A 46,203-nucleotide genomic window follows, 5' to 3' on the forward strand; every position below is an offset into this window, starting at 1 on the left:
GGCCATATTGGTTGCTGCCGCTGGTTGGGGTGAGACGTATCGCCTCGACACCGTAGAAGCGCGATTCGCGCAGCTTCAAGTCATAGGTGCCGGGCGGTGTCGGGCCGACATTCTTGCGGTTGGCGTAACGCGGCTGGTCGGCCATCGCGCCAATTCCCGAATGCGCCTCGAGCCGCGAGCCGTCCGGCATGTAGACGGTCTTGGCCGAGATGTCGTAGACGGCGACGCCGTTGCCCATGTTGGGGGTCGCGAACAGATCCTTGAAGGCCCGGCCGACACCGCCAGCCGGGAGGTCGGGCTTGGCATAGGCCAGCATCTCGCCAGCCGGCGCCTTTATCCGCTTGCCCGATTTGGTGCGAATGGTCTCGCTGCCCGGGACGCCCGGCAGTGCAGCGACATCGGAGTTGCGCAGCGAGCGCGGCGTCACGATGGCCGGCGACTGGGGTGCCGCGATCTCGGCCGTCCTGTCCGTCTGAGGCTTGGCCGCCTGAGGCTTGGCCGCTTGCGCCTTGGGCTTGCTGGGCGCCTCGGCAGGCTGAGCGGTTTCGGCGCGCGGACGCTGACCCGGCAGTGCAATGCTGTCGGGCAGATCGTCCTGCGGCGGCAACGAGGCGACCTGAACCTCGGCCTGCTGCGGATCCTGTGCGCCGGCGATTGCTGCGACGGCCGGCGGCGGCGCCAGCATGTCAGCGTCTTCCGGCAAGCTGTTGGCCAACGCTAGCGCCAAGCGCGAAGAGCGTTCGATCTCTGCCACTTCCGGCCCAAAGCGCTCCGAGGCCGGCCCATGCTGGTCGGGCATGCGGACTTCGGCGAAACGGGCAGCGGCCGGAAGGCTGGCAAGCATGAAGGGCGCATTCGAGGCTTTGGCGAAGGCGGCAGCCAGCTTTTGCGGCGATAGCTGTGCCTTGGCCACCACGCCGTCGAAGCGCGCATCGCGCGACGTGACAAGCGCAACACTGGTGTTTGGCGCGGCACCGGTGTTTGCAACGTGTGTGGTGGCCGGCGCTGCATCATGCGCGGCGAGGTGCAACCGCGCCGTCTTGCCGTCATGGGCGAAGCTGGCGGCGGTGCGCCGGCATCCAATGTCGCACTGGCTGAGCAGCGAGGCCTGTAACTTTTGTGCCGAAAGCCTCGGCGCCCACGAATTGGCAAGGCTGCGACGCGAATCGGCGAGTGCTGCGTTTGGCAGAAGCAGGCTTTGCGGCAAGGTGTTGGACGCGGCGGTGAGCGAGGTGCCCAGCGAATAAAGGCCGGCCATGGTCGCCACCGACCACAGCGCAAGGGCCGCGCCGACGACCGGCACCACCACCCAGCGCTGGCCGGATCTCTTCGAAGTCAAATCCCGTTCAGGATTGTCGCCCCGGTCTTTCAAACGCAAAAACGCCATACAACCACTCTCAATCGGCATGCAGGCTTGCGACCCTCGCATCCGTGACATCCACAGTTCGCTGGTGCCCCCTGCACCTCTCGCGTCTGTTGCCGATCGATCAAAAGATGGACAAAGTTGGTTAACCAATCCCTCCACCGGTCGCAGATTCTGCGGCGGTCGATACCAAAAAAGGGCTCTCCATGGTCTTTGCCACGGTAGAAATGCCCTACCTCACCCTTGCCTTGCTGCCCGTTTTTGCGATCCAAGTCAAGGAAACGCTGCGTCAGGTCTCTGCAAGCCTGGGCTGATTGCCCGCTGATCGGCCTCTTCAATCCTTGACCTTCCGGTGGCTGGAAGGTCTATCCGCGTCAGAGACAGAGAGTTCCGACGACGGATATTTACCGATGCGTATCGACATCACGGCCGAAGAATCCGGCCTCAAATCGAACCCCTGCTGCGGCTGGCTGATCACGGATGGATGGGGCGGCGAGGACATGGCGCGGTGAGATGGACTGGGAAAGCGGCGCTGCTGTGGCTGGTCTGTGCCCTCACGATGGCGGCCTCCGCCGGCGACGGGCGGATCGTGAAAGCCCGCCAGGCGTCGATGAAGGAGATGGCGGCGGCCGCGAAAACCATCGCCGGCATGTTCGAGGGCAGACAAGCCTATGACGCCGCGACCTTCAAGGCGGCGACGCAAACCCTGCAGGCACGCACCGGCGCTGCCCTGATTGCCGAGTTTCCGAGCGCTTCGCTGGGTCCGCCTTCGCAGGCCCTGCCGGAGATCGACCAAGCGCGTACGGAGTTCGAGGCGCTGGCCAATCACATCGGGACGCTGGCCGGCGCGCTGGCCGCCAAGGCCGAAAGCGCTCCCGCCGTCATCACCGACGATATGCGCATGGGTTCAGGCCTGGCGATGGGCGGCGGCAGCCTGCTCGGCAAGCGCGCGATCGCGGCGGAAGCCGATCCGGCCAAATTGCCGGCAGAGCATATCCTGCATCTCATCCTGCAGGATTGCTCCAGCTGTCATTCGAAGTTCCGGCAGAAGGCTGAGTGACGCTGCCCGTCACGCCAACCACGCCTTGATCGCCGGGCGGGCTAGAACGGTGCGCATCCGATCCTCGGCGTCGGCGACAGCAGGCGCCATCGGTGCGCGGGTCGGGCCGCAATCGACGCCGATGACGCGGAAGGCCGCCTTCATGCCGGGCAGCACGCCGGTCTCCAGCAGCGCCTCGACAAAATCCTGCGACACCATCTGCAAGGTCTTCGCCCGCTCCAGGTCGCCGGCACGAACCGCCTGGTCGATTGCCACACAGAGCCTTCCGAGCAGATTGTAGGTGGTGCCGATACCGCCTTCGGTGCCGAGCATGCCGGCGGCGGCGTAGATCTCGTCGAAGCCGTAGAAGAACAGCTTTTGCGGCTGCCGCTTTCGCAGCATCGAATATTTGAACAGATCGGTGGAGGTGTATTTGATGCCGACGACATTGCCGAGGTCGAGCAGCCTGACCAGCAACGCAAGCGGCAAGGGACGGCCGGTGCGCAAGGGGATTTCGTAGACGATCAGCGGCAGGTCGGTCGCCGCCGCCAGCGCCTGGTAGTAGCCGTACACCTCCTCGTCGGAGAAGGGATAGGAATGCGGCGGCAGCGCCGACAGCGCGTGATAGCCGAGCTTTTTCGCGTGCCGCGCCAAGCGGATGGAATCACGCAGATTGGGCATGCCGACATGGGCGATCAGATTGACGCCGCTTGCCGCCGCACCGGCGAACACCACCTCCTGCTGGGCCAGCAATTCGTCCACCGTCAGCAGGCCGGACTCGCCGCTCGAGCCGCCGACATAGAGGCCGGCCAGCCCCTGGCGCAGCACATAGTCATTGATGTTGCGCTGGCGCCCGGGGTCGAACTCGCCGGCGTCGTTGAGGCCGGTCATCAAGGCGGCATACATGCCCGCCAATTCTCTGGTCATTGCTCAAGTCCTCGGTGCTGTCGGGATTGTCTCGGGGAGATCGGCGCCTGAACCACTGATTCCGGTTTCGGCTCTACCGCGTTGTTTCGGCATGATCTTTTTCGGCAGCCGGCTTGGGTTCGGAGGCATCGCTCAGGCCTCTCCGGCGTGGTGGCAGGCAACGAGGTGCCGGCCTGACGTGGGCGATCCGAAATCGCGCGGTTGCGGGTCCACCTTGCCGCAGATGTCGGTCGCCTTCGGGCAACGCGGATGGAAGTGGCAACCGGACGGCGGCTTCGAGGGGTCAGGCACGCCGCCGCCGAGCACGATGCGCCGGCGCGTGCCGCCGGCCTTCGGGTCGGGCACCGGGATCGCCGACAGCAGCGCGCGCGTATAGGGGTGCAGCGGGCTGCCGAACACGGCGGCCGTGCTGCCGATCTCGACGATGCGGCCGAGATACATCACCGCGACGCGGTCGCTGAGATAGCGGATCATCGACAGATCGTGGCCGACAAACAGATAGGTCAGGCCAAGGCGTGTCTTGAGGTCATCAAGCAGGTTGACGATCTGCGCCTGGATGGAAACGTCGAGCGCCGAGATCGGCTCGTCGGCGATGATGAATTTCGGATTGGCGGCCAGCGCACGGGCAATGCCCACGCGCTGGCGCTGGCCGCCGGAGAGCTCGAAGGGATAGCGGTTGCGTAGCGCTTCCCTCAAGCCGACCAGCGCCAGCAACTCGCTGACCCTGGCATCGCGCGTAGCGCGGGTGCCGATCTTCTGCGCACGCAGGCCCTCGCCGATGATGCGGCCGACGGTCATGCGCGGGTTGAGCGAACCGAACGGGTTCTGGAACACCATCTGCATGTCGCGGCGGCGCTGTTTCAGCTCCTCGCCGGTTGCGCCAGCATAGTCCCTGCCCTCGAAGACGATGCGGCCGGCGCTTGGCCGCTCGAGGCCGAGCACCGCGCGGCCGGTCGTCGATTTGCCGCAGCCGCTTTCGCCGACCAGCGCCAGTGTCTCACCGCGCAGCACTTCGAAGCTGACGCCGTCGACGGCATGCACCGCGCCGACCTGCCGCCTGAGGACGCCGCGCCGGATCGGGAAATGCACTTTGAGATCGGTGACGGAGAGCAGCGCTTCCTGCCCGGCCGCGCCAACCGGCTTCACAGCTGATGCGGCGGCGGGCAATCGTGGCAGATGGTCGATCTCCCGCCAGCGCCAGCAGGCGGTGGTGTGGCCGCCGCCAACGGCTTCCAGCGGCGGCTTCGCCTCACGGCAGCGCGCCTCGGCGTAGTCGCAGCGCGGTGCGAAGGCGCAGAAGGTCGGCGGCAGCGTGACATTGGGCGGCGCTCCCTTGATCGGCACCAGCCTGGTGTTGTCGGCCGTCAGCGACGGGATCGAGTTCAACAGGCCGATCGTGTAGGGGTGCGTCGTTGCCGAGAAGAGCTCGTCCACCGACGCGCATTCGACGATTGAGCCGGCATACATCACCGCAACGCGGTCAACGAAGCCGGCGACCAGGCTGAGATCATGGCTGATCCAGATGATCGCCATGCCGAGCTGTTTTTGCAGGCGGCCGACCAGTTCGACGATTTGCGCCTGGATGGTGACGTCGAGCGCGGTCGTCGGCTCGTCGGCAATCAGGATCGACGGCTTGCAGACCAGCGCCATGGCGATGCCGATGCGCTGCAACTGGCCGCCCGAGAACTGGTGCGGATAGGCGCGCATGCGCTGCGGTCCGTTGGCGATCCCGACCAGCGCCAGCATGTCGAGCGCCTGGCGTTCGGCCTCGGTCTCGCTCAAGCCTTGATGCTCGCGCAGCGCCTCGGTGAGCTGCAGGCCGATGGTCAGCACCGGGTTCAGCGACGACATCGGATCCTGGAAGATCATGGCGATGTCGCGACCGCGGATCTGGCGCAATTCGCTGTCGGGCATGGCCAGGAGATCGCGACCGCGAAACAGCGCCCGGCCGGCGGTGACGCGGCCGGGCGGCTTGCGGATCAGGCCCATCAGCGTCTGCACGGTGACCGATTTTCCCGAACCGCTCTCGCCGACAATGGCCAGCGACTCGCCTTCGGCAAGCTCGAAGGAGACGTCGTTGACGGCATAGACGGAATTACCCTTGGGGCCGAACTCGACGCTCAGGCCCTGCACGGAAAGCACCGACTGCTGTCCGATCGCCTTGGCGGCCCTTTCAACGGCAAGTGCGTCGGCTCCCATCATTTGCCGCCCATGATGTGCTGCGGGTCGAGCGCATCGCGCAGGCCGTCGCCGACGAAGTTGATGCTGAGCACGGCCATGGCGATCATGGCGCCGGGCGGGATCCACATCCAGGGCTGGCTCTCCAGGATCGACAGCGTGCGCGCGTCGCGCAGCATGTTGCCCCAGCTTGCCGCCGGCGCCTGCGCACCGAGGCCGAGGAAGGAAAGCGACGCCTCGAGCAGGATGACGGTCGCGACGTCCAGCGTGATCGCCACCAGGATCGGGCTCAGCACGTTGGGCAGGATGTGTTCGAGGATGATGACCGACGGCGAGGTGCCGAGCGAGCGCGCGGCGAGGATGAATTCCTGGTTGCGCAAGGCAAGGATCTCGCCACGCGTCAGCCGGGCGATGGACGGCCAGCTGAGCAGCCCGATCACCACCATGGTGTTGAAGATGCTGGGCCCGACGACGGCGACGAAAGCGATGATGATGACCAGGCGCGGGAAGGTCAGCACCATGTCGATCAGGCCCATCAGCACGAGATCGACCTTGCCGCCGAAATAGCCGGCGACGCAGCCGATGAAGATGCCGATGGCCGCCGAGATCGCCACGGCGACGAACCCGACGGTGAGCGAGATGCGGCCGCCATAGAGGATGCGGGCAAAGATGTCGCGGCCGGTGCCGTCTGTGCCCAGCCAATGCATGCCGCCAGGCGGCTGGTTGCGGCCCCTGAGGTCGATGTCGTTCGGCCCGTAATGCGCGATCAATGGCGCCAGCACGCAAGCGAGCACGATGATGGCGAGCATGATCAGGCCAAGCGTCGCCAGCCGGTGCTGCAGGAAGCGGCGCGCCGCCTCGCCCCAGAGGCCGCGCGAGGCGCCGGCGGCAATCGTCATGTCGGCTGCGGTGGCGTCAGTCATAGCTCACCCTGGGGTCGAGCACGCTGTAGGCAAGGTCGGTGGCGAGGTTGGCCAGCATGACGATGATGGCGGTGATCAGCACATAGCCCATGATGACGGGGCTATCCCGGTTGACCACGGAATCGATGAACATCAGGCCGATGCCCGGCCACTGGAAAATGGTCTCGATCACCACCGAGCCGCCGAACAAGGTCGGCAGCGCCAGGCCGAAGACAGTGACCAGCGGGATCAGCGCGTTGCGCAAGCCATGGCGCAGCGTGATCGTGCTGGGACGCAGGCCCTTGGCCTTGGCGGTGCGCATATAGCTCTGGTTCAGCACTTCGAGCATGCCGGCGCGGGCATAGCGCATGAAGATGGCGGCGCGGAACAAAGCCAGTGCCGCCGCCGGCAGGATCAGGTGCTTGAGATTGTCGATGAGCGAAAAACCGTCGCCGGCGGTCGAAATGCCCGACGAGGGCAGCCAGCGCAGCTCGAGCGCAAAGACATAGACCAGCAACAGACCCATGAAGAAATCCGGGATCGAGACGCCGACAAAGCCGGCAAGCGTCAGCGAATAGTCGGTGGCCTTGTATTGCCGCAGCGCCGAGATCACGCCGAGCGTCGTGCCGATGAGGAAGGCTGCTAGAAGTGCTGCGCCCATCAGCTCCAGCGTCATCGGCAGCCGTTCTGCTATAATGTCGCCGACGCTGCGGCCATTGACGAAGGAGCGGCCGAGATTGCCGTGCAGGATCTGGCCGATCCAGTTGAGATACTGGACATAGACCGGCTGGTCGAGGCCGAGCTCGCCGCGCCGCATGGCGATCAGCGCCTCGCTCGACGGCGCCTCGGCCGTAATCATCGCCAGCACCGCGTCGCCCGGCATGGCATGCGCGATGGCGAAGACGATCACGGTGACGCCGAACAGCACCGGAATGCTGAACAGAAGTTTTCGCAGGAGATAGCTGAGCACCGGCCTCTCCTATGTTCGAGCGAGGCTTTTGAGGCGATGGATCATGGGGCTTCGACGGAGCTCCATGATCGGTGAGCGAGGACGTTCCGCAGCGTCTATTTCGCCACTTCCCACTTCTCGACTTCGTTGTAGACCGGGTGGTTGAAGATCACGAGCGGCTGCTCCTTGAAGTGCTGGGCAAGGCCGACGATGCGGTTGTTGAAGGCGAGCGGCCGCACCTCGTTCCACAGCCACGCCTTTGGCAGGTCCTGGTTGAGGATGCGCGAGGCCTCCTGGTAGCTCGCAGCGCGCACCGCGCGGTCGTTGGATTCCAGCCCCTTGTTGAAGAGTTCGTCGACCTTCGGGTTGCAATAGCCCAGGGCGAGAGGCTTGGCGCCGCAGACGACCAGCGGCGAGCCGAGCGAGGGATCGAGCCCCATGCCTTGCGCGAAGAAGCCCATCTGGAAGCTGCCATCGGCATAAACCTGGTTGATCGCCGCCGGATCGAGCAGGCGCGGCTGGATGTTGACGCCGACTGCGGCCAGATAACTCTGGATGGCGGTGATGGTGTCGACGTTCATCTGGTCGGAATAATAGTAGATGAAATCGACCGGCTGGCTGGCGTCCCAGCCGGCATCGGTCAGCAACTGCTTAGCCTTGTCAGGATTGTAGTCGTAGGGCTCGAGGTCCTTGGCGCGCGCCCAGTCCTGCGGGAACAGCGTGTTCAACAGTTCGCCGGCGCCTTGCTTGACCGTTTCGATGATGGCCTTGCGGTCGATGGCATAAAGCATCGCCTGGCGCACGCGCGCATCGGCGAAGCGCTTGTTCGCCAGATTGAACTGCAGATAGGTCGGCAGGCCGGCGGAGAATTTCGGCAGGACCGTCAGATAGTCGAGCTTCTGCAAGCGGGCGAGTTCGGAGACTGGCACTCCGCCGCCCTCATAGGACATGGCGTCGACCTCCTGGGTCTCCAGTGCGGCGATGATCGGCGGCACATCCTTGTAGATCTGGTAGATGATCCGTTCGAGCTTCGGCGCGCCGAGGAAATAGTCGGGGTTGCGGTCGACCTCGACATACTGGTCGCTCTCGTATTTCTTCCAGATGAACGGGCCGGTGCCGACGCGGTTGACCCAGAAGGCGTTGCCCTTGATGTCGCCGGGTGCGACCTTACCCAGAATGTGTTCGGGAAAGATCGAGATAGCGATAAGCTGCAGCTCGACCCAGAGCGGCTTGGCGCTGTCGAGCTCGACCTGGACCGTCCTGTCATCGAGTGCTTTCACTCCGGCAAGCGAGGAGGCCGAACCATCCTGGAAAGCCTTGTATCCGGCGACGGCGCCAAGCTTCTGCGCCCAGGGCGAGCCGACCTTGGGATTGGCGTAGAGGTTGAGGCTGAACACCACGTCCTTGGCGGTGAACGGCGTGCCGTCATGCCATTTGACGCCATGGCGCAGGTTGAAGATGTAGGTTTTGCCGCCGTCGGGCGTCTTCCAGCTCTCGGCCAGCATCGGCTGCACGCCGTCGCCCGTCCATTTGATGTGGACGAGACCCTGCAACACCGTCTCGTCGAGCCTGTGGCCACAAGTGGTGTGCAGCGTGCCCATCTCGATGCAGCCGGTACGCATCGCCGAGCGGAACGTGCCACCATCGGCGGCCTTCGCGGTGCCGGCAGCAAAGGTCAGTGCCAGCGCCGACAGAAAGCTCATCAGCAGTCTTCTCATGGAATTTTCCTCCCGTTGCGTTCGCCGGCCGAAATGGAGGCCATGCCTCAGGCCAATTTCGCGCCAAGTCCTGGCCTGTCGCGCGACCGCAGTGCCCACCGGCAAAATGGCGACCTCCATCCCTTCGGTTGCGCAAGATCCTCGCTTGCGGCGACTGGTCTAATAGCTTAAAAGGTAGACCATGCACAATATGCCAGTTCGAAAAAAATTGTCGGATGAAGTTCGCCTTCGCCTGGAGGCGATGATCCGCGACGAGGTCTATCCGGTCGGCGCCTCGCTGCCTTCCGAGCGCGACCTGATGTCGATGTTCGACGTCGGCCGCCCCTCGGTGCGCGAGGCGCTGTTTGCGCTGGAAAAGATGGGGCTGGTGAAGATCAACAGCGGTGAGCGGCCGAAGGTGACGCGGCCGACGCCGAAGAACATGCTGGAGCAGCTGACCGGCACGGCGCATCTTTTGATGGATCAGCCCGACGGCATCGGCCATTTCGAGCAATTGCGGCTGTTTCTCGAAGTCTCGATCGCGCGCCACGCCGCAGAGGTGGCGACACGCGAGCAGATCGACGCGCTGGCGGCCGCGCTGGCCGAAAACGAGCGTGCCATCGCCCGGGCGCGCGCCTTCGCCGTCACCGACGTCGCGTTTCACCGCGCCCTGACCGTCATCCCTGGCAATCCGATCTTCCTCGCCGCGCATGAGGCGCTGGTCGAATGGCTGATCAATCAGCGCATCCACATGGCCAACACAGAGATCGAGAATCGCAAGAGTTTCGCCGGCCACCAGGCGGTGTTCGAGGCGATCGAGCACCATGACCCGGAGGCCGCCGGGCAAGCGATGCGCGCGCATCTGGAAAACGCCAGGCGCAAGTTCAATTCAGATTAGGGAAAACAGGATTAGCCGGCTGATGCGCGACGAGTGGCTTTGCGCGACTGCGCTCTGGCCAACGCAAAAAGCCCGCCGTTCAAGGCGGGCGGACTGGCATCAAATCATGCAATTCGATTTGATTGTCGCTAGCCAGGACAGCCGAACTACGGCCTGCAGCGGCCGCAGGCGCTCAGGGGGCGGGCTTCGACGAGATTGAAGCCACCACCGATCCGAGCTTGCCTGCTTTGGCCAGGCTCGGCTTTTCATAGGCTCTTTTCACAGATTCTCTCCCCAAGATGATTGTGCATGTTTCCACTGCCGGGCGCGTTTTGTCAAACATGCGGGCGGATACAGCACGAAACCCACGGTTCCTCCCTTACACCGTTCGGCGGCCACCCGTTTATTGGACGCGCCCCGTCAGCGCGGCGCCGGGTCCAGGAAGACATGCAGGGACTTGATCCGTCTGCCCTCGACATGGGCGACGTCGGTACCGGTGACGGCCACAGGCCCCCCGGGCGGACCGGCCCGCCAGAACAGCCGGCCAACGCCATTGTGGCCGACGGCCAACCCGGCCGGGCTGAAGACGAAGCCGGGCGGCAGGCCGGCGAGCAAGGCGCCGACAGCAGCCGAGATCGCCTCCCATCCGCTGGCGACGGCCTGCGGCTCGTAAAGGACAGCGTCCTCGGCGTAAAGTTCGCGCAGCGCCGCAAGACGGCGCTGCGCATCATGCTCGCCAAAAACGCGAACGAGGTTGGCCTGCATCAGGGTGTCGAAATCGACGGATGTCCCAGCGGTTTGGGTGCCGCCGCCCTGCTTTGAACCGTTCGTCATGGTCGTGCTCCAGCTTGAATCACAGGCAGTTGGCGTGGCGACACACCGTGCGCCGCCACGATCGGCTCAGGCTTTGCCGGACCGGTGGCCGAGAAGCTGCATCTCCCAGGCGAAGGCGACGCCGCTGCCGCCGCCATGGTCGGCAAGAACGCCAGCCAGGGCGATGGCGCTTTCCTCGCGCGCCCAGTCGCGCTGCCATTCGGCCATCACCGCCATCCAGGTGATCGGCACGGCGCCGGCCGCCACCATGCGGCGAACCGCCATGTCGTGGGCTTCCGCCGAGACGCCGCCCGAAGCATCGGTAACGATGAAGACGTCGTAGCCGTCGGCCAGCGCCTGGATCGCCGGCATGGCGAGGCAGATCTCTGTCCACAGCGCCGCCAGGATGAGCTGCTTGCGTCCCGATTTCCTGACGGCCTCCACGACACGCTCGTCCTGCCAGGTGTTGATGAAGGTGCGGTCGATCGGCTTCTGCTCCGGGAAGACATCCTGGAGCCCCTTGATCAGATAGCCGCCGCGTTCCTCGATCACCGTGGTCAGGATCGTCGGCACGTTAAAGACCTTGGCCGTCTTGGCCAGGCCGATGACGTTGTTGACGATCATCGTCGGCTCGTGGCTGTTCAGGTTGGAGAACTGATAAGGCTGGTGGTCGATCAGCACGAGAATGCTGTCTTCGGGGCGAAGCAGGGCATCTAGGCCGGTCTTGGGCGATTTGGTCACGGGGCGTCATCCTGTTGAGATTTAGGTGGTCGCCGGGATATCGCCCTTCTATTGCCCCGATATTAGTGGGTAATGGCTTGAATTATCTGCAAGCATTGCTTTAAAATTTGACCATGGAGACCTTGGCAAATCTCGAGTCCTTCGTGCGCAGCGCCAGGACCGGCAGCTTTTCGGCGGCGGCGCGCGCGCTGGCGCTGACGCCGGCCGCGATCAGCCGCAATGTCGCCACGCTGGAGCACAATCTCGGGGCCAGGCTGTTTCACCGCAGCACCCGCAAGCTGACCCTGACCGAGGCCGGCGAGTTGTTCCTGCAGCAGATCGGCAACAATCTGGAGGGGCTGCAGGACGCCATAGCCGCCGTCGCGACGGCCAAGGGCGAGCCGGCCGGCGTGCTCAAGGTCAGCATCAGCCTGATCCTCGGGCTGAACTACATCATGCCGCTGCTGCCGGCGTTTCTCGGGCGCTATCCGCGCATCCGGCCGGATTGGCAGTTCGACAACCGGCAGGTCGATCTCATCGCCGAGGGGTTCGACGCGGCGATCGGCGGCGGCTTCGAGCTCACACCCGGCCTGATCGCGCGCGAGCTGGCGCCCATGCATATCGTTGCTGTCGCATCACCGGCCTACATGAAAGGGCGAACCCCGCCTGCCGATCCGACAGACCTTGCCGGGTTCGACGGCATTGTGCTGCGGTCCTCGCGAACCGGCCGCCTGCGCCAGCGCGTCATGCGCGACCGCGCCGGCAAGGAACTGTCGGCGGAACTGCAGGAAACGATCGTCGTTAGCGACCCCGCGGCCATGTCGCGGGCAGCGCTGCTCGATCTCGGCGTTGCGCTAATCGTCATGCCGGAAGCGCTGCCCTACCTGGAGAGCAAGGCGCTGGTGCGCCTCGTTCCCGATTGGTATGCTGATCTCGGCTCGATCTCGCTCTATTACGCCAGCCGCACACTGCTGCCCGCCAAGACGCGCGTCTTCGTCGACTTCGTGCTGGAGGCCTTTCGGCGCGATCGCCTGGCCGAACGCTTCGCCGGGGATATCGGCTAGTGTGTGCTGATGCGGCGGGCTGCCCAGGCCTCTTCCGTCTCCCAAGGTCGCCTTTCCAGCAGGGATGAAGCGGGACAGGTCGGCGCCCTGTCGCGCCCCCTCCGGACGATCTGCTGGAACGGACACAGCGCACCATGCAAGGCAGCGCTAGTTGGTTGCTCGCGCTGTCGTGTTTTTGCGGCTAGTCTGCAATCTTGACGGGCATGAATAATAGACCTTCAATCAAGGAAATTATACATCGTCGCGGATATGGACTAACTGGGGGGAGCGCCGCGTGAAACGCCTAATTTTTGTCTGCTCGGTATTGGCGCTGCTGTTGTCGGCGAACGGGGCGTTTGCGTTCAATTTCGGCTTCGTCAGGGTGCCCGACTGGATGGATCCCTACATTGGCTCGCTGGTTGTCGTCACCTTCGTCTTCTGGTTAGGCCTGGCGGCGACAAAGCCGAGCGGCGTGCCGTTCAAGCAGGTGCGATATGTCAAGATTTCGCCGATAGCGAATTTCTTCTACCTCGGCCTGGGCTTCTTCTTCGCAATCATGATGGTCATGCTATTCGCGGGCATGGGGCTCAGGCGATACGCTGAGTGGACCGGCGCAGCCTAGAGCCCCGTGCTGGTGCGTGAACCGAGATAGGCCGGCATTCCGTCGCGCCCTCCTCTGTCTTGCCGGATATCTCCGCCACTCGCGGGAGATTGGTAGCTTCGCCGCCGTTGCCTCTTACGCCTTCTCCCGCTTCAGCGCCTGCGCCATGCAGTGGATGCCACCGCCGGTCTTGGAGATCTCGCTCATGTCTATCGCCGCGACCTCGAAGCCGCGCGCCTTGAGCTGGCCGATCAGCGACTGGCTCGACGTCGGCGCGATCACCCTGTCCTTGCCGAGCGACATGAAGTTGCAGCCGAGCGCCATCGTGTCCTGGAACGGCACGTCGATGATCTCGTGGCCCTTGCCCTTCAGCCAGTCGACAATACCTGGCTCGGTGCAGGCGAGGCAGACGGCGGTGAGCTTTTCTGCGATCGGCACCACCATCAGGTCGATGTGCACATAATATTCGTCGATGAAGGCAAGGCGCGTTTCCCAGCCTTCCTTCTCGAACCAATCCTGCACCTGACGGGCGCCCTCTTCCTGCGTGCGGGCGCCGCCGCAGCCGATCAGCACCACACCTTCCTCGATGACGTTGAAGTCGCCACCTTCAAAAGTGCCGGCAGTGACCATGTCGTAGATCGGAATGCCGAGCTTCTCGTAGGTGCGGATGGCGGCATAGTTCTCGCCGCGACGCCACCAGTTGGCCATGGCGGTGATGAAGGCCCCGTATGGGGTCATGACGCTGGAATCACGGGAATAGACCTGCATCGGCAGCTCCGGCGTCGGCTCGTGCCAGTGGATGTTGAYGCCGAAATGCTCATAGGCGGCGACCAGGTCCTTGTGCTGCGCCTGCGCGATCTGGACGTTGCAGGGCGCCTCGCGCAGATGCTTGCGCGACAGCGAGCTGGTCGAGAGATGGCGCAGGAAATTGGGCGAGCCGAGCAAAACGTCGGTCAAGACATCGGTCTCGTTGGCAAAACCCCATGCGGTCAGCGGCTTGGTGCCGCCGGCGGGGTTGCGGCGCTGCAGCGAAAACGGTTCGGCGACGATACGGTCATGGACGGTCATGGGGTTCTCCTCGTGGTGATGTCAGTCGTGTAAGTCATGCGGTGCCGGCGGATGGAATCCACCAGTCGCGCCCGCGCGCGGTGGTGACATATTCCGGCCAGCGGAAGTTGACGGGTGGATCGTAGTCGCAAAGCGGCGCGATCCAGTTGGAGCCGCCAATGCCGCCGCCGGTGCGAGTGACAAATTCATCCATCGCCGCATCGCGCGCCGTTTTGTCTTCGAGCAGCCGCAACGCTGCGAGAGCCACTGTCTTCGCCGCGCAAACGACCATCGGGTCGATGGTGGCGGAAATGCCGCCCAGCGCGTTCATCGCCCAGGATGGATAGGCGTGGCCGTTCGCCGAACGCAGCGCCGGACGGGCGACATAGAAGCGGGCCGTCGGCGCGTGCCACGACATGTCGGTGTAGTCGTCGGAGGTGGAATTGATCTGCGACGGTGGCAAATCGCGGCGCAGGATGGTTTCGGCCTCTTGCGGCGCAATCAGCCGCTCCATCTCGTCGATGAACGGGTTTTCGGTGGCCGTGCCGCCGGCATTGACCTGCACCTCGCGGGCGATCGCCTTCGCCGGCTCATCCCAGTGCGGCGGGCCGACCGTGGACAGCGCTTCATAGGCGATCCCAGCCATGGCGTGGTTGGCGAGCCCCGGCCGCGACTTCGAGACCCAGTGGCGCTCGTAGCGGCAGCCGCTGATCGTAGCAGCGGCTTGCGCGTTGCGGTCGAGCACCGCGGTGACCTGTTCGGCCATGGCAATGGTCGGCACGCGGATCATGTACTGGATCTCGGCCAGTCCCGCCGGCAGATTGTCGGCCGTGGCCTGCCCCGCGGTCAGGATCGCCTCGCTGATCGACCAGCCGCCCTGATGCGGCAGCATGGAATCGCGCAGCGCCTTGGAGGCCATATACATGGTCATCAGTGCGTCGTTGGCGCCGGGGGCGCGGACCGCCGAATGCGCCTGCGGGATCGGCGCGCCATCGCCAGCGCGAACCCAGTTTTCGGGTCCGTCGCAGATGAAGCGGTAGATCATGGCATAGGCGGCACCGCAATGCGTGTCCCAGCGCGCCGTGTTGCACAGCGGCAGCATGTAGAAGGGGTGGAAGGAGATCATGCCGGCCAGGCCGTCATAATAGCCTTTTGCCGCATGGATCGGCTTCGAGCCCCTCACCTTCTCGGCCGGCTCGCCGGTGAAGCGCAGCGTGCCTTCGATGCCGTGGCGCTGCATTGCCGCCTTGGTGGCCAGAAGGCCGCCGAGGCTGGCGACGCCAAGCCCCGAATGCGGATCGGTGTGGCCGCCGGCCTCGCCGCCAAGGCCCGGGCGTGGCCGCTTCACCGTTGCCGCATCCTGGCAGTTGCCAGGCACGGCGTCGTATTCAGCGTACATGCCGATGGTCGGACCGGGGCCGTTCGTCCAATGCGCGCAGAATGCGGTCGGCATGCCGGCCGAGCCTTCCTCGACCGAAAAGCCCTCATGCTTCAGCCGCGCCACATACCAGGCCGCCGACTGGTATTCACGCCAGGCGGTCTCGCCGAAATCGAAAATAGTGCGCGTCCACGCCGACAGCGACGGCTGGATGCCATCGAGACAGGCAAGCGCGGTGGCTTGCGCCGAGGTCGTCACCGGTTTCTCCATGCCGCCCAAGAAAGCAGTGAAGCGGCTTTGCAAAAAGTGATATGTTTTCCCGGTTCGTGCAAATTCGGTTCACCTGAGGCTTCTTGCGAATACCCTCCACACAGGCGCTGCGCGCCCTCGACAGTTTTGCCCGTCACGGCAGCGTCTGGCGCGCCGCAGACGAACTGCACCTCACCCGCAGCGCCGTCAGCCATCAGCTGCGGCTGCTCGAACGCGATCTCGGCTTCGACTTGCTTGAGCGCATCGGCAAGGGCGTGGCGCTGACACCACGCGGCCAGCGCTATGCTGCTGACGTGCGCAAGGCGCTGACCGTGCTTGGCGATGCGGTGACGCGCCAGGCCGGCACCGGCGTCGGCGGCTCTTTCGCCGTCTCCTGCACGCCGGGCTTCGCCTCGCTGTTTTTATGCACCCATATCGGCGAGTTCCGGCAGATGTATCCGGATGTGGCGCTGTCGATCCTGACGCCAAGGCGGCTGGACGACGTCAGCAATCCGGACGCCGACGCCTTCATCGCTTTCGGCGTCGGCAATTGGCCGAACCGCGCAGTCGAGCCGCTGTGTGAAATCTCGTTCACGCCGCTCTGCAGCCCGACCTTGCTCAACAAGGTCGGCGGCTTTTCCAAACCGGCCGACGTGCTGCGCGCCAACCTCCTGCATCTCGGCGACACCGAAGACTGGGCGCGCTGGCTGGCGCTGTCCAAGGTGGAAAATCCCGACACTGAAGGTGGCATTTTCTTCTCGGACATGAACCTGGTGTTCTCGGCGGCGATCGCCGGCCAGGGCATCGCCATGGGCGACGAACTGACCAGCCGCCGGGCATTGAGCGAAGGCCGGCTGGTGAAGCCATTCGACATCGCGATCCCCTCGCCGCGCTCGTACTTTTTGGTTTCGGAGCACGCCAAGGCGAACCACCCGGTGCTGGAGGCGTTTGCGGGGTGGCTAAGAGCGAAGCTGTCGGAAGTCAGCTAATCTCCCCCCTCGTGGGGGAGATGTCCGGCAGGACAGAGGGGGGCGCCGTAGAGCGCCAACTTTCGAAGGTAGCGAAGGATCCTATCAGAAATAGGCGTGGCAAAAAGTTGAGAGGCTGGCGGGACAGCGCCCCCCTCTGCCCTGCCGGGCATCTCCCCCACGAGGGGGGAGATCGGCAGCTTCGGCGCCCCGCCTCCTCTCAAACACCCGCCATCCGTGAATCAAATTTGCCGATCAGGCGAAAACTATTCGGTTGCGGTGAGCCGGCGCCCTGCCCTACGCTCATGCTACGACCAAGGAAGAGGCAGGATGCAGCAACCCGGCCGGGCCGCAGAGATCAAGGCAATCGGGATCGGCAAGAGCTTCGGCTCCTTCCGTGCATTGGACGATCTGACGCTCAATATCGGCCGCGGCGAGTTTTTGACGCTGCTCGGCCCCTCGGGCTCGGGCAAGACCACCTTCCTGATGATCCTGGCTGGTTTCGTTCAGCCGACCGTCGGCAAGCTTTTCAGCGACGGCGTCGACATCACCGAGCGGCCGGCCGAGCAGCGCGCCGCCGGCATGGTGTTCCAGGGCTATGCGCTGTTTCCGCATATGTCGGTCGAAGCCAACATCGCCTTCCCGCTCAAGGTGCGCAAAAAGTCGGCAGCCGAGATCAAGCGCCGCGTCGCCGAGATGGTCGAGCGCGTCGGCCTCAAGGGCCACGAGACGAAACTTCCGGCGCAGCTTTCGGGCGGCCAGCAGCAGCGCGTGGCGCTGGCCCGCGCTTTGGTGTTCGAGCCCGGCGTGCTGCTCCTCGACGAGCCGTTCTCGGCGCTGGACAAGAGCCTGCGCGGCCAGATGCAGGCCGAGATGAAACGGCTGCACCAGGAAACCGGCACCACCTTCGTCTTCGTCACCCACGACCAGAGTGAGGCGCTGGCGCTGTCGTCGCGCGTCGCCATCTTCAACCACGGCAAGCTGCTGCAGGTCGGTGCGCCCGACGAGGTCTACGACCGGCCGGACAACCGCTTCGTCGCCGAGTTCCTGGGCGAGATCAACATGCTGCCGCTGAAGGGCGTCAAGCCCGCCGGCAATGGCTCGATGGGTCTCTGCGAAGACCGCGCGGTCAGCATGCACTGCAAGGCCGAGAAAGTCCGCGGCGACGCCATCCTGGCAATCCGCCCCGAGCACATGTCGATCGCGCGCGAAGCAGCCGCCGGCGAGAACGGCGTTGCCGCCACGGCGATTGCTTCTACCTATCTGGGCGCGGCGACCAGGCTCGACCTGACAACGCGCCAGGGCGCCAAGGTGACGGTGTCGGTGCCGAACGAGGTTGCGGCCGCGGCGCTGAGCAAAGGCAACTCCGTCTGGCTGACCTGGCCTGCGGAAAAAGGTTTCCTCCTTCCGGACGGAGGATGACGACCACACCGGCGAAGTCTTCCAGCAAAGAATCTGGAGCACGCCACAACCACCGGAACGACCAACGAAAAAAGGGGAACTGACATGACAAATGAAACCAAAAAACAAGCGATGGACGGCCTGTCCGCCAGGGCAGTGCGCGGCGAGATTTCGCGCCGGCAATTCACCCAGCTTGCCGCCCTTGTGCTGGCCGGCACGCCGATGCTGCTGCGTTCCACCGGCGCCTTTGCGCAGGCCAAGGAACTGGTGCTGGTCAATTGGGGCGGCGATGCGCTCACCGCTTATGACGCCGCCTACGGCCAGGCCTTCACCAAGGACACCGGCATCACCGTCAAGATGGACGGTTCGGGCCCGACCGAAGGCGCGATTGCCGCGCAGTTCAAGAGCGGCGCGCCGACCTGGGATCTCGTCGACGTCGACCCGTTCTCGGCCATCACGCTCGGCGCCCAGGGCGCGCTCGAGCCGATCGACTATGCCATCGTCGACAAGAAGAAGATGCGTGAAGGGTTCGGCTGGGAATACGCAGCGTCGACCTATTTCTTCTCCTATGTCATCGCCTATGACTCGGAGAAATACGGCAAGGACGCGCCGACCGGCATGGCCGACTTCTTCGACGTGAAGAAGTTCCCGGGCAAGCGCTCGCTCTACAAATGGGGCGTGTCGAGCTGGGAAGCAGCGCTGCTCGCCGACGGCATTGCACCGGCCTCGCTCTACCCGCTCGATCTGAAGCGCGCGCATGACAAGATCGCCGCCTTCAAGGAAAATGTCGTGGCCTATTGGGGCGGCGGTGCCGAGAGCCAGAGCGTGCTGCTCAACGGCGAAGCCTCGATGGCCATCGTATGGTCGACCCGCGCCTCGCTGATCGAGCAGGATTCCGGCGGCAAGATCAAGTTCATCTGGGACCAGGGCCTGATCTCGCCCGGCGCGCTGGCCGTGCTCAAGGGCAACCCCGGCGGCAAGGATGCAGCGATGAAGTTCATCGCCAGCGCACAGGACCCGCAAAAGCAGCTCGTCATGTTCGACAAGCTCGGACAGGGTCCGGCCAATCCGGCCACCGACGCGCTGATCCCCGCCGATAAGAAGCGCATCAACCCGGTCGATCCCGAAAACATGAAGAAGCAGATCGCGCTCGACATGGACTGGTACGCCAAGAACTACGGGGCAGCACTCGACGAATACACCAAGATCATCTCGGCCTGAACAAGCCGGGTGTGACGCTTCGATGAGAGGCACCCTCTCCGACAGGATGGGCGCGGCGCTGTTGATGGCGCCGCTGCTCCTGTTTCTCGTGCTGGCCTATGCCTGGCCGTTCCTCGGTGTCGTCAAATGGAGCGTCACGCTGCCGACACCGGGGCTCGGCCAGTATGGCGCGCTCGCCACCGACCCGCTGGTGCTGTCGGTGTTCATCCGCACGCTGCGCATCGCGCTGATCGTCACCGTGGTTTCGGTGGCGGCGGCCTATGCGATCACCATGGTATGGGTGCGCGGCAGCCCTGTGCAGCGCATAATCGCTGAATTCTGCATTCTCGTCCCCTTCTGGATCTCGGTGCTGACGCGTGCCTTCGGCTGGGTGGCGCTGCTCTCCAATCGCGGCCTGATCAACACCTGGCTGCAATCGATCGGCTTCATTTCCGAGCCGCTGGCGCTGGTGCGCAACGAATTCGGCGTCATTGTCGGCATGACGCATTTTCTCATTCCCTTCGCGGTGTTTCCGCTGGCGTCGGCCATGCGCAGTCTCGACGAGCGCGTGCTGCTCGCTGCGCGCGGGCTGGGCTCCAGCCGCATGCGCACCTTCTGGACCGTATTCGTGCCGATGACGCGCTCCGGCATCATCGGCTCGGCGATGATCGTCTTCGTCTTCTCGCTCGGCTTCTTCGTCACGCCGGCGATCCTCGGCGGCGGCCGCAGCGTGATGATTGCCGAGCTGATCTATCTCAGGATCTTCCAGAGCCCCGACTGGGGGCTGGGCGCGGCGATCAGCGTCGTGCTGGTGCTGTTCGTCGGCGCGCTGATGGCAGTGCTGTTCCGCTATGTCAGACCGAAGCAGCTGATCTGATGCCGACCTATCGCCCCGGTCCCGTCTCGCTGATCCTCGCTGTGCTGGTAGCGCTGTTCCTGCTGTTGCCGCTGCTCGCGGTCATTCCGGTGTCGCTGACGCCAAGCCGCATGCTGGCGATGCCGACGGGCGAACTGTCGCTGCGCCACTACCGCTCGTTGATCGAGGATCCGCGCTGGCTCGATGCCATCCTGCTGTCGATCCGCATCGGCATCGTCAGCAGCGTCATCTCCACCGTGCTGGCGCTCTGCTTCAGCCTCGGTGTGTGGATGTTCCAGCCGCGATTCACGGCAGCACTGGTCGGCTTCGTGCTGTTGCCGATGGTGGTGCCGCCGGTGGTGTCGGCGATCACGCTCTACTTCCTGCTCACCTCGATCTCCGGCATGAGCTCGTTCTTCGGCTACGACACATGGCTCGGCGTCGCCATGGCGCATTCGGTGATGACGGTGCCTTTCGCCACGGTGCTGATCCTGGTCTCGCTCAGCCAGCTCGACCGCCGCATCGACCTCGCCGCGCGGGGCTTAGGCGCCAGCGTGTGGGAGCGTGCGACGCGCATCATCATGCCCAACATCAAGTTCGGCATCGTTACCGCCGCCCTGCTCTCCTTCGTCCTGTCCTGGGAAGAAATCGGCGTCACCCTGTTCATCACCTCGGTCAACGCCATCACCCTGCCCCGCCTGATGTGGATGGGCCTACGCGACAACATCGACCCGGCGATCGCAGCGCTTTCGGTGATCCTGATCATCATCACCGTTCTGGTGCTGGCGGTGCGTAGTGTGGTGGTGAAGGTGCGCGGGAACTGACGGTTCAACCGGGCGCCTGATTGTCGGCCCGAGTTCACGCCACAAGGAATTTGGAGAGCGCGGCCGCCGTCTCCCCGGGGTGCTCCTCCGGGAAGAAATGCCCACCCTTGACCGGACCGCCTTCGACGCTGTCGGCCCATTGCCGCCAGATCGCCAGCGGGCCGCCCTCGTCCGCATACCAGGTTTCCAACCCACCCTCACCGCTCCACAGCGCCAGCAGCGGGCATTTGATGCGACGGCCGTCAGCCCGATCCTGGGCGTCGTGCTCGCGGTCGATGCCGGCGGCGGCGCGGTATTCCTCACAGATGGCGTGGATATGGGCGGGCTCGCGTAACGCGTCGATGTAAGCCTCTCTCACTTCGGCGGGGAAAGCACCGGGAGCCGAGCCCCAGCCGGCGATCGCATTGTCGACGACGGCATCGGGTGCGGCAGCCAGCAGGCGCTCCGGCAGCGGCTCGGGCTGGGCAAGCAGGCTCCACGGCCAGAAGGCGAGCGCCAGCCTGGCATCGGCGCGATCCCAGGCGGCCGCAGTGGGGATGACGTCGAGGACTGCGACCTTCGACACGATTTCGGGATGGTCAAGCGCCATCCGGTAAGCAACGCGGCCGCCGCGGTCATGGCCGGCAAGCATGAAGCGGTCGAAGCCTAGCGCGTTCATGACCTGAACCATGTCGCGCGCCATCGCTCGTTTGGAATAGGCGGCATGATCCGCATCGGAGGCTGGACAGAAGCTCTGGCCGTAGCCCCTGAGATCGGCGGCGACCACGCTGAAGTTCGGCGCCAGGGCCACGGCAATGTCGCGCCACATTATATACGTTTCGGGAAAGCCGTGCAGAAGGAGCAGCGCCGGGCCTGAGCCACCGGTTCGGACGAAGATCGATGTCTCCTCGACCTGCACAGTCCTGGCGTCGAAATCCGCAACATCAGCCCACTGCGCCGTGGCTGGAACGGATCTGAAGCACCTGAACGCTCTTCGGCAATTCGATCAGGAACTCCTTGTCGCGGTCGAGATGGTGGATATCTTTCGGATCGCCGCCGGTGAAGGCCGCCATCGCCTCCACATTTTCCCAGTAGGAGATGGTGATGAATTCCGAATGGGTCGGCGTGTCCTCGCGAAAGGTCTGCACGCCAAGCGCTTTCTCGATCAGCGGCTTGATGCCGGCCTCGTAATTGTAGCGCTCATAGGCGTCGGCCTTTTCCGGCAAGGTCCTGCCGCGCCAGATGCGCGCGATGGTGGGCGTTTTCGGTGCCATCTCCCATAAACACCTGAACGCGAGCCGCGTTCCGAACATCCTGGCAACGGCAGCCAGATCCGTTTCGAGCCTGCCAGCGGAAGGCCGGCCAACTTGACTGGGTGTCGCGGTGCATGCACAAGGCGTCATGGTCTGAGGGCGGGACGGTGACGCATCGGTCTGCAAAACCGACGTAGTGGGTTCAATTCCCACTCAGGCCTCCACACTATCTCGTTGAAATTGTCGGCGATCCTGACAGGATTCGAACCTGGGACCATCGGCTCGGAAGGCCGGTGCTCTCATCCGTTACGGGACCGTTGGCCTGTTGCCGGGCCGACAATGTATCGCAGTGCTTTAGGCAGCGTGCAGCGTCGATGACACTGCGGTCGACTTTGCGCTTCAGGGGCATCGAGACCCGGGCCTTGATGCCGGTCACCCACTCCAGGCCGGCGCCATAGGCGACAACCGTCCGATACCGACCTCAACCCGCTCCGAACCGAAGGTCAATGCAGCAAAATCGATTCCGATATTCGCACGCACGGATCTCCGGTTCGGGATCACGCGCCTCAAGCGGCGCGCTGGCTTTCTTTGGGCCGCAGGTTCTGGTTCATGCGGAACAGGTTCAGCGGGTCGTAGCGCTGCTTGATTTCCAGAAGCCGGTGATAGTTGCCGCCATAAGCCGCTTCGACTCGGTCGACCTCATCCTCCGGCATGAAGTTCACGTAGGCCGTGCCGGCGGCATAAGGCTTGATCGCCCCGTAGATACCACGAGCCCAATCGATGCAGGCCTTGTCCATTGCCGGTTCGCGCCAGCGGGCGTGGACGTTCATGACGAAGTGCGAGTTGCGCTGCGGAAACGCCGTTGCATCTCCTTTGACGCGGCCTGCCACACCACCGACATGGCCGAAGAATATTTCGCATTCGGGGCCGGGAAGTTTGGCGATCGCCGCAGTGGTGACACCAATCGCGCCGTCGGAAAGCTCGGTCAGGTCATGGCTCTTCCAATAGTTGCGAGCGCCTGGCGTCAGCAGCGGGTCGAAGGCCTGCTGCCAGCCGGTGAACGGGTTGGGGCCGACGACATCGGCAATCGGCGTGCCGATGGCGCGAAGCTTCTGCGTCGCCTTTTCACCCGCCTGGATGTCGCCGCAATAGCACATGGCCAAAACCAGCACCTCCTTGCCATGCCATTCGGTCGGCAGGAACGGTAGCGGCGGTGCCTGCCGCATGACCACCCAGCAGGTCAGTTCGTCGGGCGCGGTTTCGAGCGCCTTCCGATAGTCGCGCAGCACCTTTTCGGCATCGGCGAAGGGATGGACGACGAGCCCCGACAGAACCTGCGGACCCATCTGGTGGAGTTGGAACTCGAACGCCGTGACAACGCCGAAATTACCGCCGCCGCCACGCAGCGCCCAGAACAGGTCCGGATTGTCCTTCTGGCTGGCGCGCAGCAACTTGCCATCGGCGGTGACCACATCGGCTGAAACAAGATTGTCGATGGTCAGGCCGAACTTGCGGGTGATCCAGCCGAAGCCGCCACCCAGCGTCAAGCCTGATATGCCGGTGGTCGAGTTGATACCCGTTGGCACCACCAAGCCAAAAGCCTGCGTTTCCCGGTCGACATCGACGAGCGTGGCGCCGGGTCCGACCCATACCCGCCGCGCCACGACATCGACCCGCACCGACTTCATCGCCGACAGATCGATCACCAGGCCACCATCGCAGACGGCACTGCCAGCAATGTTGTGGCCGCCGCCGCGCACGGAGACGAGAAGCCTGTTTTCCCGGGCGAAATTCACGGCACTGATGACGTCGGAGGCGCCGACGCAACACGCAATGAGACCTGGTCGCCGGTCGACCGTGGCATTCCAGACGGTGCGTGCTTGGTCGTAGGCGGCGTCGCCGGTCTGAAGCAGTGTGCCGCGCAATTGTGCCGAAAGCGCTTCAAGAACCGCAGCGTCGACGGTCGTCTTGCCGCGTTCAAGCGTGGTGAGGCTCATGCTGTTCATGGTTTCCTCCCGATCTTTTTGCTTGTTTGTGAGCCGTTCTCCCTCAACGCTTCGAACTGTGCTCTTATATTAGAAACCGCGCAAGTTCGGCGCGGACCGGCCTGGCGCCCATGTTGGCGCCCACCGACGTGCGGTCTGGCCGGGTGGACGACCCAATGCTGGAGAGAGGCGCAAAATCGGCAAAATACCGGCGATCAGCGCCCGGACGGCGCCGACATCGACTTCGCGCGTTAGCGGCAATGAAGCCCGGCCTAAGGTCAACCGATCCAATCGGTGCCTGTTGTCAGGCTGCTCGCGCCCTGCGCAGCCTTTCGGCGACGTAATGCGGACCCGGCCCCGCAAGCGGTCTTTCGGTCACCAGGAAGCCATCCAGCATGGCAAGCAGTTCGCGTGCCGCACCCGACGAGCAGGAATAATAGACCATCTGACGGTCGCGACGGGTGTCGACAAGGCCAAAGGCGCGAAGCTTGGCAAGATGCTGCGACAGGGCCGATTGGCTGAGTTGAACTCTCTCGGCAAGGATACCGACCGAAAGTTCGCCACCGGCCAGATGGTTCATGATCAAAAGCCGCTTCTCATTTCCCAGCAAGTTGAGAAAGGCGGCGGCGGTTTCCGCATTGGCGGCAAGTTTTTTCGAAATCATCGATTCCACATTTTTTTGCGCTCATCCGGCGCCATGGGGCAAAGGCGCCAGCAGAGCCATAAACCCACCTTTGCGATGATTTCGCCGCGTCATGCCCACTCAATCGGGGCGACATAGACAAAACCAGCGCCAAGTCCCAGCTGGCACAAGCCAAAAATCCAGCCAAACAACCAGACTAAAGTCCTAGCCAACTTCGGACCAAAGCCTACCAGCGTCGCGTTCTTTCCACAAGACCATAACGTTACTACCGGCAAACTGCTTTGCAGGCCCCCCAGGAATGGCGCCAACGGCCACTTCGCGCTCCGCGGAAACAACGGGTGAGATGTGGGATTTCGTGGAACAGCGCCTGAGCTTAGCCGTTGAATGATTGGCGATCCCGACAGGATTCGAACCTGTGACCATCGGCTTAGAAGGCCGGTGCTCTATCCAGCTGAGCTACGGGACCGCTGGCCGGCCAAGCCGTCTGATGTGCTGGCCGGCTGATGTCTATGTGACCGGACGTAGTCCGACAGTGCCGGTCAATGCGTCCAGGGTATCCTGCGGTCATAGCGGAAATTTTCCGCATAGGAAATCTGCCGGCGCTTGGTTTCCTTCGGCTCCTCGACACGGAAGGCCAGCCCCTGCTTTTCGGCATAGGCCACCGCCTCTTCCCTGGTGTCGAAGGTGAGACGGATCTGGCTCAGCATGTCGCCCGATGTGGTGTAGCCCATCAGCGGGTCGATCTTCTTGCGCTGGGCGGGATCGAACTCCAGCACCCAATGGCCGGTCTTGGCCTTGCCGGACTGCATCGCGGTTTTGGCTGGGCTGAAAATACGCGCGGACATGGGCACCTCGTGGCTGCGTTGGCGGCAGCGCCGCCTTATTTCAGTCAATACTGTGCAACACTGCCGACGGCAAGGCCGAAGCGGTATGCAACGGCGCCGCCTCGGAAGCGGCATAGGACCGATACACTGGCGTGGCATCAAAAGTCATGGTCATGATGGCGCCCCATAGAGGCATGGACGCAGGGATTTTGCACGCTGAGGCCGGCCAGCAAGCGATTTTTGACGGCGTGATCGTCATCGGCGCCGGCGGGGCCGGGCTGACCGCGGCCCACGCGCTGCTCAAGGCCGGTGTACAAGTGATGGTGCTGGAAAAGGAAGCCCGGCTGGCCGAGCCATGGCACCGGCGCCACGCACAGCTTCACCTCAACACGCATCGCGATCTCTCGGCACTTCCGGGCGTTTCGTTTCCCGCCGGCACCCTTGCCTTTCCGCACCGAAGCGCCGTCATCCGCCATCTCAACGAATTCCGTGCCATGCACCGGCTGCCGGTCGAGTTCGGCGTCTCCGTGGATGAGATCGCCTTCGACGGTGACCACTGGCTTGTGCGGACCGGCACCGGGCCGCGACTGGCGCGCCATGTCGTCGTCGCCACCGGGCGCGACCGGCAGCCCGTCATTCCGGCCTGGAAGGGAATGAAGGCCTTTGCCGGGCGCATCATCCATTCCGCAGAGTTCGGCGACGCCAATGACTATGCCGGCAGACGAGTGCTGGTCGTCGGCGCCGGCAATTCCGGTTTCGACGCGCTCAACCATCTGGCGCGGGTGGACACGGCACAGATCTGGCTGTCAGCGCGAAACGGTCCGGCGCTGCTGCCCAAGCGCATCGGCCAGATCGCCGTCCACCGCTTTTCGCCGGTGCTGGCGCGGCTGCCGTTCAAGCTTGCCGATGCGGTGATGGCAGCGACGCAGCGGCTGGTCTTCGGTGACCTCGCCGCCTTCGGCCTGCCGCCGACGCCTTCGGGCGGGGCAAGCCGGCTGGCGTCGGATTATACCGCCATCGCCACCGATGACGGCGCCGTCGACGCCATCAAGGACGGCCGCATCATCGTTCTGCCGACGGTGCGGGAATTCACCCGCGACTCGGTCATTTTCGACAATGGCGTGACGATCCGGCCCGACATCGTGATCGCGGCGACCGGCTACCGCACCGGGCTCGAGGCCATGTTGGGCAAGCTCGGCGTGCTCGACGAAAAGGGCGTGCCGCTGTTCAACGGCGCCGACCAGGACCCGAAGCTGCCGGGCCTGTGGTTCACCGGGATGCGGCCGAGCATCCGCGGCTGCTTCGCCAATGCCCGCATCCAGGCCAAGGCGATCGCCACCAAGATTGCGCGCGAGCGCCGGCCGCCAACTCCGGTTTGACGTTTTAGGGGTTGCGCGGCAGGGCCCAGAACCTTATACGCCGCAGGGCCTCGGAGTGTAGCGCAGCCTGGTAGCGCATCTGGTTTGGGACCAGAGGGTCGGGAGTTCGAATCTCTCCACTCCGACCATTTTTCTCCCTACTATATCGTCGCGCAGACCGTGACCTTTCTCGCCGCCAGCGCAAGGGACATGCGTTCACGCGCGGTAACCTGTGTCGGCGAAACCATACAATTTGTTATCGGAACACGCGTCGGCTCTGCGAGTTGAGTATTATTCAACCCAGGAGCCAATCATGAAATCCCTTCTCATCGCTTCCATGATCGCGTTCGGCGGAACGGCAGCTTTCATCGCGCCGTCGCAAGCCGCCAGTCTGATCATCCAGTCCGATGACGGCGACCAATATTCGTCCGACGATGGCGAAATACAGATCCACCGTCATCACGATCGCCAAAGAATCTATGACGACGATGACTATAGCGACAACCAGAGCAATGACGGTCAGTGGCGCCGCCACCACCGTCATCACCGCTGCCATATTGAGCTGGTCAAGCACTGGCGCCATCATCACAGGGTCATCGAAGAGGTCAGGGTCTGCGGTTGATCCGATCGCTTTAGACATGCTCCGGCCGGGTTGTCGGCCGGAGCGCCAACTGATCTCCACGCCATTGGGAGGAGGTAGCACCACACCAGGCAAATCGTGCTGGTTGAGGTCTTGCTTGGCTATCACGATTGCCACGGGTGTGATGACAACCGGCGATCTTGTGTCGTAGCGCGCCATCCCGATCGCACAGGACTGCACCAACAATTTCACCCGCGAGCCGTTGACTCTTTTAAGACGACCGGTCATATTTGTCTCATGGCAAGACCGAGCACCAGAGAACAGATCATCACTGCCGCCGTCGACACCCTGCATCGGAAGGGGTTCAACGGCACGAGCGTGCAGGACATCACCGAAGCGGCGCAGGTGCCGAAGGGGTCGTTCTACAACCATTTCGAAAGCAAGGAACTCCTCGCTGTCGAAGCCCTGGAGCGCTACTGGCAAAAGGTGCTCAACGGCCTGAGCGGGCTCGGCGAGGAGACGGTGCCGGCAGCCACGAGGCTCAAGCAGTATTTTCAGTACCTCAACGAGGTCGCCCGCCAGGGAGATTACCGAACCGGCTGCATGATCGGCAATATGAGCGCGGAAATGCCGGACCAGAGCCGCCCGGTGCGGGAGCGTCTGGCCGTGCTGTTGGCGGCGTGGAGCCGAGCGATCGAATCCTGCGTCAAGGAAGCGCAAGCCGACGGCGCGCTGCGGCGCGACATGGATGCCAGGGTGATCGCCGCCTTCCTGCTCAACTCCTGGGAAGGCGCGATGATGCGCGCCAAGGTCGACAAGGATGCAACCGCGCTGACGGCGTTCGAGACGGTCGCGTTCGGTACCCTGATGACATAGGGCGCTCTCTTTTTTGCGTAAATACAAGATGACTGGTCATATTAACCATCAACCCGCCCTTCCCCACAGGAGTCCAAACATGAAATTCAACGACACAAGTCCGCTTCTTCCCAGACATAACGGTCCACCGCCATGGTTGGCGAAGCTTGCCGAAGACGCCACGCTTGAAGCCACCGTGCTGAGGCGTCCGATTCAGGGAAAGCAGGCCATAATGGCGCTGCTGAAGCATGCCGCGCCGCTCTACGACTTCAGGGATTTCACATATCGCGGCGACTTCGGCAGCGACCTCTTCATGGAGTCCTACCGGGCCGAGGTCCGCGGCACGCCGATCGAGTGTTCGGTTCTGGCGCATAAGAATGCAGCCGGCGAAACGGATTCGATTGTGGTCAATCACCGCCCGCTCGACGCTGCCTTGCTGTTCTCGCGCTTGATGTGGGAACAGGTCGGCGACGAATTCGGCGATCTCTATCTGACCGGGCCGCAGGCCGAGGCCCTGGAGAAGGCAACCACCAATCCGAAGGCCTGAGCACCGACTTTTCAATCTGAATCTCCAGGACGCCAGCCCACCGGGCTGGCGAAGGCCAGTCACGCCTTGCAACCGGGCCGGTGCAAAAGCCAACACGGAAGGAATGCAGTCATGCGTGCCATGAGAGCAGAAGGTTTCGGCGGCTATCTGGACCTGAAGCTGGTCGACATACCCAAGCCAGCCCCGTCTGAAGGGCGGTTGCTGGTGCGGATGCGGGCCGCCGGCGTGACGCCGCTCGACCATACAATCCTCAGCGGGCAATTCCCGCGCTCGACGGCACCCCTGGTGCTCGGCAACGAAGGCGCCGGCGTCATCGAGGGTGGCGACGCCGACTTTCCCGATGGCACGCGAGTGGCCTTTCTCGGCCCCTTCGGCGTGGTCGAGAACGGCACCTATTCGGACTATGTCACTGTTCCCAAGGAATTGCTGCTGCGCGTCCCCGATGCGATCGACGACACCACGGCGGCAAGCCTGCCGGTGGCCTATCTGACCGCCTATATCGCGCTGATGAACGCGGGCTTCGCCGCCGGCAAAGTCGTGCTGGCGCCGGCCATTGGCAGTTCCGTCGGCAACGCTACGACGCAGCTGGCTCGCGCGCTCGGCGCCAAGCACGCCATTTCCTCGACCACCAGCCACGCCAAGGCCAAGGAGGCCAAGGCGCTTGGCTTCGACGAGGTCATCGACCTCACCGCAGAAGGCCTGGCCGACGGCGTCAACCGCCTTAGCGAAGGCCATGGCGCCGACATCGTCATCGACGGCATCGGCGGCAAGATTCTGAGCGCCGCCGTGTCGGCCCTGGCGCCAGGCGCATCGGTGGTCACGCTCGGCTATTCCGCCGGACGCGAAACCACGATCAATGTCACCGATCTGATCTGGAAGGCTGCAAGCATCAAGGGCTTTTTGCTGCTCACCGAAAGCGCATCGGTCAGACAAGCAGCCTGGGCCGCCATTTCGGACCTGCTTGTTTCGGGCAAGGTCAAGCCGATGGTGGCGAAGGTCTTTGCGCTGGAGGATGCCGCTGAGGGCTTGCGCTATCTCATCGAGGAGCGCCCGTTCGGCCGGGTGGCGCTGAAGATTTGACGCCAAGCGCCCCCACGGATTATCCCCTCGCGTCCATCGCTGCTGGCGGTCTAGACTTTGGGCGAGAGGGAGATTCCGGATGCTTGGTCTCGAAGCTTGGCTGTCGCTGATTGGCCCCGCCTACTTCGCCTATATCGGCATCGCGATGCCATTCGTGGTCGTCTGGGCCATTATCTGTGCTGCCCTGTGGATCTGGAACAACCGGCCGAGCAAGCGGCAGGGCCCTCCCCGGTCGTGGCCCGCCAGCCTGGCCTTCTTTGTCGTCGTCGCCGCCTGCTATGTGGCGGCGCATACGGCGGTCTACCTGCTGGTCAGGTATCTGGCCCCGTTGTGGGCGTAGAATCAGCGCGCCCTTTTTACAGGGACCACGCTAGGTGAAGGCAAGCTCGCCGGGCGAGAACCCCAATCATCACTCCCGGCGAGCCTACAACCCGATCAGGAACGCGATCAGGACCGGGGTCAGCCGGCAAGCCGGATGCTGCAAGACAGATGCCAGCATATGTTTCCCGAAATGGGACAGTTGCTGGGTGGTGCCTCTAAATCTCCAACTCGCCCTGCCCTTCATCCATCGCACTGACGATCTCAGCGGCGAGCGCCCTCGTGATCGGCGTCTTGCGTTCGAGCGCGGTGCGGTCCAGCCGCTCGACCACACGCATGGCGGTGGCGAGCGAGCGCTCGATCCGGCGCACCAGATATTGGACGACGTGCTGCTCGACCTCGACCTGGCGGTCGGCGAACAATTTGGTGATGACGCCGGCCAGAAGCAGGTCGTCCGGTTCGTGGATTTCGACGGTCGCTGCCGCCTTCAGCCGCGAGGCAAGGTCGGGCAGTTTTACACCCCAGGCGGCTGGAAAACGGCGCGCCGTCAACAGCAAGGTGGACCCGGCGCCACGCACGTCATTGATGAGATGGAACAAGCTCGCCTCGTCGATGGCTGCCTTGTCGACATCGTCGATCAGCGCCGGCCTGCCGCCGAGCCCGGCGATGGCATTGCCGATGCGGCTTGCATCGATCGCCACGGCGTTGGCCCGCGCCTGCCAGATCGAGCCCAGATGCGTTTTGCCGGAACCGGCCGGGCCGGCCAGCACGATCACCGGCGAGGGCCAGTCCGGCCAGCGGTCGACCAGGGCCGCCGCCTCGCGGTTGGTGGCCGACACCACCAGTTCGTCGCGCGAATAGCCGGTGCCGTGGCCGAGATCGAGCGGTAGCTGGCGCGGCGGTTCGGTTCTCTGGTCGGCCACGGTCAGCCGCGCCGCGTCCGGTGACCGCCGCCGCGATCGGCGGGCAGCGGCGGGACGGGCTCAGTGGCATGCCCCTTGTAGAGCGGCGATTCCAGATAGCGGGCAATGGCAAAGCGCACCAGCACGGCGACCGCGGCCGAGGCCGGCACGGCAATCAGCAGGCCGACGAAGCCGAACAAGGCGCCGAAGGCAAACAGCGCGAACATCAGCCACACCGGATGCAGGCCGACGCTTTTTCCGACCAGCCTTGGCTGCAGGATATTGCCTTCGATGAACTGGCCGACGAAGAACACGCAAGCCACCAACACCACCATGGTCCAGTCCGGCCAGAACTGGACGAAGGCGACGCCGACGGCCAGCACCAGGCCGGTCAGCGAGCCGACATAGGGGATGAAGGAGATCAACCCGGCGAAGAAGCCGATGAGGATGCCGAAATTCAGCCCGGTCAGGGTCAGGCCTGTTGCATACATGCCGCCGAGCACCAGGCAGAGCGTGCCCTGGCCGCGGACAAAGCCGGCGGTCGCGGTGTTGATGTCCCTGGAGATCGCCCTGACGGTGCCGACATAGTCGCGCGGCACCCAGCTGTCGACGACCGCCACCATGCGGTCCCAGTCGAGCAGCATGTAGAAGGCGACGACCGGGGTCACCACGAACAGGCTGACCACCGAGACCAGCGCCACGCCCGAACTCCAGATCGAGGTGAAAACTGTGCTCAACAGTCCGAAGCCGGAGGTGAGCAGCGAATTCAGCCCATCGCGCAGGCCATTGGCGTTGACGCCGAATTTCTGCTCCAGCCATTTCGGGTCGAAGCTGGTGATCAGCGACTGCAGCCGGGTCAGATATTCCGGCAGCTTGCCGGCGAAATCGGCCATCTGCGTCGCCAACACCGGAACCAGGATCACGAAGGCCAGCACCAGCACGACGATGAAGGTAATGAGGATGACCACCGTCGCCATCAGCCGGGACAGGCCAAGGCGCTGCAGGCGATCTGCGACCGGGTCGAGGAAATAGGCAAGCACCATGCCGGCGACGAAGGGCAGCAGGATGCCGGAGAAGATGTAGAGGAACAGGGCAAGGAAGACGGCGGTTCCCAGCCAGAAGAAGATCTGGCGGCGAAACGATGTCGACGCAGCCGCCTCTGCTGCCGCCGCAGTCGCGGCACTGTTGTCAACTACCCGGGGTGGAGCCTTCGCCATAGCCGCTCATATGCCTCAGCCAAGCCACGAGATAGGCTGCGGCCGAAGCCACGGTCAAGACCCCGGACAGCAATATGAGCGCGGGCCTGAGCGGGTCGAGGTGGAGGCCCAGCGCAAGTTCGCCCAGCACCACGGCAGCCAGCACGATCTGGGCAGCGGTGTTGGCCTTCGACACGTAGAGCGGCTTCATCTCGACCGGATGCGCCATGACGGTGGACAAAAGCACCGCGCAGATGATCAGCGCATCGCGCGACACCATGGTTACCACCAGCCACAGCGGCAGCTCGCCGATGAAGCCCATGACCACGAACACGGAGACCAGCAGCACCTTGTCTGCCATCGGATCGAGATAGGCGCCGAGCTTCGACTGCTGGTTGAAGCGGCGGGCGATAAAGCCGTCGACGCCGTCGGAAATGCCGGCAACGAGAAAGCCGGCAAAGGCCCAGTCCCAGCGCATATTCAGCATCCCCAGCACCACGGCCGGGACCAGCAGGAAGCGCAGGATGGTGATCAGATTGGGGATGGTCAATCGTGTGTCCCGTCGTGGCTTTGAGAGATAGATGAGGGAGATGGCGGGTGGGCGCAAGTCGCGAGGCGGCGAAGCATCTGATCTCCCCCACACAAGGGGGAGATTGGCCGTCACCCTCCTTGCCCCCCGAAACCATTCATGCGAAGAGCCCGCAAGGGAAACAGGGATGCGCCAACGATGAGCAAGGGCGACCAGGCCAAGCGCAAGAACGGGCTCACCTATGCCGAGGCGGGTGTCGACATCGACGCCGGCAACCTCATGGTCGAGAAGATCAAGCCGCTGGTGCGCGCCACACGCCGGCCGGGCGCCGATGGCGAGATCGGCGGCTTTGGCGGCCTGTTCGACCTCAAGGCGGCCGGCTTCACCGATCCGGTGCTGGTTGCCGCCAATGATGGCGTCGGCACCAAACTGAAGATCGCCATCGACGCCGGCAAGCACGACACGATCGGCATCGACCTCGTCGCCATGTGCGTCAACGACATCGTCGTGCAAGGCGCCGAGCCGCTGTTCTTCCTCGACTATTTCGCCACCGGCAAGCTCGACCCCGACCAGGGGGCAGCGATCGTCGGCGGCATCGCCACGGGCTGCCGGCAGGCCGGCTGCGCGCTGATTGGCGGCGAGACCGCCGAAATGCCCGGCATGTATCATGGCAACGACTACGACCTCGCCGGTTTTGCCGTGGGTGCGGCTGAACGCGGCCAGCTGCTGCCGACCGACGATATCGTCGAGGGCGACGTGCTCTTGGGTCTGGCTTCCTCAGGCCTGCATTCGAACGGCTTTTCTCTGGTGCGCCGTATTGTCGGCGTCAGCGGCCTTGCCTGGGGCGATCCGGCGCCGTTCAACGATGAGGCGACGCTGGCAGAGGCACTGCTCGAGCCGACGCGCATCTATGTGAAGTCGATCCTGAAGGCGATCCGCAACACCCATGGCATCAAGGCGCTGGCCCACATCACCGGCGGCGGCTTTCCCGAAAACATCCCGCGCGTGCTGCCGAAGGATTTCTCCGCCGAGCTCGACCTCAATGCCATCGATGTGCCGCCGGTCTTTTCCTGGCTGGCGAAAACCGGCGGCGTGGCGCCGGAAGAGATGATGCGCACCTTCAACTGTGGCATCGGCATGATCCTCGTCGTCGCCTCCGGCCAGGCCGCGCAGGTCGCCGCCGTGCTGCAGGAGGCCGGCGAGACGGTGACGCCGATCGGCCGCATCGTGCCGCGCCGCGACGCCGGCGTCATTTATCGGGGCGCGATCGGCCTATGACCAGGAAACGCACGGTTGTCTTGATCTCGGGACGCGGCTCCAACATGACGGCGCTGATCGCGGCGGCGAGCGACCCGGCCTATCCCGCCGAGATCGTCGGCGTCATTTCCGACCGGGTGAACGCCGCCGGCCTCGGCATTGCGGCCGCGCGCGGCATCCCGACCAAGGTCATCGTGCGCTCCGACCATGCCAGCAAGGAAACCCATGATGCGGCGATCGACGCCGCGCTGGTTGCGTTCAATGCCGAGATCGTGGCGCTGGCCGGCTATTTGCGCATCCTTTCGCGCGGCCTGGTCGAGAAATGGCAAGGGCGCATGCTCAACATCCACCCTGCCCTGCTGCCGGCCTTCAAGGGCCGGGACACGCATGCGCGCGCCCTGCGCGCCGGCATGCGCATCCATGGCTGCACGGTGCATTTCGTCACGCCCGAGATGGACGACGGCCCGATCATCGCGCAAGCCGCAGTGCCGGTGATGGTCGGCGACAATGAGGACACACTTGCCGCCCGTGTGCTGAAGGCCGAGCACCGGCTCTACGCACTGGCGCTCGGCCTCGTCGCCGACGGCAAGGCGCGCATGGAAGGCGGCCGCACGGTGCTGGCGCATTTCGCCGACGATGCCGACAACGCAACCTCCGTGGTCATGGCGCCCGACCCGCTGGGCGAAGAGCGCGATCTCGAACAGCTGGCGCGGATCACGCCGTGAAGTCCTGAACGATCAGGAGCCTTAACAGATGAAACAGCTGCTCCTGCTGCGTCACGCCAAGTCCAGTTGGGACGATCCGGCGCTTGCCGATTTCGACCGGCCGCTTGCCCCGCGCGGACTGAAGGCGGCGCCGCGGATGGGGCGCGAGCTGGCCAGGCGCGACTGGCTGGCCGATCTGGCGCTGGTGTCACCGGCGCTGCGCACGCGCGAGACATGGCGGCTGGTCTCGGCCGAACTGCCGGCGAGAGTACCGGTGGAGTTTGCCGAGGCGCTCTTGGAGGCCACGGCTGGCGACATTCTGGCCGAGGTGCAACAGGCAATCGCATCGGCTGGCTGTCTCCTGGTGCTAGGCCATAACCCCGGCCTGGAGGAGTTGGCGCGCCGGCTTGCCGGTCCGCGATCGGATACCGGGGCTCGCAGGAAGCTTGACGAGAAATTCCCGACCGGCGCCCTTGCCCGCTTTGTCGTCGATGATGACTGGGCAGACCTCGCCTTCGGCACAGCCCGGTTGACGCATTGCATCAGGCCGAAGGATTTGGTCTGAACGCGCGTGCCCCAAGCCGGCTGCACAAAAAACAAGAGCGGCGGGCCAAGCCCACCGCTCTTTGTGGTCGACGATTTGTCAGAAATCAACGGCCCCAGATGCCCTGGCCGGATTGACCGGGAACCTTGGCATTGGCGTCAGCCTGCGCCTTTTCGGACTTCAGGATCGAGCCGGTGAACAGGTGGTCGACGTTTGAAGACGACTGAGCGGCAACCGGCTGGTTGGCGTTGTTCGAGCCATAGTGGTCCGAGCCGGCAGCAAAAGCAGAGCCCGTGGCGACGAGAATGGCGGCGACGGTAAGGGCGACCTTGGTCATTTCAAATACTCCTGATTTGGGGTGGTGCTTGTAATCGGTTCGGGGAGGGACCGGGCTTAGCGGCCCCAGATGCCCTGGCCCGATTGCGGCTGGTTCGAGTCGCCCTTGATCGTGAAGCCGCCGAAGGTGGCCGGCTTGCCGATCGAGGCCGTATAGCTGTGGTCGATGTTGCCGGCCGGAGCGGTCGACGCGGTCACAGCAGGCTGGTTGGCACCGTCAGAGCCGTAATGGTCGCTGCTTGCGAAAGCGGTGCCGGTGGCCACGAGGATGGCAGCAGCGGTAAGTGCGATCTTGGTCATTTTAAGTACTCCAGATATCTGGTCCTGTCCGTCTAGTGGCGTGCCTTGGGAGGAATTCGCGTCGCTCGGACCACCCCGAAATGGGTCTGTCTTGCTGCCATTTCCAATCACTAAAATGTGTGAACCGAACCGTTCAGTTCGATCTTGAAATCCACAAAATAACGCGGCGGTTGCAATTTTCTATCGTGATATCAACTAGTTAAATTATAGCACTTGCTATAGGGCGCCACCAATCGCTGAGCCGGCGTTCATCGATCACGATACAGTGCGTCGATGGCGGGAAAACAGCGACGACCGCAGCCTTGCAAGAGATTGGCAGGGTCAGTGCCCTGCCCTTTTGTCGAACCCCAGAACGTCGCGCATGTCGTATTCGCCGGGCGGACGTTCCACCACCCAAAGTGCCGCCGCAATGGCGCCCCGCGCGAACATCGAGCGGTCACCGGCTGAATGCGAGAGCGTGAGCGTCTCGCCTTGGCTGAGGAAACTCGCACTGTGCTCGCCGACGATGCTGCCGCCGCGCAGCACGGCAAAGCCGATCTCGTCGGCAGGGCGCGGACCGGTGACGCCATCGCGAGCCCGTCTCGCCACATCGTCGAGATCGACGCCGCGTCCGCGCGCCGCCGCCTCGCCCAGCATCAGCGCCGTGCCGGACGGCGCATCGACCTTGAAGCGGTGATGCGCTTCGAGGATTTCGATGTCGGCATCAGGACCAAGCGCCCGCGCCGCCTGCTCGACCAGCCCGGCCAGCATGTTGAGCCCGAGCGAATAGCTGCCGGAGCGCACGATGGCGACGGACTTCGAAGCAGTGGCGATGGCGGCGAGTTCGGCCGGCTCGAAGCCGGTCGAACCGACGACCAGCGCCGGTCCGCCGCGGGCGGCGCAGGCCTCTGCCAGCGCAACGGAGGCCGCCGGCGTGGTGAAGTCGATGACGACATCGGCAAGCACCAGCGCCTCGTCACGATCGACCAGCCCCTCGCCGGCGCTGCCCGGCCGATGGAACCGCGCGACGAGCTCCAGCCTGGGGTCGGCCTCGACGGCTTCCACCATCTCTCTGCCCATACGGCCGAGCGCGCCGGCTATGGCTATCTTCACGGGATGCGGCATGGCGGCTTTCACTGAAAACGCTTTACCGAACAATCGTCTGGCATGCCGCCTTGCCAGATTGATTCAAGCTGCGCCAGTCGTCTTGATCATCATGCCTGCAATTTCCTTGACCAGCTTGGCGGCGACCAGCGCTGTCAGGTTGGAGACATCCTGGTTCGGATTGTATTCGACGACATCGGCGCCGATGATCAGCTGGTCGATCCGCTGGATCAGGTCGATCACTTGCCGGGTTGTAAGACCACCGGGTTCGCGGTGCGAGACGCCGGGCGCGCAGGCCGGATCGAGGCCGTCGAGATCCACCGAGAGATAGACCGGTGTCCTGAGGTCGAGCCGCATATCCTCGCTGAAATGACGCGCCTCGATCACCTCGACGCCAAAGTGGGTGAGCCGGTCGCGAAGCTCGTCGTTGAGCGTGCGCAAGCCGATCTGGATCAGCCGGTCGGCCAGCCCCTCTTCCGGGATGCGGGCGAAGGACGAAGTGTGCGAGCGCTTGTTGCCTTGATAGGCATCGTAGATGTCCGGGTGGGCGTCGATCTGGACGATTGTCAGCCTGGGGTGGCGGTGACGTACGGCGCGCAGCACCGGCCAGGCGATGGCATGGTCGCCGCCAAGGCTGATCAGCGGAAGGCCGGCATCGAGCGCGCGGCCGACCTCGGCCTCGATCCGCTCCCACGGGTCGCTGTCGCCTGAAAAATCGATGTCGCCATGGTCGAGAAAACTGTCCGCCACATCGAAGCCGGTCTCGCTCCATGAGCTGTGTGCGTCGCTGGCGAGCTCGCGGCGGATCAAAGCCGGTGCGGCAGCCGGCCCCTTGAGATAGGACGAGTTCTCGTCATGCGGTATTCCCAGAAGCGAAACCCTGGCCATTAGCGCGCGATCTCCGGTTACAGGCCATGTCCCCTAAACCCGGGAGCTGGCTGGGGCCAGCGCAGCCGCTTGGGCCAGTAGCGAAGGTCGAGACGCTGCCGGGTCGCGGTCATTTGCCGGCTTCGCCGCCCAGTCTTTGCCTGACGATGGCGGCGTGGAAATTCGTGCCGTGCAGCAGCCCATCATCGTTGAAGTCATAGCTGGAATTGTGCAGCGGCGCCGAGGCCTCGCCATTGCCGAGGAAGACAAAGCAGCCCGGCACGTGATCGAGAAAGCGGGCGAAATCCTCGGAGCCGGTCATCGGCTCCGCCGCGACGCCGACGGCGTTGTCGGCCAGCACGCGCCGTGCGGCGGCAAAGGCCTCGTCGACCAGTTCGGCGTCATTCTGCAACGGTACGAATTCCCTGCTGTAGGTCACCTCGGCGGCAACGTTGTAAGCGGCGGCCGTGCCCGCCGCGATGACCCGCATCTGCCGCTCGATCTCGGCACTGACTTCCGGCCGGAAGCTGCGGGCATCACCGAGGATGCGGGCAAGACCGGGCAGCGCGTTGCGGGTGCCATCGGTGATCAGTTCGGTCACCGAAACCACCGCAATGTCGGCCGGGCTCAGCCGGCGCGAGACGATGGTCTGCAGATTGGTGACCAGCGCGCAGGCAGCGACAAGCGTTTCATTGCCCGAATGCGGCCGCGCCGCATGGCCGCCAATCCCCCTGAGCACGATCTCGAAATTGTCCTCGGCCGACATGATCGGACCGACGCGGGTTTCGAAATGGCCGATGGGTAGGCCGGGCATGTTGTGCAGGCCGAAGATTTCGTCGAAGGGAAAGCGCTGCATCAGCCCGTCGTCGAGCATCGCCAGCGCGCCCTTGCCCCACTCCTCAGCCGGCTGGAAGATGAAACGCACAGTGCCGTCGAACCCGCCCTCGGCGGCCAGCAGCTTTGCCGCACCAAGCAGCATGGTGGTGTGGCCGTCATGGCCGCAGGCATGCATGATGCCCGGGTTTTGCGAGCGGTAGGCGGCCGCCGACTGCTCGGTGATGCGCAGCGCATCCATGTCGGCCCTGAGCGCAATTGCCCTGTTGCCGCTGCCGCGCTTCAGCGTGCCGACGACGCCGGTTCCGCCAACGCCTTCGGTGACATCGTCCAGCCCGAATTCACGCAGCTTGGCGGCGACGAAGGCTGCGGTGCGTTTCTCCTCGAAGCCGAATTCAGGATGCGCGTGGAGGTCGCGCCGCCATCCGGTCATCTCCAACTTCAGCGTATTGCGATCGAGTTCAGCCATTTTCTCCCCCGACCTATCTTGCAAGCTCAGTGGCGACATCAAGCAGGATGTTGGCGCCGGCGACAAGCTCGGCATCGTCGGTATGTTCGCGCGGATTGTGGCTGATGCCACCGGCGCTCGGCACGAAGATCATCGCGGCGGGCGCCATGCGGGCCATCATCTGTGCGTCATGGCCGGCGCCCGATGTCATGCGCCGAACGCCGAGCTGACGGTTTTTGGCGGCAGCCTCGATCCGTTCGACGATGCCGATATCGAACAACACCGGTTCGAAGCGGGCCAGCTGCTCGGCTGAGATCGTGACGTTCTCGACAGCGGCAAGCTCGTCGAGATAGGCAGCAAGGGCTGCCTCATGCGCTTGCAGGCGCTGTTCGTCAGGATCGCGCAGGTCGATGGTGAAGACGGCGCGCGCGGGAATGACGTTGATGGCGTTGGGCTCGAAGCGCATTGTGCCGACCGTGGCCACGGTCGGCCCATTCGAAGCCCTGGCCCGGTCATGCAGGAAGGTGATGACACGGGCGGCGGCGTGGCCGGCATCGCTGCGCATGGACATCGGCGTGGTGCCGGCATGGTTGGCGGCGCCGTCGATGGTGATGCGCTGCCAGGAGATGCCTTGCAAATTCTCGACTGCGCCGATCGGCACGCCTTCGCGCTCCAGCACCGGCCCCTGTTCGATATGCAGTTCGAGATAGGCGTGCGGCTTGAGGAAGCCGGGCTCGCGGTCGCCGGCATAGCCGATGCGGGCGAGTTCTTCTCCAAGCACGCTACCGTCGGTGCCGATGGCGGCCAACATCGCGTCCGCGCCGGCACCACCGGCATGGACCAGCGATCCCATCATGTCGGGGGTGTAGCGTACACCTTCCTCATTGGTGAAAGCGGCGACTGCAATGGGACGCGAAGGCGAAAAGCCCGACGCCTGCAGCGTCTCGATCACTTCAAGCCCGGCCAGCACACCGTAGCAGCCATCATAGATGCCGGCATCGATGACAGTGTCGATGTGTGAGCCGATCAGCAGCGGCGCCTGTCCGGCCTTGTCGGGGCTTTGCCAGATGCCGAAAATATTGCCGACCCGGTCGATGGCGACGTCCAGCCCGGCCTGCTTGAGCCAGCCGACGAACAGATCGCGGCCCTGCCTGTCGGTGTCGGAGGCGGCGAGCCGGATCAGCCGACCCTCATTGTCCCGACCAACCGATCCAAGCTCACGGAGACGGCCAAGCAGACGCTGTGGATTGATCCCGATCATGGCAATGCCTCGGCCTTGCCGGCCAGCACGTCGGCAGGGGTTTGCCCAACCAGCTCGGCGTAGCGATGCGGGTCGGTGGCGCCTTCGGTGTTGATCAGCAGCACCCGGGATTTGCTGTCGAGTCCGAGAGCGGCGCTGTTGTCAGCCACCGCGCGGATCAGGCCGGCAAGGCCGACGCCGCCGCTTTCGCCGGAAACGATCACTGGATCGCCCCCACTCGGCCGCGCCAGCCGGCGCATCACCGCGACGGCCTCGTCCTCGTCCACCGTCATGAAGGCATCGGCAACCCGCGCCAGCACGCGCCAGGCGACTGGCGAGGCCTCGTAGCATTCAAGCATGGCCATGACCGTCGGCTCGCCATGCGCGACCTTGACCACGCGGCCTGCCTGGGCGGCCGCGACAACGCAGGCCGCGCGAGCGGGTTCGACCACGATAAAGGTCGGCCTGGCGTCACCGAGCACGATGGCGAGATGGCCGGCCACGGCAGCGGCGATGCCGCCGACGCCGGCCTGCACGAAGACATGGGTTGGCGGCTGCGGCAACTGGCGCAGCGCTTCGCGCACGATCGCCGTGTAGCCCTGCATGACGAGACCGGGGATGCGCTCATAGCCCGGCCAGGACGTGTCCGACACCACGGTCCAGCCTTTCTCAGCGGAAACCTCGGCGGCCTGCCTCACCGAGTCGTCGTAATTGCCGTCGACGCGGATCATCTCGGCGCCATAACGAGCAATTGCCGCGATGCGCTCCTCGCTGACGCCGGCATGAACGAAGATTGCCGCGCGCGCGCCTACGAGCTGCGCTCCTTGCGCAACCGAGCGGCCATGATTGCCGTCGGTGGCGCAAGCAACCGTCATCGTTGCTGCGACCGCCCGAACATCGGGCCGGTCGAGATCGGCCACGTCGACAGCCCGGCCGAGCAACCGACCCGCCTCCTCCAGCACCAGGCGGAAGACGGCATAGGCGCCACCCAGCGCCTTGAAACTGCCGAGGCCAAGGCGAAAGYCTTCATCCTTGATATGGACGGCGCCAAGGCCGAGTTCACCGGCCAACGCCGGCAAGGCATGCAGCGGCGTTGCCAAGTGATTGTCGCGATGGGCCAGAAAGCGCTCGACCGTGTCGGCACCGGCAATCCCTAGCGTTTCGGCATCGACCGAATCGAGCGGCTGACGATGCAAGGCATTATTGTTGAGCAGGAACACAAACGGCCTCCTTGAGGGTCACACGAAATCATATTGCAGCAGAGGCGCAAAGGGCGCTGTAATTGGCGCTTCGAAATGCAAGTTTGTTTCGTTGGGATCGCGTCTTTGCCTCAATCGCCCTCACTCGACAGTTTCGACCTCGCCATCCTTGCCATCCTGCAACGCGACAACACGACGCCGCAGCGGCTGATCGGCGAGGCCGTCAACCTGTCGGCGCCGGCGGTGCAGCGGCGCATCAAGCGCATGGAACAGTCCGGCGTCATTGCCGGCAATGTCGCTGTCGTCGATCCCGCAGCGGTCGGCCAGCCCATCACCATCTTCGTCGAGGTCGAGTTGGAGAGCGAGCGCTCGGACCTGATCGACGCGGCCAAGCGGCAATTCTCGGCAGCTCCGGAAGTGCAGCAATGCTACTACGTCACCGGCGAGGCCGACTTCATCCTGGTCATCACCGTGGCCGACATGGGCGCCTATGAGGCGCTGACGCGCAAACTGTTCTTCGACAGCAAGAATGTGCGAAAATTCCGCACCTTCGTCGCCATGGACCGCGTCAAGGTCGGGCTGACGGTGCCGTTGCCCGGATAGCAAGTTTTAGTCGGCCGGCCGCAGCCAGACCTTGTTGTCGTGGAAGGCCGCACCGCCATAGGGTGCGGGCGCATCGGCGCCGGTCAAAACGTTGATGCCCTCGCCGCGCTCATGCGCGCTGTTTGGCCAGATTCCCTCAGCGATCACCACGCCGCGCTTGATGCCGTCGAACAGTTTGGCGTGCAGCACCACCTCGCCGCGCCGGTTGCCGACCTCGATGCGGTCGCCATCGCCCAATCCAAGTTCTGCGGCGTCGTCCGGATGCAGCAACAATTCCGGCCGGCCTTCCTTGGCCCTAGACACCGGTGTTTCCGAGAATGTCGAATTGAGGAAATTGCGCGCCGGCGATGTCGTCAGCCGGAACGGATGCTCGGCGTCCGCCACCTCGATCAGGTCGACGTGATCGGGAAATTCCGGAAGTTGTTCCACCGGCCCGAACAGGCCCATGCTTTTCGGTGGCCGGTTGGGCGCCGCCTGCCCGGTCCAGTTGGCGCGGAAGTGGAATTTCTTGTCGGCGTGGCCGAAGCCCGTGATGAAGTGGGCCGCCTCGAAATCCGGCTGCAGGTCGACCCATTTGTCTTCCTTCAGGCTGGCGAAGCTGCCCAGCCCGCGCTTGCCCAGGATGATGTCGATATGCTGCTGCTCGGTCAGACCAAAGCCCGGCCGGTCGGCGACGCCGAGACGTTTTCCCAGTTGCTCGATGACGACATGGTTGGTGCGCGGCCCTTCCGGCGGCTCGATCAGCTTGGGACCGAGCGTGATGTGCTGGTTGCCGCCGCCCTTGTAGACGTCGTCATGCTCGAGAAACATCGTTGCCGGCAGCACGACATCGGCGAGTTTTGCCGTGTCGGTCATGAATTGCTCATGCACGCAGGTGAAGAGGTCGTCGCGCAGGAAACCCTGTTTCACCAGCCGCTGCTCGGGTGCGACATTCACCGGGTTGGTGTTCTGGATCAGCATCGCCGTCACCGGCGGGCCGCCATAGAGCGCGTCGGCAGCACCCGTCAGCACCGGGCCGATGCGTGAATGGTCGAGATAACGGATCGAGGGATCGCGCATCGCCGACCCCTCCAGCACATCCTGGTTGAGCTTGAAGATGCCGGAATTGGAGTGCAAGGCGCCACCGCCCTCATATTGCCAGGCGCCGGTGACGGCGGCGATGCAAGCTGCCGCATGCATGTTGACCGAGCCGTTGCGCTGGCGCGAAAAACCGTAGCCGAGGCGGAAATAGGTTTTCTTGGTCGTGCCGACGAGACGGGCGAAGTCTTCGATCTCGGCGACGGCAAGCCCGGTGATGGCGGCCGCCCATTCCGGCGTGCGGGTGCGCAGATGCTCCTCAAGTCCGTGTGGATCGTCGGTGTATTTTTCGAGATAAGCGCGGTCGGCCATGCCGTCGCGGAACAGCACATGCATGACCGCGCAGGCCAGCGCGCCATCGGTGCCGGGCTTCAGCACCAGACCCATATCGGCCTGCTTCATCGTCGCGTTCTCGTAGACGTCGATGACGACGATCCTGGCTGAGCGTTCCTTGCGCGCCTTGATGGCGTGGGTCATGACATTGACCTGGGTGACCACGGCATTGGTGCCCCAGATCACCACGCAGTCGGATTTGGCCATCTCGCGCGGATCGGGCCCACGCAAGGCGCCCGCCCCCATCATCCAGCCGGTCCAGGCCAGGTTGGTGCAGATCGAGCCGAAGAAGCCGGAGTATTTTTTCGCATGACGAAGCCGGTCGATGCCGTCGCGCTGCACGAGCCCCATCGTGCCGGCATAGTAATAGGGCCAGACCGTCTCCGAGCCGTATCTTTCTTCCGCCGCGATGAATTTCTCGGCGACGAGGTCGAGCGCTGCTTCCCAGCTCGACTCCCTCCAGACGCCGTCGCCCTTGGCGCCGGCGCGCACCAGCGGCTTCAGCAGCCGGTCCGGATGATGGACGCGGTCGGCATAGCGCGCGACCTTGGCGCAGACGACTCCGGAAGTGTAGCTGTTGGACTTGGCGCCATGGACGCGGCCGATGCGGTTGCCGTCGAGCAGCTCGACCTCGAGCGCGCAGGTCGACGGGCAATCATGCGGACAGGCGGAGTGGCCGATGCGGAGCTTGGCATGCTGGTTCATGGGCCGTGCTTAGCGGGTTTCGCGGACGGCGTGTAGGGCCAGATGCGGCAAGCCTCCAAACCGGAACCTCGAAGGGTCTGGCAGCACATCACACTGGGTTGACTTGCTATGCAGCGCGCGACCGCCAAGCATGGTCCGTCTGACAACCTGGGACGGCACCATGAAGCTCCCGAAGATTTGGATCACTCATCTGTCGGTCGCGCCCTGGACCTCCGCGGAGACCTGGGATTCCTACCTGCAACAAGCCGAGACCATCCTGCGCGACCGTTTGATCAGGCTGGATCACCGTGATCCGGTGCGTAGGGTGGCCGATACACGAAACAATGAAGGCGAATTCATTGTCGCCTTTGAAAGGCACCATGACCGGCGTTGGGTATCGGGGAGATTCGAGAAGTCGGGGGTAACCTTCAGCATCAACGCCTACAGAAGCGTACTCGATGAATACGGACGGCCAACCAGAAACGAAATGACCGTCATTTTCCCACTGAAGACAGACAACGGAAAAATCAAGGACATGTTCCAGCTTGGAAATTCCCATCTGGAGCCATTCTATTCCTATTCCGATCTGCAGCCAGTCATAACCGAGAAAGGCGCCCGACATCAGCGCTTGACGTCGGGATTTGATATCGAGCGAGAGCTGCCCGGAGTGTTCTGGCTGACATTTTTCGGCCCGGCATATTGTCGGTTCTTCGGCACTGACCGCGTCCTGGGCCTGAAAGGGGCAGAGACCTCGAATGGTGGCGGCGTTGCAATCTGCCTTGGCGGATCGCCTAATCTTTTGACCAACGAGCGCGAGCAAGCCGAACGCGATCTTGCGCCCCAGTCTTTTGCTGGCCATGGACTGTTGAAGCGCGAAGGCGAATTCGCACTGACACTTTCCGTCCTGCGAAGCGAAGCGGAGACGAAATCGAAAGGCAGTTAGCGTTGGCGCGACCGCGACATCACGCCAAGCAAGCCTGCCGGTCAGATATTCTTGTTCAGATATTCTTGTAGAGCGCATTGTAGGCGCCACATTTCGGGCAACGCATGTGGCGCTCGATATGAGTTGCGTCTGCCGGAGTATCGAAAATCTCCAGGTCCGCCTCGCCACAGTCGGGGCATTTGACGACAGCTTTGGGGTCAACCGCCAGTATCTTGCCGGCTTCGATCCACAGTGCCTTGGACATCGACAGCGCTCCGACCGCTAGTTCCCGCGCATGGCCTCGCCTAACTGGCCGACTGCATTGAACAGGTCGGCAATCTCGGAGAAGAGTAAGCTGTTGTATTTGTTGAAATCTTGATCGTCACGATTGTGATGCGCGTAGATCTCGAGCTGCACGCCGGCTTCGTATAGGATGCTGATGAGTTGGTAATTCGCGCCGTGATCGGTCCCGAATTCAACTCGCCGCAAAATCTGCAGTGCGCGCTCAGCCGCGACGGGATCGAACTGGCGTCGGTGAATGCCGAGGAAGAAGCCGTCCTCGGGTGCAAATTCGTTCATCAAGTCATCAAAGACTGACATAGGCGCTCCCAGCTTATCCGGACGTGAGATTAGCGGGATGTCGAGACGGCGTGTAGGGCCAGCTCTTACCCTCCCCTCGATGGGGAGGGTC

48 protein-coding genes and 3 tRNA genes (1 of these 51 running past the window's edge) are annotated in these 46,203 nt (G+C 63.9%); 21 read left to right on the top strand and 30 right to left on the bottom strand.

Features of this window, described 5'->3' with window-relative positions:
• Positions 1-1,339 carry the 5' portion of a DUF2778 domain-containing protein gene (locus AC1DYJ_RS30000; protein WP_477283223.1) on the bottom strand. It extends 188 nt beyond the left edge of the window, so 1,339 of the gene's 1,527 nt are visible here — the first part of the coding sequence; the start codon lies at positions 1,337-1,339; its stop codon lies off the left edge, out of view.
• Positions 1,340-1,871: 532 nt separating this feature from the next.
• Here AC1DYJ_RS30000 and AC1DYJ_RS30005 point away from each other — a divergent pair.
• Positions 1,872-2,423, top strand: a complete 552-nt coding sequence (locus AC1DYJ_RS30005) for a cytochrome c (protein ID WP_477283225.1) — start codon at positions 1,872-1,874, stop codon at positions 2,421-2,423.
• A 9-nt stretch (positions 2,424-2,432) separates the two neighbouring features.
• Here the strand turns inward: AC1DYJ_RS30005 and AC1DYJ_RS30010 are convergent, their stop codons facing one another.
• From AC1DYJ_RS30010 to AC1DYJ_RS30030, 5 genes are all read right to left on the bottom strand, one after another.
• Positions 2,433-3,329 carry a dihydrodipicolinate synthase family protein gene (locus tag AC1DYJ_RS30010; RefSeq protein WP_477283227.1) on the bottom strand — a complete coding sequence of 299 codons (897 nt, stop codon included), beginning with the start codon at positions 3,327-3,329 and terminating at the stop codon, positions 2,433-2,435.
• 132 nt (positions 3,330-3,461) lie between these two features.
• Complete coding sequence (locus AC1DYJ_RS30015; RefSeq protein WP_477283229.1) at positions 3,462-5,531, bottom strand: ABC transporter ATP-binding protein; 2,070 nt, start codon at positions 5,529-5,531, stop codon at positions 3,462-3,464.
• Entirely contained in the window at positions 5,528-6,430 is a 903-nt protein-coding gene (gene opp4C / locus AC1DYJ_RS30020) for an oligopeptide ABC transporter permease (RefSeq protein WP_477283231.1), read from the bottom strand. The genes AC1DYJ_RS30015 and opp4C overlap by 4 nt, the downstream gene beginning before the upstream one ends.
• Positions 6,423-7,379, bottom strand: coding sequence for an ABC transporter permease (locus AC1DYJ_RS30025; RefSeq protein ID WP_477283233.1), 957 nt, complete (start codon positions 7,377-7,379; stop codon positions 6,423-6,425). Before AC1DYJ_RS30025 ends, opp4C begins: the two co-directional genes overlap by 8 nt.
• Positions 7,380-7,474: 95 nt before the next feature.
• On the bottom strand, positions 7,475-9,076 hold the full coding sequence (locus AC1DYJ_RS30030) for an ABC transporter substrate-binding protein (protein ID WP_477283235.1): 1,602 nt from the start codon (positions 9,074-9,076) through the stop codon (positions 7,475-7,477).
• Positions 9,077-9,266: 190 nt separating this feature from the next.
• Between AC1DYJ_RS30030 and nanR the strand changes: the two genes are divergently transcribed.
• Positions 9,267-9,953, top strand: coding sequence for a transcriptional regulator NanR (nanR, locus tag AC1DYJ_RS30035; protein WP_477283237.1), 687 nt, complete (start codon positions 9,267-9,269; stop codon positions 9,951-9,953).
• A 399-nt stretch (positions 9,954-10,352) separates the two neighbouring features.
• On the opposite strand, the gene AC1DYJ_RS30040 is transcribed toward nanR, so the two are convergent.
• Positions 10,353-10,766: a nuclear transport factor 2 family protein gene (locus AC1DYJ_RS30040; protein WP_477283239.1), complete on the bottom strand. Its 414-nt coding sequence runs from the start codon at positions 10,764-10,766 to the stop codon at positions 10,353-10,355.
• Between the two features lie 66 nt (positions 10,767-10,832).
• The gene (locus AC1DYJ_RS30045; protein WP_477283241.1) at positions 10,833-11,486 is read right to left on the bottom strand and encodes a hydrolase; all 654 of its coding nucleotides are present in this window, start codon (positions 11,484-11,486) and stop codon (positions 10,833-10,835) included.
• A 113-nt stretch (positions 11,487-11,599) separates the two neighbouring features.
• Here AC1DYJ_RS30045 and AC1DYJ_RS30050 point away from each other — a divergent pair, with 113 nt between their 5' ends.
• On the top strand, positions 11,600-12,529 hold the full coding sequence (locus AC1DYJ_RS30050) for a LysR substrate-binding domain-containing protein (RefSeq protein WP_477283243.1): 930 nt from the start codon (positions 11,600-11,602) through the stop codon (positions 12,527-12,529).
• Positions 12,530-12,803: 274 nt separating this feature from the next.
• Positions 12,804-13,130 carry a hypothetical protein gene (locus AC1DYJ_RS30055; protein ID WP_477283245.1) on the top strand — a complete coding sequence of 109 codons (327 nt, stop codon included), beginning with the start codon at positions 12,804-12,806 and terminating at the stop codon, positions 13,128-13,130.
• A gap of 114 nt (positions 13,131-13,244) precedes the next feature.
• On the opposite strand, the gene AC1DYJ_RS30060 is transcribed toward AC1DYJ_RS30055, so the two are convergent.
• Both AC1DYJ_RS30060 and AC1DYJ_RS30065 read right to left on the bottom strand, forming a co-directional pair.
• Complete coding sequence (locus tag AC1DYJ_RS30060) at positions 13,245-14,177, bottom strand: dimethylarginine dimethylaminohydrolase family protein (RefSeq protein ID WP_477426347.1); 933 nt, start codon at positions 14,175-14,177, stop codon at positions 13,245-13,247.
• A 34-nt stretch (positions 14,178-14,211) separates the two neighbouring features.
• Positions 14,212-15,804, bottom strand: a complete 1,593-nt coding sequence (locus AC1DYJ_RS30065; protein WP_477283248.1) for a zinc-binding metallopeptidase family protein — start codon at positions 15,802-15,804, stop codon at positions 14,212-14,214.
• A gap of 83 nt (positions 15,805-15,887) precedes the next feature.
• On the opposite strand from AC1DYJ_RS30065, the gene AC1DYJ_RS30070 reads away from it, so the two are divergent.
• From AC1DYJ_RS30070 to AC1DYJ_RS30090, 5 genes are all read left to right on the top strand, one after another.
• Positions 15,888-16,772: a LysR substrate-binding domain-containing protein gene (locus tag AC1DYJ_RS30070; RefSeq protein WP_477283250.1), complete on the top strand. Its 885-nt coding sequence runs from the start codon at positions 15,888-15,890 to the stop codon at positions 16,770-16,772.
• Positions 16,773-17,081: 309 nt separating this feature from the next.
• The gene (locus AC1DYJ_RS30075; protein WP_477283252.1) at positions 17,082-18,173 is read left to right on the top strand and encodes an ABC transporter ATP-binding protein; all 1,092 of its coding nucleotides are present in this window, start codon (positions 17,082-17,084) and stop codon (positions 18,171-18,173) included.
• An 84-nt stretch (positions 18,174-18,257) separates the two neighbouring features.
• Positions 18,258-19,373 (top strand): ABC transporter substrate-binding protein, encoded by a 1,116-nt coding sequence (locus AC1DYJ_RS30080; protein WP_477283254.1) that lies wholly within the window; start codon positions 18,258-18,260, stop codon positions 19,371-19,373.
• 22 nt (positions 19,374-19,395) lie between these two features.
• Positions 19,396-20,229: an ABC transporter permease gene (locus tag AC1DYJ_RS30085; protein ID WP_477283256.1), complete on the top strand. Its 834-nt coding sequence runs from the start codon at positions 19,396-19,398 to the stop codon at positions 20,227-20,229.
• Positions 20,229-21,032, top strand: coding sequence for an ABC transporter permease (locus AC1DYJ_RS30090; protein WP_477283258.1), 804 nt, complete (start codon positions 20,229-20,231; stop codon positions 21,030-21,032). The genes AC1DYJ_RS30085 and AC1DYJ_RS30090 overlap by 1 nt, the downstream gene beginning before the upstream one ends.
• Before the next feature lie 34 nt (positions 21,033-21,066).
• Here AC1DYJ_RS30090 and AC1DYJ_RS30095 read toward each other — a convergent pair whose 3' ends face one another.
• Together AC1DYJ_RS30095 and AC1DYJ_RS30100 are read right to left on the bottom strand one after the other, a co-directional pair.
• Positions 21,067-21,930: an alpha/beta fold hydrolase gene (locus AC1DYJ_RS30095; protein WP_477283259.1), complete on the bottom strand. Its 864-nt coding sequence runs from the start codon at positions 21,928-21,930 to the stop codon at positions 21,067-21,069.
• 25 nt (positions 21,931-21,955) lie between these two features.
• Entirely contained in the window at positions 21,956-22,285 is a 330-nt protein-coding gene (locus tag AC1DYJ_RS30100) for an antibiotic biosynthesis monooxygenase family protein (protein WP_477283261.1), read from the bottom strand.
• 129 nt (positions 22,286-22,414) lie between these two features.
• Between AC1DYJ_RS30100 and AC1DYJ_RS30105 the strand changes: the two genes are divergently transcribed.
• Positions 22,415-22,488 (top strand) — tRNA-Cys (locus AC1DYJ_RS30105).
• Positions 22,489-22,830: 342 nt separating this feature from the next.
• Here AC1DYJ_RS30105 and AC1DYJ_RS30110 read toward each other — a convergent pair.
• The 4 genes from AC1DYJ_RS30110 to AC1DYJ_RS30125 form a co-directional block, all read right to left on the bottom strand.
• A complete protein-coding gene (locus tag AC1DYJ_RS30110) occupies positions 22,831-24,270 on the bottom strand; it encodes an FAD-binding oxidoreductase (RefSeq protein ID WP_477283263.1) in 1,440 nt (479 codons plus the stop codon).
• Positions 24,271-24,553: 283 nt separating this feature from the next.
• Positions 24,554-24,913, bottom strand: a complete 360-nt coding sequence (locus tag AC1DYJ_RS30115) for an ArsR/SmtB family transcription factor (protein WP_477283265.1) — start codon at positions 24,911-24,913, stop codon at positions 24,554-24,556.
• A gap of 368 nt (positions 24,914-25,281) precedes the next feature.
• Positions 25,282-25,358 (bottom strand) — tRNA-Arg (locus tag AC1DYJ_RS30120).
• A 73-nt stretch (positions 25,359-25,431) separates the two neighbouring features.
• Positions 25,432-25,737, bottom strand: a complete 306-nt coding sequence (locus AC1DYJ_RS30125) for an ETC complex I subunit (protein ID WP_023670294.1) — start codon at positions 25,735-25,737, stop codon at positions 25,432-25,434.
• 173 nt (positions 25,738-25,910) lie between these two features.
• Between AC1DYJ_RS30125 and AC1DYJ_RS30130 the strand changes: the two genes are divergently transcribed.
• Together AC1DYJ_RS30130 and AC1DYJ_RS30135 are read left to right on the top strand one after the other, a co-directional pair.
• The gene (locus AC1DYJ_RS30130; RefSeq protein WP_477283350.1) at positions 25,911-27,095 is read left to right on the top strand and encodes a flavin-containing monooxygenase; all 1,185 of its coding nucleotides are present in this window, start codon (positions 25,911-25,913) and stop codon (positions 27,093-27,095) included.
• A 51-nt stretch (positions 27,096-27,146) separates the two neighbouring features.
• Positions 27,147-27,223 (top strand) — tRNA-Pro (locus tag AC1DYJ_RS30135).
• Between the two features lie 146 nt (positions 27,224-27,369).
• Here the strand turns inward: AC1DYJ_RS30135 and AC1DYJ_RS30140 are convergent.
• Positions 27,370-27,942, bottom strand: coding sequence for a hypothetical protein (locus AC1DYJ_RS30140; protein ID WP_477283268.1), 573 nt, complete (start codon positions 27,940-27,942; stop codon positions 27,370-27,372).
• Between the two features lie 9 nt (positions 27,943-27,951).
• Between AC1DYJ_RS30140 and AC1DYJ_RS30145 the strand changes: the two genes are divergently transcribed.
• From AC1DYJ_RS30145 to AC1DYJ_RS30160, 4 genes are all read left to right on the top strand, one after another.
• On the top strand, positions 27,952-28,530 hold the full coding sequence (locus tag AC1DYJ_RS30145; RefSeq protein WP_477283270.1) for a TetR/AcrR family transcriptional regulator: 579 nt from the start codon (positions 27,952-27,954) through the stop codon (positions 28,528-28,530).
• A 211-nt stretch (positions 28,531-28,741) separates the two neighbouring features.
• Positions 28,742-29,056 (top strand): hypothetical protein, encoded by a 315-nt coding sequence (locus AC1DYJ_RS30150; protein ID WP_477283272.1) that lies wholly within the window; start codon positions 28,742-28,744, stop codon positions 29,054-29,056.
• A 111-nt stretch (positions 29,057-29,167) separates the two neighbouring features.
• Entirely contained in the window at positions 29,168-30,136 is a 969-nt protein-coding gene (locus AC1DYJ_RS30155) for a quinone oxidoreductase family protein (RefSeq protein WP_477283274.1), read from the top strand.
• Positions 30,137-30,215: 79 nt separating this feature from the next.
• Positions 30,216-30,476: a hypothetical protein gene (locus tag AC1DYJ_RS30160; protein WP_477283276.1), complete on the top strand. Its 261-nt coding sequence runs from the start codon at positions 30,216-30,218 to the stop codon at positions 30,474-30,476.
• A 196-nt stretch (positions 30,477-30,672) separates the two neighbouring features.
• Here AC1DYJ_RS30160 and hdaA read toward each other — a convergent pair whose 3' ends face one another.
• From hdaA to AC1DYJ_RS30175, 3 genes are read right to left on the bottom strand one after another with little or no spacing between them, the layout of a single operon-like run.
• Complete coding sequence (gene hdaA / locus AC1DYJ_RS30165) at positions 30,673-31,377, bottom strand: DnaA regulatory inactivator HdaA (RefSeq protein ID WP_477283278.1); 705 nt, start codon at positions 31,375-31,377, stop codon at positions 30,673-30,675.
• Between the two features lie 2 nt (positions 31,378-31,379).
• The gene (locus AC1DYJ_RS30170; protein WP_477283280.1) at positions 31,380-32,573 is read right to left on the bottom strand and encodes an AI-2E family transporter; all 1,194 of its coding nucleotides are present in this window, start codon (positions 32,571-32,573) and stop codon (positions 31,380-31,382) included.
• Positions 32,545-33,102 (bottom strand): CDP-alcohol phosphatidyltransferase family protein, encoded by a 558-nt coding sequence (locus tag AC1DYJ_RS30175; protein ID WP_477283282.1) that lies wholly within the window; start codon positions 33,100-33,102, stop codon positions 32,545-32,547. Before AC1DYJ_RS30175 ends, AC1DYJ_RS30170 begins: the two co-directional genes overlap by 29 nt.
• 177 nt (positions 33,103-33,279) lie before the next feature.
• Between AC1DYJ_RS30175 and purM the strand changes: the two genes are divergently transcribed.
• From purM to AC1DYJ_RS30190, 3 genes are read left to right on the top strand one after another with little or no spacing between them, the layout of a single operon-like run.
• On the top strand, positions 33,280-34,359 hold the full coding sequence (gene purM, locus AC1DYJ_RS30180; protein WP_477283284.1) for a phosphoribosylformylglycinamidine cyclo-ligase: 1,080 nt from the start codon (positions 33,280-33,282) through the stop codon (positions 34,357-34,359).
• On the top strand, positions 34,356-35,063 hold the full coding sequence (gene purN / locus AC1DYJ_RS30185) for a phosphoribosylglycinamide formyltransferase (RefSeq protein ID WP_477283286.1): 708 nt from the start codon (positions 34,356-34,358) through the stop codon (positions 35,061-35,063). Before purM ends, purN begins: the two co-directional genes overlap by 4 nt.
• A 28-nt stretch (positions 35,064-35,091) precedes the next feature.
• The gene (locus AC1DYJ_RS30190; protein WP_477283288.1) at positions 35,092-35,607 is read left to right on the top strand and encodes a SixA phosphatase family protein; all 516 of its coding nucleotides are present in this window, start codon (positions 35,092-35,094) and stop codon (positions 35,605-35,607) included.
• Between the two features lie 85 nt (positions 35,608-35,692).
• Here AC1DYJ_RS30190 and AC1DYJ_RS30195 read toward each other — a convergent pair whose 3' ends face one another.
• From AC1DYJ_RS30195 to AC1DYJ_RS30225, 7 genes are all read right to left on the bottom strand, one after another.
• Positions 35,693-35,923 (bottom strand): DUF680 domain-containing protein, encoded by a 231-nt coding sequence (locus AC1DYJ_RS30195; RefSeq protein WP_477283291.1) that lies wholly within the window; start codon positions 35,921-35,923, stop codon positions 35,693-35,695.
• 56 nt (positions 35,924-35,979) lie between these two features.
• Entirely contained in the window at positions 35,980-36,222 is a 243-nt protein-coding gene (locus AC1DYJ_RS30200) for a DUF680 domain-containing protein (RefSeq protein WP_477283293.1), read from the bottom strand.
• Positions 36,223-36,543: 321 nt separating this feature from the next.
• Positions 36,544-37,326 carry a 4-hydroxy-tetrahydrodipicolinate reductase gene (gene dapB, locus AC1DYJ_RS30205; RefSeq protein ID WP_477426349.1) on the bottom strand — a complete coding sequence of 261 codons (783 nt, stop codon included), beginning with the start codon at positions 37,324-37,326 and terminating at the stop codon, positions 36,544-36,546.
• Positions 37,327-37,389: 63 nt separating this feature from the next.
• Complete coding sequence (speB, locus tag AC1DYJ_RS30210; protein ID WP_477283297.1) at positions 37,390-38,193, bottom strand: agmatinase; 804 nt, start codon at positions 38,191-38,193, stop codon at positions 37,390-37,392.
• Positions 38,194-38,302: 109 nt separating this feature from the next.
• Positions 38,303-39,475: an amidohydrolase gene (locus AC1DYJ_RS30215; RefSeq protein ID WP_477283298.1), complete on the bottom strand. Its 1,173-nt coding sequence runs from the start codon at positions 39,473-39,475 to the stop codon at positions 38,303-38,305.
• 13 nt (positions 39,476-39,488) lie between these two features.
• The gene (locus AC1DYJ_RS30220; protein ID WP_477283300.1) at positions 39,489-40,715 is read right to left on the bottom strand and encodes an allantoate amidohydrolase; all 1,227 of its coding nucleotides are present in this window, start codon (positions 40,713-40,715) and stop codon (positions 39,489-39,491) included.
• On the bottom strand, positions 40,712-41,914 hold the full coding sequence (locus tag AC1DYJ_RS30225; RefSeq protein WP_477426351.1) for a diaminopropionate ammonia-lyase: 1,203 nt from the start codon (positions 41,912-41,914) through the stop codon (positions 40,712-40,714). The genes AC1DYJ_RS30220 and AC1DYJ_RS30225 overlap by 4 nt, the downstream gene beginning before the upstream one ends.
• Positions 41,915-41,989: 75 nt before the next feature.
• Between AC1DYJ_RS30225 and AC1DYJ_RS30230 the strand changes: the two genes are divergently transcribed.
• Positions 41,990-42,496, top strand: a complete 507-nt coding sequence (locus tag AC1DYJ_RS30230) for an Lrp/AsnC family transcriptional regulator (RefSeq protein ID WP_477283303.1) — start codon at positions 41,990-41,992, stop codon at positions 42,494-42,496.
• Positions 42,497-42,502: 6 nt separating this feature from the next.
• On the opposite strand, the gene AC1DYJ_RS30235 is transcribed toward AC1DYJ_RS30230, so the two are convergent.
• The gene (locus AC1DYJ_RS30235; protein WP_477283304.1) at positions 42,503-44,611 is read right to left on the bottom strand and encodes a molybdopterin-containing oxidoreductase family protein; all 2,109 of its coding nucleotides are present in this window, start codon (positions 44,609-44,611) and stop codon (positions 42,503-42,505) included.
• 160 nt (positions 44,612-44,771) lie between these two features.
• Between AC1DYJ_RS30235 and AC1DYJ_RS30240 the strand changes: the two genes are divergently transcribed.
• Positions 44,772-45,533, top strand: coding sequence for a hypothetical protein (locus AC1DYJ_RS30240; protein ID WP_477283305.1), 762 nt, complete (start codon positions 44,772-44,774; stop codon positions 45,531-45,533).
• Between the two features lie 55 nt (positions 45,534-45,588).
• On the opposite strand, the gene AC1DYJ_RS30245 is transcribed toward AC1DYJ_RS30240, so the two are convergent.
• Together AC1DYJ_RS30245 and AC1DYJ_RS30250 are read right to left on the bottom strand one after the other, a co-directional pair.
• On the bottom strand, positions 45,589-45,777 hold the full coding sequence (locus AC1DYJ_RS30245; RefSeq protein ID WP_477283306.1) for a hypothetical protein: 189 nt from the start codon (positions 45,775-45,777) through the stop codon (positions 45,589-45,591).
• 17 nt (positions 45,778-45,794) lie between these two features.
• A partial coding sequence (locus AC1DYJ_RS30250; RefSeq protein WP_477426352.1) for a hypothetical protein occupies positions 45,795-46,203 on the bottom strand: 409 nt, incomplete at its 5' end.

This window comes from Mesorhizobium sp. P2_B11 (genome assembly GCF_056404855.1).

Coding starts and splice junctions, on each gene's coding strand:
- AC1DYJ_RS30010 (WP_477283227.1), bottom strand. CDS start 3,329: ATGACCAGAGAATTGGCGGGCATGTATGCCGCCTTGATGACCGGCCTC.
- AC1DYJ_RS30015 (WP_477283229.1), bottom strand. CDS start 5,531: ATGATGGGAGCCGACGCACTTGCCGTTGAAAGGGCCGCCAAGGCGATC.
- opp4C (WP_477283231.1), bottom strand. CDS start 6,430: ATGACTGACGCCACCGCAGCCGACATGACGATTGCCGCCGGCGCCTCG.
- AC1DYJ_RS30030 (WP_477283235.1), bottom strand. CDS start 9,076: ATGAGAAGACTGCTGATGAGCTTTCTGTCGGCGCTGGCACTGACCTTT.
- nanR (WP_477283237.1), top strand. CDS start 9,267: ATGCCAGTTCGAAAAAAATTGTCGGATGAAGTTCGCCTTCGCCTGGAG.
- AC1DYJ_RS30040 (WP_477283239.1), bottom strand. CDS start 10,766: ATGACGAACGGTTCAAAGCAGGGCGGCGGCACCCAAACCGCTGGGACA.
- AC1DYJ_RS30050 (WP_477283243.1), top strand. CDS start 11,600: ATGGAGACCTTGGCAAATCTCGAGTCCTTCGTGCGCAGCGCCAGGACC.
- AC1DYJ_RS30065 (WP_477283248.1), bottom strand. CDS start 15,804: ATGGAGAAACCGGTGACGACCTCGGCGCAAGCCACCGCGCTTGCCTGT.
- AC1DYJ_RS30075 (WP_477283252.1), top strand. CDS start 17,082: ATGCAGCAACCCGGCCGGGCCGCAGAGATCAAGGCAATCGGGATCGGC.
- AC1DYJ_RS30080 (WP_477283254.1), top strand. CDS start 18,258: ATGACAAATGAAACCAAAAAACAAGCGATGGACGGCCTGTCCGCCAGG.
- AC1DYJ_RS30085 (WP_477283256.1), top strand. CDS start 19,396: ATGAGAGGCACCCTCTCCGACAGGATGGGCGCGGCGCTGTTGATGGCG.
- AC1DYJ_RS30090 (WP_477283258.1), top strand. CDS start 20,229: ATGCCGACCTATCGCCCCGGTCCCGTCTCGCTGATCCTCGCTGTGCTG.
- AC1DYJ_RS30100 (WP_477283261.1), bottom strand. CDS start 22,285: ATGGCACCGAAAACGCCCACCATCGCGCGCATCTGGCGCGGCAGGACC.
- AC1DYJ_RS30110 (WP_477283263.1), bottom strand. CDS start 24,270: ATGAACAGCATGAGCCTCACCACGCTTGAACGCGGCAAGACGACCGTC.
- AC1DYJ_RS30115 (WP_477283265.1), bottom strand. CDS start 24,913: ATGATTTCGAAAAAACTTGCCGCCAATGCGGAAACCGCCGCCGCCTTT.
- AC1DYJ_RS30125 (WP_023670294.1), bottom strand. CDS start 25,737: ATGTCCGCGCGTATTTTCAGCCCAGCCAAAACCGCGATGCAGTCCGGC.
- AC1DYJ_RS30130 (WP_477283350.1), top strand. CDS start 25,911: ATGGACGCAGGGATTTTGCACGCTGAGGCCGGCCAGCAAGCGATTTTT.
- AC1DYJ_RS30140 (WP_477283268.1), bottom strand. CDS start 27,942: ATGACCGGTCGTCTTAAAAGAGTCAACGGCTCGCGGGTGAAATTGTTG.
- AC1DYJ_RS30145 (WP_477283270.1), top strand. CDS start 27,952: ATGGCAAGACCGAGCACCAGAGAACAGATCATCACTGCCGCCGTCGAC.
- AC1DYJ_RS30150 (WP_477283272.1), top strand. CDS start 28,742: ATGGCGCTGCTGAAGCATGCCGCGCCGCTCTACGACTTCAGGGATTTC.
- AC1DYJ_RS30155 (WP_477283274.1), top strand. CDS start 29,168: ATGCGTGCCATGAGAGCAGAAGGTTTCGGCGGCTATCTGGACCTGAAG.
- AC1DYJ_RS30160 (WP_477283276.1), top strand. CDS start 30,216: ATGCTTGGTCTCGAAGCTTGGCTGTCGCTGATTGGCCCCGCCTACTTC.
- AC1DYJ_RS30170 (WP_477283280.1), bottom strand. CDS start 32,573: ATGGCGAAGGCTCCACCCCGGGTAGTTGACAACAGTGCCGCGACTGCG.
- purM (WP_477283284.1), top strand. CDS start 33,280: ATGAGCAAGGGCGACCAGGCCAAGCGCAAGAACGGGCTCACCTATGCC.
- purN (WP_477283286.1), top strand. CDS start 34,356: ATGACCAGGAAACGCACGGTTGTCTTGATCTCGGGACGCGGCTCCAAC.
- AC1DYJ_RS30190 (WP_477283288.1), top strand. CDS start 35,092: ATGAAACAGCTGCTCCTGCTGCGTCACGCCAAGTCCAGTTGGGACGAT.
- AC1DYJ_RS30195 (WP_477283291.1), bottom strand. CDS start 35,923: ATGACCAAGGTCGCCCTTACCGTCGCCGCCATTCTCGTCGCCACGGGC.
- AC1DYJ_RS30200 (WP_477283293.1), bottom strand. CDS start 36,222: ATGACCAAGATCGCACTTACCGCTGCTGCCATCCTCGTGGCCACCGGC.
- dapB (WP_477426349.1), bottom strand. CDS start 37,326: ATGCCGCATCCCGTGAAGATAGCCATAGCCGGCGCGCTCGGCCGTATG.
- speB (WP_477283297.1), bottom strand. CDS start 38,193: ATGGCCAGGGTTTCGCTTCTGGGAATACCGCATGACGAGAACTCGTCC.
- AC1DYJ_RS30215 (WP_477283298.1), bottom strand. CDS start 39,475: ATGGCTGAACTCGATCGCAATACGCTGAAGTTGGAGATGACCGGATGG.
- AC1DYJ_RS30220 (WP_477283300.1), bottom strand. CDS start 40,715: ATGATCGGGATCAATCCACAGCGTCTGCTTGGCCGTCTCCGTGAGCTT.
- AC1DYJ_RS30230 (WP_477283303.1), top strand. CDS start 41,990: ATGCAAGTTTGTTTCGTTGGGATCGCGTCTTTGCCTCAATCGCCCTCA.
- AC1DYJ_RS30235 (WP_477283304.1), bottom strand. CDS start 44,611: ATGAACCAGCATGCCAAGCTCCGCATCGGCCACTCCGCCTGTCCGCAT.
- AC1DYJ_RS30240 (WP_477283305.1), top strand. CDS start 44,772: ATGAAGCTCCCGAAGATTTGGATCACTCATCTGTCGGTCGCGCCCTGG.
- AC1DYJ_RS30245 (WP_477283306.1), bottom strand. CDS start 45,777: ATGTCCAAGGCACTGTGGATCGAAGCCGGCAAGATACTGGCGGTTGAC.